The organism is Enterococcus sp. B2E4, assembly GCF_030499455.1.
Lineage (GTDB): Bacteria > Bacillota > Bacilli > Lactobacillales > Enterococcaceae > Enterococcus_D > Enterococcus_D casseliflavus.
The window spans coordinates 1-57,532 of record NZ_JAUKPK010000018.1 but is presented as its reverse complement, the minus strand read 5'-3'; the positions used below and the strand labels follow the sequence as shown (position 1 = coordinate 57,532).

54 protein-coding genes and 1 other RNA gene (1 of these 55 cut by a window edge) are annotated in these 57,532 nt (G+C 43.3%); 35 read left to right on the top strand and 20 right to left on the bottom strand.

What is annotated here, in order from left to right; genetic code table 11:
- The 3 genes from Q1X33_RS13190 to Q1X33_RS13180 all read left to right on the top strand — a co-directional run.
- A protein-coding gene (locus Q1X33_RS13190) for a ClbS/DfsB family four-helix bundle protein (protein ID WP_005227560.1) crosses the window boundary here: on the top strand, window positions 1-381 show its 3' portion. The gene continues 132 nt to the left of window position 1, outside the view; only the last 381 of its 513 coding nucleotides appear in the window; its start codon lies beyond the left edge, outside the window; its stop codon occupies window positions 379-381.
- 422 nt (window positions 382-803) lie between these two features.
- Window positions 804-3,167 (top strand): HAD-IC family P-type ATPase, encoded by a 2,364-nt coding sequence (locus Q1X33_RS13185; RefSeq protein ID WP_005231437.1) that lies wholly within the window; start codon window positions 804-806, stop codon window positions 3,165-3,167.
- A gap of 230 nt (window positions 3,168-3,397) precedes the next feature.
- Window positions 3,398-4,324, top strand: a complete 927-nt coding sequence (locus tag Q1X33_RS13180; RefSeq protein ID WP_034868775.1) for a LacI family DNA-binding transcriptional regulator — start codon at window positions 3,398-3,400, stop codon at window positions 4,322-4,324.
- Between the two features lie 415 nt (window positions 4,325-4,739).
- Here Q1X33_RS13180 and Q1X33_RS13175 read toward each other — a convergent pair whose 3' ends face one another.
- Window positions 4,740-4,928, bottom strand: coding sequence for a hypothetical protein (locus Q1X33_RS13175; protein ID WP_005227564.1), 189 nt, complete (start codon window positions 4,926-4,928; stop codon window positions 4,740-4,742).
- A gap of 958 nt (window positions 4,929-5,886) precedes the next feature.
- On the opposite strand from Q1X33_RS13175, the gene Q1X33_RS13170 reads away from it, so the two are divergent.
- From Q1X33_RS13170 to Q1X33_RS13155, 4 genes are all read left to right on the top strand, one after another.
- A complete protein-coding gene (locus Q1X33_RS13170; protein ID WP_034868773.1) occupies window positions 5,887-6,345 on the top strand; it encodes a hypothetical protein in 459 nt (152 codons plus the stop codon).
- A gap of 322 nt (window positions 6,346-6,667) precedes the next feature.
- Window positions 6,668-7,975, top strand: a complete 1,308-nt coding sequence (locus Q1X33_RS13165; protein ID WP_005227568.1) for a DUF3440 domain-containing protein — start codon at window positions 6,668-6,670, stop codon at window positions 7,973-7,975.
- 36 nt (window positions 7,976-8,011) lie between these two features.
- A complete protein-coding gene (locus Q1X33_RS13160) occupies window positions 8,012-8,503 on the top strand; it encodes a hypothetical protein (protein WP_005227570.1) in 492 nt (163 codons plus the stop codon).
- On the top strand, window positions 8,430-8,963 hold the full coding sequence (locus Q1X33_RS13155) for a ParB/RepB/Spo0J family partition protein (protein WP_005227576.1): 534 nt from the start codon (window positions 8,430-8,432) through the stop codon (window positions 8,961-8,963). The genes Q1X33_RS13160 and Q1X33_RS13155 overlap by 74 nt, the downstream gene beginning before the upstream one ends.
- Before the next feature lie 63 nt (window positions 8,964-9,026).
- Here the strand turns inward: Q1X33_RS13155 and Q1X33_RS13150 are convergent, their stop codons facing one another.
- The 3 genes from Q1X33_RS13150 to Q1X33_RS13140 form a co-directional block, all read right to left on the bottom strand.
- Window positions 9,027-9,179 carry a hypothetical protein gene (locus Q1X33_RS13150; RefSeq protein WP_010748814.1) on the bottom strand — a complete coding sequence of 51 codons (153 nt, stop codon included), beginning with the start codon at window positions 9,177-9,179 and terminating at the stop codon, window positions 9,027-9,029.
- A 490-nt stretch (window positions 9,180-9,669) separates the two neighbouring features.
- On the bottom strand, window positions 9,670-10,545 hold the full coding sequence (locus Q1X33_RS13145) for a LysR family transcriptional regulator (protein ID WP_087626907.1): 876 nt from the start codon (window positions 10,543-10,545) through the stop codon (window positions 9,670-9,672).
- A gap of 458 nt (window positions 10,546-11,003) precedes the next feature.
- Window positions 11,004-12,509, bottom strand: coding sequence for a helix-turn-helix domain-containing protein (locus Q1X33_RS13140; protein ID WP_034868771.1), 1,506 nt, complete (start codon window positions 12,507-12,509; stop codon window positions 11,004-11,006).
- Window positions 12,510-12,776: 267 nt separating this feature from the next.
- Between Q1X33_RS13140 and Q1X33_RS13135 the strand changes: the two genes are divergently transcribed.
- A complete protein-coding gene (locus Q1X33_RS13135) occupies window positions 12,777-13,043 on the top strand; it encodes an LPXTG cell wall anchor domain-containing protein (RefSeq protein ID WP_223597606.1) in 267 nt (88 codons plus the stop codon).
- Window positions 13,044-13,225: 182 nt separating this feature from the next.
- Here the strand turns inward: Q1X33_RS13135 and Q1X33_RS13130 are convergent, their stop codons facing one another.
- Window positions 13,226-13,801, bottom strand: coding sequence for a recombinase family protein (locus Q1X33_RS13130; protein WP_005227582.1), 576 nt, complete (start codon window positions 13,799-13,801; stop codon window positions 13,226-13,228).
- Between the two features lie 177 nt (window positions 13,802-13,978).
- Between Q1X33_RS13130 and Q1X33_RS13125 the strand changes: the two genes are divergently transcribed.
- Entirely contained in the window at window positions 13,979-15,469 is a 1,491-nt protein-coding gene (locus Q1X33_RS13125) for a helix-turn-helix domain-containing protein (protein ID WP_034868770.1), read from the top strand.
- A gap of 196 nt (window positions 15,470-15,665) precedes the next feature.
- Here the strand turns inward: Q1X33_RS13125 and Q1X33_RS13120 are convergent, their stop codons facing one another.
- Window positions 15,666-15,869 carry a hypothetical protein gene (locus tag Q1X33_RS13120; RefSeq protein ID WP_005227584.1) on the bottom strand — a complete coding sequence of 68 codons (204 nt, stop codon included), beginning with the start codon at window positions 15,867-15,869 and terminating at the stop codon, window positions 15,666-15,668.
- 422 nt (window positions 15,870-16,291) lie between these two features.
- Window positions 16,292-17,779, bottom strand: coding sequence for a helix-turn-helix domain-containing protein (locus Q1X33_RS13115; protein WP_005227596.1), 1,488 nt, complete (start codon window positions 17,777-17,779; stop codon window positions 16,292-16,294).
- 478 nt (window positions 17,780-18,257) lie between these two features.
- Here Q1X33_RS13115 and Q1X33_RS13110 point away from each other — a divergent pair, with 478 nt between their 5' ends.
- A complete protein-coding gene (locus Q1X33_RS13110; protein WP_005227597.1) occupies window positions 18,258-18,653 on the top strand; it encodes a hypothetical protein in 396 nt (131 codons plus the stop codon).
- Window positions 18,654-19,639: 986 nt separating this feature from the next.
- Here Q1X33_RS13110 and Q1X33_RS13105 read toward each other — a convergent pair.
- The gene (locus Q1X33_RS13105) at window positions 19,640-19,957 is read right to left on the bottom strand and encodes a hypothetical protein (RefSeq protein WP_159098053.1); all 318 of its coding nucleotides are present in this window, start codon (window positions 19,955-19,957) and stop codon (window positions 19,640-19,642) included.
- Window positions 19,958-20,464: 507 nt separating this feature from the next.
- Here Q1X33_RS13105 and Q1X33_RS13100 point away from each other — a divergent pair.
- From Q1X33_RS13100 to Q1X33_RS13065, 8 genes are all read left to right on the top strand, one after another.
- The gene (locus Q1X33_RS13100; RefSeq protein ID WP_005227599.1) at window positions 20,465-20,833 is read left to right on the top strand and encodes an LPXTG cell wall anchor domain-containing protein; all 369 of its coding nucleotides are present in this window, start codon (window positions 20,465-20,467) and stop codon (window positions 20,831-20,833) included.
- Between the two features lie 12 nt (window positions 20,834-20,845).
- On the top strand, window positions 20,846-21,670 hold the full coding sequence (locus Q1X33_RS13095) for a WxL domain-containing protein (RefSeq protein WP_301969714.1): 825 nt from the start codon (window positions 20,846-20,848) through the stop codon (window positions 21,668-21,670).
- A 23-nt stretch (window positions 21,671-21,693) separates the two neighbouring features.
- A complete protein-coding gene (locus Q1X33_RS13090) occupies window positions 21,694-22,611 on the top strand; it encodes a WxL domain-containing protein (RefSeq protein ID WP_271814137.1) in 918 nt (305 codons plus the stop codon).
- Window positions 22,612-22,695: 84 nt separating this feature from the next.
- Entirely contained in the window at window positions 22,696-23,760 is a 1,065-nt protein-coding gene (locus Q1X33_RS13085) for a DUF916 and DUF3324 domain-containing protein (protein WP_005227604.1), read from the top strand.
- A 380-nt stretch (window positions 23,761-24,140) separates the two neighbouring features.
- Complete coding sequence (locus Q1X33_RS13080; protein ID WP_034868766.1) at window positions 24,141-25,559, top strand: HTH domain-containing protein; 1,419 nt, start codon at window positions 24,141-24,143, stop codon at window positions 25,557-25,559.
- 76 nt (window positions 25,560-25,635) lie between these two features.
- The gene (gene lepB / locus Q1X33_RS13075) at window positions 25,636-26,115 is read left to right on the top strand and encodes a signal peptidase I (protein ID WP_005227608.1); all 480 of its coding nucleotides are present in this window, start codon (window positions 25,636-25,638) and stop codon (window positions 26,113-26,115) included.
- A 74-nt stretch (window positions 26,116-26,189) separates the two neighbouring features.
- Window positions 26,190-26,954, top strand: a complete 765-nt coding sequence (locus tag Q1X33_RS13070) for a hypothetical protein (protein WP_005227609.1) — start codon at window positions 26,190-26,192, stop codon at window positions 26,952-26,954.
- A 47-nt stretch (window positions 26,955-27,001) separates the two neighbouring features.
- The gene (locus Q1X33_RS13065; RefSeq protein WP_005227610.1) at window positions 27,002-28,165 is read left to right on the top strand and encodes a hypothetical protein; all 1,164 of its coding nucleotides are present in this window, start codon (window positions 27,002-27,004) and stop codon (window positions 28,163-28,165) included.
- A gap of 54 nt (window positions 28,166-28,219) precedes the next feature.
- Here the strand turns inward: Q1X33_RS13065 and Q1X33_RS13060 are convergent, their stop codons facing one another.
- Window positions 28,220-28,669, bottom strand: a complete 450-nt coding sequence (locus Q1X33_RS13060) for a MerR family transcriptional regulator (protein ID WP_005227611.1) — start codon at window positions 28,667-28,669, stop codon at window positions 28,220-28,222.
- Between the two features lie 89 nt (window positions 28,670-28,758).
- Between Q1X33_RS13060 and Q1X33_RS13055 the strand changes: the two genes are divergently transcribed.
- The gene (locus Q1X33_RS13055) at window positions 28,759-29,808 is read left to right on the top strand and encodes a zinc-binding dehydrogenase (RefSeq protein ID WP_241761012.1); all 1,050 of its coding nucleotides are present in this window, start codon (window positions 28,759-28,761) and stop codon (window positions 29,806-29,808) included.
- A 130-nt stretch (window positions 29,809-29,938) separates the two neighbouring features.
- Here Q1X33_RS13055 and Q1X33_RS13050 read toward each other — a convergent pair whose 3' ends face one another.
- Both Q1X33_RS13050 and Q1X33_RS13045 read right to left on the bottom strand, forming a co-directional pair.
- A complete protein-coding gene (locus Q1X33_RS13050) occupies window positions 29,939-31,102 on the bottom strand; it encodes an NADP-dependent malic enzyme (protein WP_005227614.1) in 1,164 nt (387 codons plus the stop codon).
- Window positions 31,103-31,132: 30 nt separating this feature from the next.
- Entirely contained in the window at window positions 31,133-32,461 is a 1,329-nt protein-coding gene (locus Q1X33_RS13045) for a 2-hydroxycarboxylate transporter family protein (protein ID WP_301969713.1), read from the bottom strand.
- A 167-nt stretch (window positions 32,462-32,628) separates the two neighbouring features.
- On the opposite strand from Q1X33_RS13045, the gene Q1X33_RS13040 reads away from it, so the two are divergent.
- Window positions 32,629-34,158 (top strand): sensor histidine kinase, encoded by a 1,530-nt coding sequence (locus tag Q1X33_RS13040; RefSeq protein ID WP_005227617.1) that lies wholly within the window; start codon window positions 32,629-32,631, stop codon window positions 34,156-34,158.
- Window positions 34,155-34,838, top strand: coding sequence for a response regulator (locus tag Q1X33_RS13035; RefSeq protein ID WP_005227619.1), 684 nt, complete (start codon window positions 34,155-34,157; stop codon window positions 34,836-34,838). Before Q1X33_RS13040 ends, Q1X33_RS13035 begins: the two co-directional genes overlap by 4 nt.
- Window positions 34,839-35,093: 255 nt before the next feature.
- Here the strand turns inward: Q1X33_RS13035 and Q1X33_RS13030 are convergent, their stop codons facing one another.
- Window positions 35,094-36,587: a helix-turn-helix domain-containing protein gene (locus Q1X33_RS13030; RefSeq protein WP_005227621.1), complete on the bottom strand. Its 1,494-nt coding sequence runs from the start codon at window positions 36,585-36,587 to the stop codon at window positions 35,094-35,096.
- A gap of 209 nt (window positions 36,588-36,796) precedes the next feature.
- On the opposite strand from Q1X33_RS13030, the gene Q1X33_RS13025 reads away from it, so the two are divergent.
- A complete protein-coding gene (locus tag Q1X33_RS13025; RefSeq protein ID WP_005227622.1) occupies window positions 36,797-39,136 on the top strand; it encodes a VWA domain-containing protein in 2,340 nt (779 codons plus the stop codon).
- Between the two features lie 146 nt (window positions 39,137-39,282).
- Here Q1X33_RS13025 and Q1X33_RS13020 read toward each other — a convergent pair whose 3' ends face one another.
- Window positions 39,283-41,067, bottom strand: coding sequence for an ABC transporter ATP-binding protein (locus Q1X33_RS13020; protein WP_005227624.1), 1,785 nt, complete (start codon window positions 41,065-41,067; stop codon window positions 39,283-39,285).
- Window positions 41,060-42,793, bottom strand: coding sequence for an ABC transporter ATP-binding protein (locus Q1X33_RS13015; protein ID WP_005227627.1), 1,734 nt, complete (start codon window positions 42,791-42,793; stop codon window positions 41,060-41,062). Before Q1X33_RS13015 ends, Q1X33_RS13020 begins: the two co-directional genes overlap by 8 nt.
- 106 nt (window positions 42,794-42,899) lie before the next feature.
- On the opposite strand from Q1X33_RS13015, the gene Q1X33_RS13010 reads away from it, so the two are divergent.
- The 6 genes from Q1X33_RS13010 (at window position 42,900) to ffs (ending at window position 47,216) form a co-directional block, all read left to right on the top strand.
- Window positions 42,900-43,703, top strand: coding sequence for a MerR family transcriptional regulator (locus Q1X33_RS13010; protein WP_005227629.1), 804 nt, complete (start codon window positions 42,900-42,902; stop codon window positions 43,701-43,703).
- 99 nt (window positions 43,704-43,802) lie between these two features.
- Window positions 43,803-44,552, top strand: a complete 750-nt coding sequence (locus Q1X33_RS13005) for a YitT family protein (RefSeq protein ID WP_005227631.1) — start codon at window positions 43,803-43,805, stop codon at window positions 44,550-44,552.
- Between the two features lie 139 nt (window positions 44,553-44,691).
- Window positions 44,692-46,059 carry an RsmB/NOP family class I SAM-dependent RNA methyltransferase gene (locus tag Q1X33_RS13000; RefSeq protein ID WP_005227634.1) on the top strand — a complete coding sequence of 456 codons (1,368 nt, stop codon included), beginning with the start codon at window positions 44,692-44,694 and terminating at the stop codon, window positions 46,057-46,059.
- A gap of 68 nt (window positions 46,060-46,127) precedes the next feature.
- Entirely contained in the window at window positions 46,128-46,463 is a 336-nt protein-coding gene (locus tag Q1X33_RS12995) for a hypothetical protein (RefSeq protein WP_005227636.1), read from the top strand.
- Between the two features lie 131 nt (window positions 46,464-46,594).
- Window positions 46,595-47,101 (top strand): tRNA adenosine(34) deaminase TadA, encoded by a 507-nt coding sequence (tadA, locus tag Q1X33_RS12990; protein WP_005227638.1) that lies wholly within the window; start codon window positions 46,595-46,597, stop codon window positions 47,099-47,101.
- Between the two features lie 30 nt (window positions 47,102-47,131).
- Window positions 47,132-47,216, top strand: an RNA gene (gene ffs, locus Q1X33_RS12985) — signal recognition particle sRNA small type.
- Window positions 47,217-47,430: 214 nt separating this feature from the next.
- Here ffs and Q1X33_RS12980 read toward each other — a convergent pair.
- Both Q1X33_RS12980 and Q1X33_RS12975 read right to left on the bottom strand, forming a co-directional pair.
- Window positions 47,431-47,838 (bottom strand): type II toxin-antitoxin system death-on-curing family toxin, encoded by a 408-nt coding sequence (locus tag Q1X33_RS12980; protein ID WP_005227640.1) that lies wholly within the window; start codon window positions 47,836-47,838, stop codon window positions 47,431-47,433.
- Window positions 47,835-48,077: an addiction module antitoxin gene (locus Q1X33_RS12975; RefSeq protein ID WP_005227642.1), complete on the bottom strand. Its 243-nt coding sequence runs from the start codon at window positions 48,075-48,077 to the stop codon at window positions 47,835-47,837. The genes Q1X33_RS12980 and Q1X33_RS12975 overlap by 4 nt, the downstream gene beginning before the upstream one ends.
- A gap of 326 nt (window positions 48,078-48,403) precedes the next feature.
- On the opposite strand from Q1X33_RS12975, the gene Q1X33_RS12970 reads away from it, so the two are divergent.
- From Q1X33_RS12970 to Q1X33_RS12955, 4 genes are all read left to right on the top strand, one after another.
- Window positions 48,404-49,786, top strand: coding sequence for a bifunctional UDP-sugar hydrolase/5'-nucleotidase (locus Q1X33_RS12970; protein WP_301969712.1), 1,383 nt, complete (start codon window positions 48,404-48,406; stop codon window positions 49,784-49,786).
- Window positions 49,787-49,876: 90 nt separating this feature from the next.
- Complete coding sequence (locus Q1X33_RS12965; protein ID WP_005227649.1) at window positions 49,877-50,497, top strand: YutD family protein; 621 nt, start codon at window positions 49,877-49,879, stop codon at window positions 50,495-50,497.
- Between the two features lies 1 nt (window position 50,498).
- The gene (locus Q1X33_RS12960; protein ID WP_005227650.1) at window positions 50,499-51,269 is read left to right on the top strand and encodes a TIGR01457 family HAD-type hydrolase; all 771 of its coding nucleotides are present in this window, start codon (window positions 50,499-50,501) and stop codon (window positions 51,267-51,269) included.
- Window positions 51,266-51,904 (top strand): TIGR01906 family membrane protein, encoded by a 639-nt coding sequence (locus Q1X33_RS12955; protein ID WP_005227652.1) that lies wholly within the window; start codon window positions 51,266-51,268, stop codon window positions 51,902-51,904. Before Q1X33_RS12960 ends, Q1X33_RS12955 begins: the two co-directional genes overlap by 4 nt.
- Window positions 51,905-51,959: 55 nt before the next feature.
- On the opposite strand, the gene Q1X33_RS12950 is transcribed toward Q1X33_RS12955, so the two are convergent.
- The 3 genes from Q1X33_RS12950 to Q1X33_RS12940 form a co-directional block, all read right to left on the bottom strand.
- Window positions 51,960-52,469: a phosphatidylglycerophosphatase A gene (locus Q1X33_RS12950; RefSeq protein WP_005227653.1), complete on the bottom strand. Its 510-nt coding sequence runs from the start codon at window positions 52,467-52,469 to the stop codon at window positions 51,960-51,962.
- A 108-nt stretch (window positions 52,470-52,577) separates the two neighbouring features.
- Entirely contained in the window at window positions 52,578-53,219 is a 642-nt protein-coding gene (yqeK, locus tag Q1X33_RS12945; RefSeq protein ID WP_005227655.1) for a bis(5'-nucleosyl)-tetraphosphatase (symmetrical) YqeK, read from the bottom strand.
- 5 nt (window positions 53,220-53,224) lie between these two features.
- Window positions 53,225-54,202 carry an NAD(P)/FAD-dependent oxidoreductase gene (locus Q1X33_RS12940; RefSeq protein WP_005227657.1) on the bottom strand — a complete coding sequence of 326 codons (978 nt, stop codon included), beginning with the start codon at window positions 54,200-54,202 and terminating at the stop codon, window positions 53,225-53,227.
- A gap of 140 nt (window positions 54,203-54,342) precedes the next feature.
- Between Q1X33_RS12940 and Q1X33_RS12935 the strand changes: the two genes are divergently transcribed.
- Window positions 54,343-54,930 (top strand): peptidylprolyl isomerase, encoded by a 588-nt coding sequence (locus Q1X33_RS12935; protein WP_005227659.1) that lies wholly within the window; start codon window positions 54,343-54,345, stop codon window positions 54,928-54,930.
- A 90-nt stretch (window positions 54,931-55,020) separates the two neighbouring features.
- Here Q1X33_RS12935 and Q1X33_RS12930 read toward each other — a convergent pair whose 3' ends face one another.
- The gene (locus Q1X33_RS12930; RefSeq protein ID WP_005227660.1) at window positions 55,021-56,202 is read right to left on the bottom strand and encodes a MalY/PatB family protein; all 1,182 of its coding nucleotides are present in this window, start codon (window positions 56,200-56,202) and stop codon (window positions 55,021-55,023) included.
- A 93-nt stretch (window positions 56,203-56,295) separates the two neighbouring features.
- Here Q1X33_RS12930 and Q1X33_RS12925 point away from each other — a divergent pair, with 93 nt between their 5' ends.
- Both Q1X33_RS12925 and Q1X33_RS12920 read left to right on the top strand, forming a co-directional pair.
- Window positions 56,296-56,676 carry a CvfD/Ygs/GSP13 family RNA-binding post-transcriptional regulator gene (locus Q1X33_RS12925; RefSeq protein WP_005227662.1) on the top strand — a complete coding sequence of 127 codons (381 nt, stop codon included), beginning with the start codon at window positions 56,296-56,298 and terminating at the stop codon, window positions 56,674-56,676.
- A gap of 67 nt (window positions 56,677-56,743) precedes the next feature.
- Window positions 56,744-57,106, top strand: a complete 363-nt coding sequence (locus Q1X33_RS12920; protein WP_005227664.1) for a hypothetical protein — start codon at window positions 56,744-56,746, stop codon at window positions 57,104-57,106.
- Window positions 57,107-57,532 lie beyond the last annotated feature (426 nt).

The window sequence follows — 57,532 nt, the reverse complement described above, 5'->3', positions numbered from 1 at the left end:
TCAGAAAACTTGTCTTACCAAATCGGCTGGGTCAGTTTGTTATTGTCATGGGAAGCACAGGAACAGCAAGGGATGAGCGTTCACACACCTGCTGAAGGGTACAAATGGAACAACCTTGGCGGATTGTATCAATCTTTTTATCAGACATACGGCAGTTTGACCTTAGCACAGCAGCAGGAGCTCTTAGACCAAAAAGTGACGGCCCTTTGCCAGTGGATCGAAGGCTTATCCGATCAGGAATTGTTTGAAGCAGGGCAGCGGGATTGGGCAACCACCAAAGCACAGTGGCCAGTCTATAAATGGATCCATATCAATACAGTAGCACCCTTTACCAATTTCCGAACGAAAATCCGAAAATGGAAAAAGGAAGCACTGCATTGATCAATAAAAGAAGCAAGCGGGTTGAGCGTTTTTTAGCAACTGAGGAACAGCTAACTTAAAGAATTGTTAAACAGTTGATCTGTGAAGATCAGCTGTTTTTTTTGTTTTGTGTCATCGCAAGAAACCACCTGGAAAGCCTATACTAGCTTATTGTCTAGTCGGTTTAGGTTAAGGAATAAACTGTTATTTTAATTCCTAAAGTGACGCGAAGGTGACAAAAATGAAACGCCAATTCTTAAAAGGGTATGCTATATTTTAAACAGTACTTGTTTTTCTACAGAAAAAAAGCGGGGAGTCGATGGCCTATCTTACGCAATCGACGCCAATTGGTTTTATAGAAAACACACAAAACCATTCCCAAGTCTGATGCAAGTTTGCTGAATATTCAGCAAAATAAAAGTAAATGACTAAGAATAGAAAGGGTGAGGATCATCGAAAACAACCAAACCATTGGCTTGACGTCAGGAGAAGTCAAGGCGCGGGTGCAGCGCGGTCAAGTCAATAAGACAAAAAAGGATACGACGAATACGTACCCGAAAATCCTTTTTACCAATATCTTTACCTTTTTCAATTTGATCAACTGTGTCCTATTCTTTCTCGTCTGTTTGACGGGTTCTTATCAAAACGGTTTGTTCGTCTTTGTTGTCTTCAGCAATGTGATCATCAATCTCTTTCAAGAAGTTCGTTCCAAACGAACGCTGGATAAGCTGGCACTGCTAAAAGTTGCCAAAGCCGATGTTTATCGGGATGGCAAGCTGGAGAACTTGCCGATACACAAACTCGTAATGGATGATGTGTTACGACTGAAAAGCGGGGATCAAGTGCCGACGGATGCCAAAGTCATTCAAGGATCTTTAGAAGTCAATGAATCCTTGCTGACTGGTGAAATGGATACGATCTACAAGCAGCCAGCAGACGAGTTGTTTTCTGGCAGTTTTATCACTGCTGGCGAAGCGTTATGCCAAGTGATCCACGTAGGCGCTGACAACTATATCGCAAAAATCAACAAAGAAGCCAAAACCATCAAACGACAAAAATACTTGATCCAAGGCAGTTTAAACAAAATCATTCGTTGGATCAGCCTGATTTTGGTCCCATTATGTACCCTCTTATTCGTTAAACAGTTCTATTTCTCTCATGCAACTTTCAACACCGCCATCTTACGGACGGTGGCGGCAGCTGTGGGAATGTTCCCCGAAGGTTTGTTTTTATTGACCAGTGTCACATTGACCATCAGTGCCGTCTATCTGGTGCGCAAAAAAGTGATGGTGCAGGAATTGAACTGCATTGATGCCTTGGCACGGGTCGATGTTCTTTGCTTAGATAAAACGGGCACGATCACCGAAGGCAAGATGACGGTGGAAAAGACGATTTCCTTTCAATCGGAAACACCGCTGGCAGAAATCACTGGTAACTTAATGGCGCAGCTGCCCGATCAGAACCCAACAGCAATGGCGCTACGGACCTTTTTCCCAGAAAAAACGACGTACCAGATGCAGCAAGTCGTCCCCTTTTCATCTGATCGTAAATTCAGTTGCGTCACGTTTGAAGGACAAGGCACTTATTTCATCGGAGCTGCGTCGATTTTACTGGGAACCAACCATGAAGCTGTCTTAAAACAGGAAAGGCAGCTGGCAGAAGAAGGCTACCGGGTGATCGTTTTGGCGCACAGTACGCAAGGCTATGAGGAGGCAGGACTGCCGACGGATATTGAACCGCTGGGCTTTTATTTACTGTCAGACACGATTCGTGAAGATGCCAAAGAAACCTTGGAGTATTTTCGTTCACAGGCAATCCAATGCAAGATCATCTCTGGCGATGATCCAGTGACAGTCAGTCAAATCGCGAAAAAAGTCAATCTACCAGGGGCAGCTGATTTTATCGATGTGTCAAAATTAACAGCGACCGAATTAAAAGAAGCTGTCAGCAACTATCAGATTTTTGGTCGAGTGACGCCGCAACAAAAGAAAGAAATGGTGCTCTACTTGAAAGAACAAGGGCATACCGTCGCAATGACTGGCGATGGCGTCAACGATGTTTTGGCGCTGAAAGAAGCCGACTGCTCGATCGCAATGGCTTCTGGTGTTGATGCTGCGCGTCAAGTGTCAAATCTGGTTCTTTTGGAAAATCAATTTGATGCTTTGCCATCGGTCATGGATGAAGGCCGCCGAGTGATCAATAACATTACCCGCTCAGGTTCATTGGTGCTAGTGCAAGTCTTATTCTCCATCATGATCACCATGGGGACGTTGTTATCAGGAACGACCTATCCTTTTGAGCCGATCCAATTAACGATCATCAATGCCTGCTTTGTTGGCATTCCGACCTTCTTTTTAAACTTTGAACCAGACTTCAATCGGATCAAAGGGGACTTTATGACGACGATTTTCAAAAATGCTTTTCCAACAGCCTTGACGATTACGGTAGGAACTTTGCTGATCATCAACTTTGGTTATTGGTTCAACAGCAGCAGTAAAGCTCTATCGATCATGAGCATTATTTTTACTGCTTGGAACTATCGCTTGATCCAGAAAAAAGTCTATCCAGCGATCAACAGCTATCGAACGATGATTTTTTTCAGCACTCAGATCTTGTACTTTGCTGCTTTGATCGTCGGTCGCGACCTCTTTAACCTAGGCAATACCAGCTATCTCAACCTCATTCTCTTGATTGCCTTGTTGAATTTTTCCGCCTACATGCAACGCTTTGCGGATAAGGGCATCGAGCTGCTGATGCGAAGATATACGAAGAAACGTAAAAGTTTATCAAAAGAAATGATTCAGTAAATAATAGAAAAACTGATTGCTTAAGCAGCGTTTGCAGCGTGCTAGGCAGTCAGTTTTTGATTTTAAATAAATTTCTTTTCTTTTCAAGGAGTCTAAGTCTTGCTATGAAACTCGTTTCGTACCGTACAATCAATCAAGAGACCTTTTCAGAAAATTGTCGAAAGTGGAACAACTAATTTTCTATGGTAGACTTAGGTCATTAGCAAAACAATCAGATAGGAATGAAAGAAATGGCAACGATTCGCGATATAGCAAAAATTACTGGTTTTTCGATCACGACGGTCTCTCGTGTGATCAATGGCCATCCTTATGTTGATGAGCAAAAGCGAGCAGCGATTTTGGCGGTGATGGAAGAACTGGATTACAAACCGAATAAAATCGCCCAAAAACTTAGCTCGGGGAAAACCTATAATATTGGAGTCATCGTACCGTTTGTCAATCACGCCTTCTTTGATGGAATTTTAAATGGCATCATGGAAGAAGCCTTTGCCCAAAAATACAAGGTGACGTTGCTTCCGACCAATTTTGATCGGAAGCTGGAGCTAGAATATCTGGAAGAATTCGCTGCAAAGGGATTTGACGGCTTGATCGTCATCACCCGCGCAAATCATATCGAGACATTTTATCCCTACATGGAAAAAGGACCGATTGTTTTTTGTGAAAATTCGACCGGTACTGCCGTTCCTTTCGTTGCGATCGACTTGGTCGGCTCTGTGACAGCCAGTATCAATTATTTGAAAGAACAAGGTGTAAAACGCTTGGGACTGACGCTCGGGCGCAGCAAACGCCTCAGCTGCAATTCAGTCAACACGATCGCAAAAGCCAAGGAGCTGTTTCCTAATTTTTCTGAAGCAGATATTTATTGGGATTGTATCAAAGCACAAGATGGGATTCCCGCAGCTGCATTTTTTAAGGAACGAGGAATCGATGGGGTGATCACAAATGGGGACGAGATCGCAGCGATGATCTTAAATCAATACCCTCACGGAACAGCACCCGTCGTGATTGGGCAAGAAAACCTGCTCATCAGTCAAATGCTGCACTTTTCTTCCGTTGAGTTTCATCTGGATCAGTGCGGCAAAGAAGCCTTTCGCTTGTTTCAAGAAAGAAAACAAGAGCAGATCATTCTGCCTTACGAACTTATTATCCGTGAATAATCATTGTTATAAAAAGAACACACCTTTTTGTCGAGAGGTGTGTTTTTGCCTGCTTATTAAAGGGGAATTGTAGAGATAAAATAAAAAAATAAAGAAAAAATTTATTTTGAAAGCTTGCTTTTCACAGAGTAAAGGGCTACCATTGGTCTGTGGCTTTTTCGCCACAAAAATAGGAAACGTATCAGACAAGAGTACTTGGGGAAGATTCTCTTGGGGGAAGCCTGATACGTTTCCTTTTGTTCATTCTAACACTATTTATATATAAAGTAGAGAGATATTGAGTAGATAAATAAAAATACTACTGTAATTGATGAATAGGAAAAAGGCAATCTCACAGACGAGTTTCTCTGGAGCGATTTCCTACAACATGTTGAATGGCAAATTGCTCCATCATGTTTTGATTAATTACAAAGCATCAACTAACTAATTGTGTTGCACCCACTAGAAAATTACATAATTTCGCAACACCTGTTTCAGCTGTTTCTTTGATTAGAACAGTCGCAGTATTTTCGTAAACATGAATCACACTAACTTCTTGTAAACCGGTAAAGCCAATAACATTTGCCTGATAGTTTTGACCAGGGAACACTTGGTATTTTTCCATGTTTTTATCTCCTTCATTAATCTTATTTCAAAAGAATAATAATTAAAATTTAAGAAAAAGTAAAGTGAAACGATTTTTCATTCAAAAACTCGTCCTTTCGGCTGTTTATTCGAGTGGAAATCAAATTTTTCTGTAATTTTTCATTTCGATTTTCAATAAATATACGATGGCTAGTTGAATATTATTCAATGGATCGTACCAATTTAGCGAGTGAGCGACTACAAAGTTGAGTGAAAGAAAGCTAGAAATTCCCAGCTATATTGTTTGTTTTGTCCCGTCTTCACGCTTATAATAAAGGTAGGAAGAACGATCGGCGTCACCACTTCCTAATTCAATTGAAAAGGGCGTGCAAGTTATGGAAAACGTATACCGAAATAACTTTGTCAAAAGGACTGTTCAACTGATGTTTGCACCAAAAAAAATCAGAAAACGTCCACCCGAACAATGGATCAAAATGCCTACCGACCGAGGTATTCGGAGAAAGGACGCGTGATCCAGCATCTCGCAGCTATGCGTGAAATAGTGTTTGAAGAAACGAAACTCAGGAAGTCCCGTCAGGGGACTTCCTTTTTTATGTCATTTTTATCACATTCTTCATTGAGAAAATTATTAGTACAGGCGCTCTTTTGTAGACGCAAGGTCAAGCATACGATGGAATAAGAAATCACAAACTACAAAGAAACGAATGTCAGAACTCAATGGATCATTGGGTGAAAGACTACAATCCTTCTTTTCATTGAGGGATTTCCCTGTTTTTTTGTTCGATTTTAAATTGGATATTGCCAGGAAAAATGCGTGCCAACGAATTATCATTCTCTAATGGTACAGGAGACCAACGTTTAAGGAGCGTAAAAGCAATCAAAAAAGCGCTTTTTTCGTACGAAGATTCTGTTAAAATGAAGATATGGATAAAAAAATAGTAATTGCTGCAAATCAATCATTTAAAGAAGGTGAAAGCATGGACTACCAAGAAATCGCGCGTCATTTTCAGACAACATCGTTTGATCCCCAACCGTTTGTGCAAACGGCGAGCGATGATCGAAAGGTAAGGGAGAAGCTAGTGGAGAATGTCGTTGATGGTCAAAATCATATCAATGAGTATTTTAATAGTTATTTGATCATTAAAGAAGTAGCCACTAAAAACCCTGAGCTGATTTATGATGAGTGGGAACGGATCTGGGCATTGCATACCCACAAAAATTCCTATCATCGGTGGATCGCCCACGATTTGATCACGCAACTTCTGGTGATCGATCATGAAGACAAGTTTGAAGCAATCAAGCGAGAATATGTACTGCTGCCAAAAGAAGAAAAAATCAGTAATTACAAGAAGATGTCTGAAAATATCCAAAAGGCTATGAAGCTCAAAGACCTCAGCAAAGAAATTTCACTGTTATGGAAAATTAAGTACATGTGATGAATGAACGGATAATCAGGTTGATGGTATTGCTTTCTATTAGCTAAATCATAGAAAAAACAGGCTATCTTTTTGTGATTTAAAAAAGAGCAGATGTATCAGTAGCAAGCATCGATTATAACGTTGAAAAAATTGATATCTCTGCTTTTTTAGCCTGTAGTTGACTCATTATCCGATACTGAGCGTGCCTATTTCAATATGTCGCTGTATGAAATAACAGGGAAATCTCCCTTAAGTCCTTGTAAGAAGCCAAGTGAAACTTTATACTAGAATGTAATACTTATTCAAAAAAAGGACAAATAAAATGAGGACATGAGCTTTTATGAAGAAATATTGTAAGGAAAATGTGCTAGAAGCGGCGATGACGCGTTTGGAATATATTTTTGATACCTTTCCCCATGTGTATTTCTCTTTCAGTGGTGGAAAAGATAGCGGGGCCATGATCCAGTTGGCTGACCAAGTCGCACAGAAAAAAAAGAAAACCTTTGATCTGCTGATTTTAGATATCGAGGCAAATTATGATGCTACGAGAACGTTCATGGAAAAAATCAAAGCGTTACCAAGTATCAATCAAACCTTCCACTTCTGTTTGCCCTTTTACGAGGACAACAATACCAGCGTCTTTCAGCCACAATGGCTGATGTGGGATGAACAAGAACGTGAGAAGTGGGTACAAACGATGCCCAAAGATGCGATTTCACTTGCTGATTTGGATGAATCATTGATGGAAATCTATCAGAGTGCAAATATGAACCCTGATAAGTTTTTACGAAACTTTGCTCATTGGTACGCAAGCTATCATCAGTTTGAGCCGGTTGCTTGTGGCGTGGGGATACGAACTCAGGAAAGTCTGTATCGGTATCGATCGATCACATCGCCAAAGTATAACTTTCGGAAGCAATGCTGGATCAAACGGCAAGTAGCAGATTCAATGGTCGTCAATTTTTACCCCATCTATGATTGGAAGACCGAAGATGTGTGGGGAGCCTATGCCCATTTTGACTGGCCGATCAATGGCTTTTATGAAAAGTTGTATGATCATGGCGTTCCGATCCATCAAATGCGGATCTGTCAGCCTTACGGTATGCAGCAACGAAAAGGCTTGTACCAATATGCTTTGGTGGAACCGGAAACGTGGGAACGCGTCGTAAATCGTGTGTCAGGAGCCAATTTTGGTCGCTTGTATGCCCAGACAGGATTGCTGGCGCATTACAATACGAGAAAGCCCAGTCATATGACTTGGCAAGAGTATGCGGTCTTTTTACTGGAATCAATTGGACTTTATTCAAAGAAATTACAGGATCATTATTACCGCAAAATCACGATTTTGATTGATCATTATCGAGAAAAGCACGGGATCGAAGTGGAAGATATACCCGATGTGACCAAACGTAAGGACTGGCTGAAAAACGAAGTACTCTGGCATGACTGGAAAGGGATCGCTCGTGCGTTAGAAAAAAATGATTTTTCTTTGAGTACGCGACAATATAGTTTGACGAAAAAAGATGAGTCTGAATTGTATGAGTTGGCGGTCGATTTTGGCGCGGCTTTGGGGATTGAGCATTTACCCAAGTATCAGTTAAAAAAATTGAATGCCAAATACGAGTATTTAACGAAAAAAATCACCTAACGATGGACGAGTGCGTCCTTAGAGAGGAAGGGTTTTGTGAACGAACGATTGGTTTTATTTTTTCCACCGTATAAGAAAAGCCAATTCTATCAATTGATGGGGGCTTTTTTTGCGGAACGGGTGTATCAGCAGCAATTTCCGTACTTAGTCAATGATGAGAACTGCTACTGGTACGTGATTCTTGATGACGAAAAACGGGTGACTGCTTTTTCTTATTATGAAAAAGGCGCCAACAAAGTGGAGCTAGGGGAATTTTATGAAAAAGATCCAGCCGCTCAATTTAAAAAGTTTCTTTTACGGAAAATGTTGGTGGATATCAGCCGCAACTACCCAGAAGCAGAGATTCTCGCTTCTAGTAACCAGCCTAGTGAAATTGCCCTTTTGGAATCAAAAGGGTTTGCGGTCTATCGCCAAACAAAAAATTATTCATTTCTAAAAAGGAGTGTAGTCCCTCATGAGCGATATCGATTTTCCAGTGTTAGCGGCGAAGCTGATCCCAGTCAGCAAGATTCACGCGAATACGTATAATCCCAACACCGTGGCTGCTCCAGAAATGGATTTACTGGAACTGTCGATTCGAGAAGATGGCTTTACGCAGCCATTGGTTTGTTACCACGATAAGGAGCAAGACAAGTATATTTTGATCGATGGGTTTCATCGGTACATCGTAGCAAAAGACCGCTTGGAATTGCCAAGTGTTCCGGTCACGGTGATCGATAAGCCTTTTGAGAATCGCATCGCTTCAACGATTCGCCACAATCGAGCACGTGGTACCCATGGCATCGAGAAGATGGGAAATATCGTGCAGCAGTTGGTGGCTAACGAGTGGTCGGATGAACGAATTGCCAAGGAATTGGGGATGGACCGCGAAGAGGTCTTTCGCTTTAAGCAGCGTTCAGGTTTAAAAAGTGCCTTTTCTAACCATGAATTCAGCAAATCTTGGATTGAGTTTGAAAAAAGATACTACAAAGGCAAAAAAGAGACCTGAGAGGTTGAAAAAACCATTGAAAAAACTATCTAAAAAAGCTATCTATTAGAAGATAGCGATTCGTTAATAATTCTTTTTAAATTTTGAATAGGTGTTTTTTACAACGATAACGATCAAATTGACCACCATCGACAAGCAAAGCGTCCCTAAGAGAATAGCTAGGATCACACCTAATGCGTCTCTTAAAAAGCTGAAGATCGCTTCAATGATAAACATGGTTTTTCCTCCTTTTCTCATCGTCTATTTTTTCTGACAATTGCAAAAACAGCTTCCTTGAGCAATAACTACCCAAAGACTTTGCCCTGCGGGGTACAAGCCTCAGTTTCTTGAGAACTCGTCGCTTCAAAATTGAGTATACTTTGTAAATGATGAAAAAACGTTTCTATTTTTTACAATCGGAGAAAAAATCGGAAATGTTAAGAATAACGACATCTTTTCTGATTTTTCTTCGGTTTACATGAATAATCGTATCAGGTTGCATAAAAAAAGTAAAATGATAACAAAAAATCGAATCGAGAGAAAAGATACCATCTCATAACTTTATAACCGTAAGCGAATTCAAAAACCCTGCTGCACCAAGTCTTTAATACGTAAAGACTTGGTGCAGCTCTTTTGTTTCCCGCTGTGACGAAGTTTACAAAATGACTGACATTATTTTTCTGGAAAAAGCATCATTGCATAAAAATCAATGCGGATTAAAACCGTTTTATAACAAAGATAGTAAGCGCATTTTTAGCTCGACGACAAAATTTTTTGTGATGCTGGGAGAAAGCATCAGTGGATGTTTTGACAATAAGCCGATCGACATGTGGGGATCAGGCAAAGGAAGCGAGATGATTTTTACTCGAGCATGAGTTTGCTCAATGATGGAACGAGGGATCAGACTGCAGTATCCAGTTCGTTCGATCAAGTAAGGAATCGTACTGATATTGCTGACAGACTCCCAATGGATCGAAGGAACCTGATTGTCAAGATAGCTTTCAATTTTTGTGCGAGCTGGACAGTCAGACTTGGAACGATAGAGATGGCTCCCTTCAAGGTCGGCTAGCTCATTGATGATTAATGGGTTTGAGAGTGAGGTAATGCAGCAAAGCTCTTCTTGAAACAATTCCTCGTAAGCAAAATGTTTCTCGTGAGGAAGTGAGCATAAGGCGAAATCAATTCGGTTTTCATTTAGTGCATTGGCTAATTCCAGTGTTGATCCCACGACGATCTCGAAGTTTATTTTTGGATAGTGCTGCGAAAAATCGTGAAGCAGTGCAGGCAAAACCAAAATGTCATAGGGTTGAAGGATGCCCATCCGCAACGAATACTCGACCGTATGGGAAGCATTGATCAACTGTTCTTTGACCCGCTCCCAGTGGGCAATCAGTTCGGGTACTTCCTGTTTCAACAATTCGCCTTCCAAGGTCAATACATTGCTTTTTCCTTCCAAAAATAACGCTACTTCTAATTCGTCTTCTAACTTTTTGATATGGTTCGTAACGGTCGACTGGGCATAGTTTAGTTTGGCGGCAGCTCTAGTAAACGTACCTTCCTCGACGATTGTTTTGAAGGATTGCAGCTCCTTGATAAAATCCACGTTTGTTCCCCTCTCTTTTTACCTATTATACAAAAAAGGAGCGGGGAGAAAATTTCTTTTTTTTCTAGTAAATAAAAAAAATAGATACAAATGTTATTTAAAGTATGCAGTCTGTTTTGACCGTATGTTTCTTTGTTTTTAAAATAACGCTTCTCACAGTTGGGGCTAAGAGTAGCTGCTAAAATTTCATTCATTAAAAAATCCACGAAGCAGGCCAACTTTTCAGGGATTACGAACAGCACACGAAAACAAGACAGTGGCTTTCTCCGCTGCGCTTGAATGGAAAAGCGTTTATTAGGAGAAGAATCTTGCGAAAAAGATCTGATTTTTTTCTGATGTGAAAAAAATAGACACGCTAAGAGAAATGAAAAATGGATACTTAGGAAAGGGCAAAATAGCGAATCATGCAATGAAAAACTGACGGCGCTTCCTTCAAGAAGGCCGCCAGTTTCCTTAGCTCAACGAATCGGTGTGATTCTTGGCTGAATCAGCTCTTCAATCGTTTTGTGGATGATCGTCCAATCCGAAAGGGTGGGGACATTGGAAATGCGCAGTTGCTGAAATTTGGTGTTGCTTTTCAGATGTAAGTCAAAATTGCTGACGATCAAATCTATTTCCCGATGGATCAATTCTTGTTCATCAGGAGCCACTTCAAAAAAGTAACTGATTTCTGTATGGTCGTTTTTAAATAATTCCGTTGATGCGGCTAAGAAAGCATCTAATCCAGCACCGCCTTGAAAAGCAAAGGCTACTTTGAGGTGTTTTTTCAGCTGGGGATTAGGCGCTAACTCGCTTAACAAAGTCAATGTGACTGCGATATGTTCCAAGTGTGTAAAGGAAAAGAAGCGGCTTTGATCGTTGAAAGGTTTCAACCACTCATTCCAAGAAAGGTAATCCGTCTTGAATGTCGTTTCAACAAAGGCTTTGATCTGCGGATCAGCAAACTCATAATTGGCAGAAATCATCGTCAGCAGGCGAAGATTTACGAGATAAGCGATGATCTTGTGGGCAGCTGCAGGTGGAATAGCGACGCCAGATTTCTCTAAAAAGGCAGCCGCTTCTGCAATAATTTCTGGTCTTTCTGTATGGTGAAAAATGTAATCCGCATCGCTTTCGCCGTTGATGTCCATCGTACTATAGGAAAGACAGTGGAGCGCATTGACAAAGATCCAAAGCAGCTCTTGTTGCGGCAAGTGGATGATTCGGTATTTTTTCAAGTAATATTCGTTTAATATTTCTGAGAAAATAGCGAAGCGTTCTTTCTCCAATAGATTGCGTTCTAAAGACGGCGGCAAGGTCAAAAAGTAAGAATAGCGCCACCTACGCTTGGCGATACTTAGCCACAGAGCAAGTCGGTAATGGCTGTAATGCAAATCTTTCGTGTTGGCTTCCTTGGCTTTTTGGACCAGCAGGCGGGCATCCGCTGGACTATCCTTATCTAAAATCGTGCTATCGCCATAAGCAGAAAAAAAGACGAACAGACAAAATCGGATGTCCGCTTCGGTACCAATAAAGTCAAGATGATTCGTGGCAATAGTTACAGAATAGGTTTGCAACGACTTGTTCATGTAGCTGATCGTCCGTAAAAGATGACTGCGAGAATAACCGAATTCAATCGTTGCTCGGTGAATAGAGTATTTTTTATTATCAATAATACTCGTCATGATTTTAAACTCCAGCGTTTCCATCCCCAGGTATTGGATGGCAGAATTGATGGAAGCGTTCGGCGCATAAGCGATCGAGACGATGTTCGTTTCTGAGAGTGTGATCTTGACCAGTTCTTTTGGCAAACTGTCACTTAAAATACTCAGCTCTTTGGTAACTGTAGGCAAAGATAGCCCTAGTAAGGTCGCTAATTCTTGTGGATGATACCCTGTCGGTGCAGCATTTAGCACTTGCAAGATTTTTACTTGTCGAGAAAATGCTTTGTCCCGATGCAAGTTGATAGATAAATTTTCTAACATTGAAGTCACCACCTATCCATTGAAATTACGCTCGTTTTAAGTAAATTATATAATACTCTGCGCCAATCAAGAAGTCTTATCCCTTGAAAATTGGCGGATTTCATGTTAATAGTGCGCCGCATGTTTCATCGAGTGTGAAGCAGTCATTGAAAACAGCTTTTTTAGAAAAAACAACCTTGCCAGTTGCAGACCTAAAACGCTTGGATAGATTGGTCCAAAGATAAGTGTGAATAACGTTGGGGAAAAGAAAAAGGAGAAAAAATGATAATGAAGAAACGCGTAGTTATAAGTAAGAGCGCTTTAGTAGGGATGCTGATTTTAGGGACAACCTTTCCAAGCACATGGCCGATCGCTCAGGCAACAGATACACAGCAAACAAAGCAGCAAACACCATCCATAGACTCATCGGTTCCCTTGCTGGCAGATTCAACAGGAAACATGAACACAGGAGAAACAAGCAGTGTCTTGCTAAGTGTGACAGGTATCTTATTCTTAATCGGCGGACTGGTGTTCTTGTACCGTAAGAAATCATAGAGAAAACAACAATAGGATCAACAGAAGAGCCAGAAGAATAAAACATACAGGACGAACAAGCTGGATGAATTGCTTTAAGAGAACAAATATCGATCTTTAAGCAATCACAAACATCAGCAATGTTCGTCCTGTTTTTTATATAGTGAGCAGCCGAAAGTACTAAGTTCAGCCAGCACGTGTATTTATGAAATGACCTCATCCTTCTCCAGACTAAGATAGCGATAAAAAGTCGAGCGCTTTAAGCCTGTTTGGGCACAGATATCCACAACGGCTTTTCCTTCCTTTTGATAAAGGTGCAATGCGTGTTGGATCAGTGCGGGATCGATTCGTGGACGACCGCCAATATTTCCTCTAGCACGTGCGGATTCTAAGCCTTCTTTGGTCCGTTCAACGATGATGTCTCGTTCGAATTGGCTGAAGGCTTGGAAAACAGTCATCATTAATTTTCCTTGAGGGGTTTGTGTATCAAAATTTTCTTTGATACTGATGACTTTTACGCCTTTCTTTTCAAAAAAGTAGACGAGATCAATCAGGTCTTTGGTACTTCTTCCTAGCCGCGAGAAACTTTCAATAATGATTTTATCGTTTTCTTTCACTCGTTTTTTTAGTTTATTTAATTCAGGACGATTTGCGCGTACACCACTGATCTTTTCAGTATAAATTTTGTTGCATTCATACCGGTCAAGTAAATCCAATTGACGAGAGAGATCCTGTTGTCTTGTGGATACACGGGCGTATCCATAAACCATATTTGTCATACAAATTCCTCCAGTTGCACAAAAGAGTCTACATAGAGAATACCTTGTTTGTTCACTTAAGTACATATTCTAACACCAACTTAAGTAAATTTGGGAAATAGGAAGGTTTTTTTATAGACGCAAATATTGTACTATAGAAAAGAAACCAGTCGGTGAAGGAGAAACACGGAGGGCAAAATGAGAGAATTGCAGTTAAATTTTATGCTAAACAAAACGACCGTTCGATGGCTTCAAATGTTAAATACCTTTGAGCGAGAACGGACTTGTTCCATCGCAAGTTTAGCCAACAAGCTTGATGTGACCCAAAGGACGATCAGCTCTGACATCAAGGAATTGAAAACCTATCTGCAGGAGGCAGCGGAATTTACTCTTGAAGCCAATGGCTATCATTTTAGGGAAACTGATCCGAAAAGATACTTGTCTCAAAAAAAGGAGCTTGTTGCAGAAGAAGGCATGTATCAAATCGTGGAAGCCATTTTCCACGGGGAATTCTGTTCGGTTGAAGAGTGGGCGCAGCGCTTGTATGTATCAGAAAGTACGATGCGTCGCTATTTGAATACCGCTTCTGCGACGTTACGAAAGTATCATTTGGAGTGGATCTTGCAACCGGTCAATTTGAGTGGATCAGAAGCCAATATTCGCAAGTTTTTTAAAGATTTTTATTACGAATCAGATGTCACGCCGCATACGCTCTTGCCCCCCAAAGAACTGATTGCGTTAGTCAGTGATGCCTTCTCAAAAATTCCCACAGCGCTGGTGAATACAGGCGTTTCTCCGAGTGATTTTTATTATAGTTTGTATATTGCGATCAAGCGCTATCAACTGGGAAAGACCGTTCAGATTCCTCGATCGTTGGCAGCAATCGTCGAAACGCATGAGGCATTTGCGATAATGAAGAACTTAGCGCCTAAAATCGAAGCGTTATACCGAGTAAGACTACCGCAACAAGAAATGATGTGGCTTTATTTAGTGACCGTGATGAAACGGACTTTGACCGAGCCTGAAAAAGAGCAGCAATTCGTTGCAGCGTTTGGGCTGTATCCTGAACTCGAAGAACTGAGTCAGCGCTTCGTGCAAGAATGGGGCATTTCCTTTCAAGAGCCTCAACAGGTTCAGACGATGATCCACGCCTTTTTCCTGTCAAAGAAAATCAATGAGCAGCTGGCGCCCGTTTTAAATCACTTGCTAACAGAAGTAAAAAATGAAGCGCAAAAGCATGGTTCTGCTGCTTATCAAAAAAATCTGGCATTTATGAAGCAGCACCAAGCGATTCTAGGAATCAAACAGGAGTATCTGTCAGATATTTGTGCCGCACTGACCCTTTATAGTGAAGCAATTAGGGAGCTTTATGCACAAAAAGTCAAACGGATTGCGTTGATAATAGAAGGTGATCTCTATGCCTGTCACACGATCCGTGCGCGCTTTTTGCGTTATGTCGGCAATGATCATCGGGTATTCTTTCCAAAAATCAATGAATTGACGAGCGATTATTTGAAGGAAAACGCCATTGATCTTGTGGTCACGAATTATAGTGAATATTTATCAGAGTTCATCTTATCGACTGATTCTCTTTTACTCAAAGCAATCCCCGATCATCAAGATTGGCTAAGAGTGATTGAAAAAATCGATCCTCAGTTAGGGCAAGCGTTAAGCGTTCCCACAACCTGATACACGTGTTGCAAAACAGCATGACGAGGACATAGGTGGATAGATCAAAGAGAAAAGCCGCAACCGTTACGATCGACGGGTGCGGCTTATATTCGTTTGTCTAATAAAAAAAGGAGTTATCTGAAAATATGCCCACTATTCCTGAATACCAAAAGATTGGGTTGTTTTGGTGAAAGAACAGTCTACGCGAAAATAATTAGTTGGCATTTACTAGTTTATCAAAAATCGCTTCAAAGGTTTCGAACGTATCACTATCTAACTGACAAAGCCATAAAAGGTAGCTTTTTTCTTTGAATGTCCATTCGATTGAAGGGTAAGAGGCAATCAAGGCATGGTATTTCTCTCGTTGTTCACTGGTAGCTAATAACCACCGCTTCTCAAAAATCTTTTTCTCTTCCATTTTTTATCTATCCCCCATAAAGAAACGTTGCCTGAAACTTCACTAACGGGCAACGTAAATCTAATGATACGCAGATCTATATTCAGTATACCAAAGAAAAATGAATTTTTTTAGAAGGTGTGTAAAATTACAACGAATTTCTTTTATTTTGCTTTTTTTCGGACATTTTTATAGAAATCGAATTGGCAGAAGAAGAGATCGTCAAGATGATCAAAAAGGACAAAAATGTCTATTACCGACAAATGGCAGGGATCGGCACGAACCAGAAAGCCCCCCATGGGTTGATCTACCTCAGCGAGAAATGAACACTCTGATCGGCTTGATCGATCAGAGTTTCAACCACTCGTTATGTAGGAGTTGTTCTTATAAAATAACGAGTTGCAGCTGCAACGATCCTACAAGATAGTGCCTGAGAAAATGTCCTATGCGTTGTTCAAAACCACCAGACGCAAGATTCGTGGATTGATTTGGTTAAGTAATCGATTCCAATCCGTGGCATCTGGAAAAGATTTTAGCAGGATACACTCGACTTCAAGCAAATATTCCATCGTATATTCCGAATAATTGGTTACTAGCAGATCAATTTGCTTTTCCTTTAAATAGGCTGGGGAGAGTTCGCTGGCATCAGGATAATACAACGTGTGGAAGCGTCCTAGATATTTCCGTACGATACTTTCGGCATATTCGCAGACATATTCATTTCCTTCAAAAATCACAGCGATCGTCCGTTGTGTCCCCCAATTTTCTTCTTTGATCGCTTCCATGTGAATCGTTAGACTGGCACAAAAGTCTTCGAGATAAGAAGGCGAATAGAGCTTTTTGACTAGCTTATGCTTTGCCAAAAATGCATAGTTTCTCTTATATTCGTGGGAAAACTTGTCTTTGACGAATTGGGTAAGATCGTCAATATTGACATTCATGATGGGAGAGAGCATGTCGCGTATTTTCACGATCGTAAAAAACGACTCTAACCAGTGTAAGTCTTTTTGTTCATCGTAGGAATTGCCGCGATTAATGGCATAGAAATCTTTTGCCACTTGTTTGATCTCAGGCCAGCGATTGTAGGATTGGCAAAATTCTTCGATCGAAGGATGATTGATTTTTCGGCGACAGATGAGGCAAAGAAGCAAATAAATGATTTCATCTTCAGGTAGGCGATAATGAAAATAAGAATAAAGGATCTCCGTCAACGTCTCTGGAGAAATCAATGAATCGTAAGCATAAAAAATCTCCTTCAGCTCAGGAGAAAGTTCGACCTGCAACCCTTTCTTGCTGCGTTCCAGCGTGATGTAGAGAATATAGGAAAAGTAAGAAAAGGTAGAAGCCGGTTGTTTTTTTGAATGCAAAAGATTCGTGATCTCAATCACGGCATCTTGGACATCCAATGACGGGAAGATCGTATTGACATTGATATCGGACTCATAATAAAACAGACAAAAAAAGCGGCGAATATCGATCTCGGAACCCACCAGTGTGACAGGATTCGTTGATAGGCGAAGGTTGAAGGGCTTTAATAAGCCATTCATTTTTTTTAAGTAGCCAAGCAATGCTTGTTCAGAAAGATTAAGGGTCAGGCTCCAATCCAGCACCGATTGTAATTCATCGAAAAAAATACTTTCGAGAATCATAAAAAAAGGTTCATCTTTGACTAAGTTTTGTTTTTGTTTGATATATGCCTCGGGATCCAGTTCTTCAAATAAATAACCAAACTTCGAGGAGTAGATTTCGATTGCATCATTGAAATGTTCACGAATCATAGCAATGTCCGCAATGATCGTGCGAGTACTGCTTTTTGTTACTTCTGATAAATCGCCCAATGTTGAAGACGGATTCTTCTCAAATTCATTTAATAATTGCAATCGTCGAATTAAAGAACGATTTTTGATAAATTTTAACTGAAAATTTTTCATAGATGCCCCCGTTGAATTTAAAAAAGAATTAATCACATTATAAATAATTGCTTAAAATACTTCAATTTTTATGTTTGTTTTTAATTTATTTGACTAAATACAAAGTTTTTATTATTCTAATGAATGTAAACGTTTGAAACTATTTGGAACAATGTAGGTTTTTTCACCGACAGGTGAAAATTGCTATTTTTTTTTAAAGAGATTTGACGCTATAGTGAGACCATAGTCCGATGCTTAGGAGTATTTGTTTTTTCTCAAGAGGAAACCTGTGAATTGTTGGTTGGATCAAAAGAGAGAAGATGGAAAATAAATGGAACTAGCAAGTGCGTGAATGTGCCATCAATACCTAGAAATGCAGTGTCGTTGAAGGCTGTCCACGAATGAGATAGAAGGAAAAGAGATTGGTTGAAGAAAATCTACGGTTACTAGAAGAGGGAAACTGGGAACGATCGTACAGATAGATTACGAGGAGGCTAATATGCTGGCAGAAAAGATAGCGGGAGCAGAAGAATATTTGGCGCATTTTCAAACAGAGCTAGAAAAACAAGGGGTGTTACGCTTTTTTCCAAAACTAAATGCCTTTTATCATCGGTTAGCAAAAGAGTTTTTAACGATTTTTCATAGCAAGGAAGAAAACCTGTTTGTTCAATGGGGCAACTTATTGGCGATTGATGCACAATTGCAAATATTGATGGAAATCAGCAACAATCGCAAAGAAGGATTGCTAGATGACCTTGGGATGAGTGAGGAAGAAGTCATTGAAATGATTGAAAATGACCATAAGTATTTTTATCGTGAGATCACGGGGGCAAAGCTAACGCAAAAACCTAAAATGGGCTTGATTTATTTGAGCGAGCATTTAGCAGAGTCCTGAACATTCATTCTTGGTGCGCCGAGTTGTGTCTGAGAATTGGGAGAAAAGCTTGCGATAAATGGAAAACGATGACGAGCAATAGACTATTGGGGAAGTTTTATAGATAGAGCGTTTTTGGGATAGAAATGAAGAGTAGTAGTGGGGCGAAACGGACAATTTTCAGGTGGTAAGGACCCTTGAGAATAACCAAGAGCAAAAGGGCTACTCAAACAACGCAGTGGGGAAGGCAATTGGTTGGTCTTCCTTGCTTGAGTAAGAGCTTTTTTAGAAACGTTAGACTGACTGGTCAGGATCGTGGCAATGACGAACGCTGGTTGACCTTTTCGGCGAAACGAGTTACCTTGTAAGACAAGTCACAAAGAATACAAAAAGCGTATGAAGGTAGGACATCAATGGAATGAAACTTTTTATCATTTTTGCCTGTTTATCGGTAGGCATATCGGTGGCACAATATGGCGTATATTATTTCTTTCCCAGCATATCTGTGATCCTTCGCAGCTGGTTTCAATTGGGACAAGTCATTCTTTTGCTAGGCTATTTCTTTCTGCTGGTTATGTATTTTTGGGTGCAGCGCGACAGAACAAGGAAAGAGAAGCAATCTTTAGGAGAATGATCAATAGGTAAAGCACAAGGATCTGCAAAGAAGCGTTTCTTTTAAGTAGGAAGAAATAGCTTATTTGTAAAAAAAAGTATACATAAATGAAACGACCCAGACGATCCTTTTCGTAGGGGCTTACTTAACATAAGAGAATTGGCAGCAGATGTTTGCTCCTTTTGGTGAAAACCTAGGAGTGATCGTCTGCTGCTTTTTTGGTGCAATTGAACAGCCAATAATATATGTTTTCGGACGTGTGGAAGGGAACTGTAGAACAAGAAATTGAGAAATTCTTAAGGGGAAGGTTAGAAGAATCGATTCGTTCTGTAAATAATAACCAAAAATGGATGACTGAAGAATTATTTGTAAGAGAGTCAACAAAATGATTCATTTAGGAATTGTTTATTTGGCAAAGCGGCATTTCTAAGGAGTAATGAGGGATGTTAGATAGAGAGGATAAAGCAATGGACAGGTAACGCCAAATTTTTAGAGCCCCAATAGCCATCGGAGTACTCTTTGTTTTGACAGCATCACCTGTATTGAGAACAACGGATTGCTCAGTAAAGGGCTGGATAAGTGAAAGTGTACGGTAAAAGTGGCGATCTGAAAGAAGAACCATAGCTGCTGCTCCGTTAATCGTCGAGGAACCACCCAACCATTTTCCGCAGAAAAATACCCAACCGAGCGGAAGGCTACCACTGATAGACATGCTCCTTGTTCTTATCAGTTTAGTGATTCTAAGAAAAACGACATAAAAGAAAGAATACCCGACAAATGTAGCTTGGGGAATCAAATGAAAAGAGAGGAACGTTCTTAATAAGGATGACACTCCTTTTTTGACGTTATTTTATTGTACTTTTATACAAGGAAGAACTGCGGGTGCTTTGGAGAGTGATAAATGTTTTTTCTATGATAACAAGCGTTTTGACATATATTAAGGATTGCTCACTTTAGTCAGATTCTCTGGTGAACAATTTATTTAAAACGGGGGTTTGTTTTTTTTATCTAGGCATCGATTTCATCAGCCAGTGAATTTATTGATTTTTCCCGCATCACAAAGATAGCTATAATGAAGTATATCGAGGGTAAAAACCAGCGTTTTTGAAAGCCAACTGAAACAAAGACCGATCGACTTTGTTCAAGGTTACCGTTTAAGTGAGGGTGTCTAAAAAATGGTGGTTTTTAGGCTTGATGATGTCAAAAAGGGGGAGGGAGAATGAAAAGAGCGAGGGGGAATGTTTGGGTCCACCTGATGATCTTCGCTGCTTTTTTTCAAGTGATCAATGCTTCGACGATTTTGGTTTCGGCACAAGAGCAGCGTTCCGTCGATACAGAAGGCTCAGTGCAGTTCACGGGTGTCTATGAGACAGACAAACCAGAACCTTCACCACCGAGCGGACCGTCACAGCCTGGCGGCGATGGGGGACGTTTGCCCCAGACGAATACCCGAAAAAGTTCCAGTGCCACGGCACTCGGATCCTTGCTGCTATTGATCGCTGGCTATGCAACAGTGAAGAAGACACGCAGGTACCAAAAAGAACGAGCAACCTCACGAACACCAGAAAAATTGAGCAAGAGAGAATAAGGGAATGATCTTATGAGATTTTTGCGATTTGCAACGAGTACCGTACTTGCCGCAACCCTTTTGATTGGCGGGTTCCAAGGGACCGCCGCTGAAGTAAGAGTCGCTGAAACCGATGGTCAAGTCAGCTTTGTGCCCAATGACCGAGACCCGACGGAAGTCATCCCACCTGATCCAGGACCAGACGGACCAGATGTGGTGATCCCGCCGATCGGACCAGACGGACAAACAGGGCCATTGACGATCGCTTATGCGCCGACTTTGGATTTTGGTACCCAAGAAATCTCCAACCGCGATGCCCTCTATTCGATGGTGGCAGAGGAACAACAACTAGCGGATACTCAAGGGGAAGAAAACAAAGTGCCCTATGTTTCTTTCGCCCAAGTACAAGATACCCGCGGGTCAAATGCTGGCTGGCGTTTGACGGTAGCATTGAGTGCGTTTGAATCTGGGACGCAGCACAATGAACTGCGAGGGGCGCAAATCATCTTTGCCTCACGCGAAGTCGAGTACATTAGCTTTAATCAAGAGAATGCACCGTGTGCCCATGAAGCGGGCTTACGTTTGGATGCCAATGGGGCGGCACAAGCTGTTCTGACCGCCGATGCGGGCAAAGGGGCAGGCACCTCATCCGTTGTTTGGGGCGATCAAGATGAGCTGAATGCACAGTTCCATGACCAAGCGCCGGTGGTTCGCAATGAGGCGATCCAGTTGTTCGTCCCGGGAGCCACCGCCAAAGATGAAGCCCTCTATGTGGCGACATTGACATGGCAATTGAGCACCACCACCCCCCAATCAGGAGAAACAGTTCCAACGGCGCAAGCCGATGAAACAAACTAATTTAAAAGAAAGAAGGAATAAAAATGAAATGGATTCGCTTAACAACAGTCGCTGTACTGACCTCTACGATCTTCGCAGGCGGCGTACAAGTAGTAGCAGATGAGGAAGAAAATAATCAACCAAGAACACCACTTTTTGAAGTAGAGACACCAAATGAGGTTAACTTTGTCGAAGGGGAAGATGACGTTGATGACGTTGAAAATCCAATTCCTTACCCACCAGTTATCATTGATCCGCTTCCAGTAAAAGGTCCATTAACGATCGTTTACGTGCCAGAAATGTTCGATTTTGGTGAACAAGCCATTACTTCATCTTCAGCTGAATATTCTGTGATTGCTGAAATGCAAAAAGTAGATGAAGAACATCCACTTGCAATTGATGATGAGCTTACAGGCGAAGTTCCTTACGTTTCCTTCGCACAAGTCAGTGATACACGAGGAAACAGTGCGGCAGATTGGACGTTAAGTCTTTCTTTAACAGATTTTGTCGGTAAAGATACAAAAGATATCCTCTATGGCGCCCAGCTTCACTTCATTGATCCGCAGATCAAACACAATGATGGTACCGGGCCTGCTAACGAAGCGCCTGTAGCACCAGTAACTGAAACTGATGGCGATCGTGTGATTTTAAATGCTAATACAGATTTAGCATCGAGCATTCCAGTCATGACCGCAGGAGCCAACCAAGGACAAGGACGCTCCTCTGTCTTCTGGGGAGACCAAGACAAAATGATGGAGCAGTTTAATGATGATGATTTTAACGACACGATTCTGAATGATCGTATTCAGCTGTATCTTCCATCAGCTGCAACTCCACAACAAGACACCTATACAGCAACCTTGACCTGGACATTATCTACCACAGTAGGTGAAGATGGTGAAAATGGTGGCGATGAAAATGGCGGCGGTGAAGAGGACAACGATTCAAATCAAGAAGACTAATTTTCAAAGCAACGCAACAATAATGTGAAACAACTGGCAGGAGTAGACCGTTATTCCTGCCTTTTTTTGGAAGGAGAACCAACAGTGATCGAACAACCAACAAACCAACGCTGGCTGCGGCTTTTGACTGCAATGATCATGCTTTGCTCATTGATTACTTTGCCGACACCAGTACGAGCAAATGATGACATAGAATCAGAGTTGAATTTTTTTGTCACCCCGATTTTCCCTGATAGCCAGATAGAAGGCGGTGCCAGCGGCTATTTTGATCTGAATTTAGGCGCAGGGGAACAAGAGGAATTGCAGTTACGCATCCAAAATACATCGGAAGAAACCATCGACGTCGAAGTATCGGCTCATACTGCCTTCACCAACGTCAACGGAGTAGTAGAATACGGTCGTGATGCCGAATATCCTGACCCGACATTGCCTGCCTCGATTGCCGAATTGATTGAAACACCTGGGGTCATCACCTTAGAAGCCCAAGAAGAACAGATCCTTACCCTTCCTCTGACGATGCCTGAGGAAGAATTTGAAGGGGTACTGGCAGGATCGATCCGAGTAGAAGAGGTCCGCGATGCAGCGGCAGCGGAGGCGGAAACAGAAGGAATCGGGATTCGTAATGAGTTTGCCTTTATTTTAGGAGTCGTCGTAAGCAATAACCGCTCGTCAACGGATCCGGGACTTGAATTGCTGGAAGTTTTTGCTAGTCAAGTCAATTATCGGAACGTGATCAGTGCCAAGATTCAAAATTACACACCGACTTTCGTCAACCACATAGAAATTGATGCCGAGGTTCGTGCCAGCGGCAGCGACACCGTCTTGTATGAAACGCAGCGCACAAGCATGCAGATGGCACCAAATTCGCATATGGATTTTCCGATCCCTCTAAACGGCGAGCGTTTCCGTCCAGGAGACTATGTCCTGACTATGACGGCCCGTTCACAAGGGGAGGAATGGCATTGGGAAGAACCCTTCACGATTGCGGCTGCTGATGCCCGTCGTTTGAATGAGGAAGACGTGACATTGGAACCAGAAACAAATTGGTGGCTGATAGGCGGAATCGCCGCACTTGTTTTGTTGCTGATCATCGTTGTTGTTTTAATCATTAACAAGAAAAAAAAGGCTAAGGAAAACAGTGAGCAATAGAAGAAAAGACACAGAAAAACGAGCGATCACATAAGATAGAAAGGTTTTGTATTTCCTTGTCTTGCTTAGCTGGAGATGTTTCCTTCATGGAGAAAAGGCAAGCGGCAGCTGCAGTTCCGTTACGCTTTTTTCCTGGCTCTCGAGAGTCGTTCCTAAAAAATCAGACAAGCAGACAGCAATACCCGAGCTTTGCTGCTAGCGATCATCGATCTACTGGTGAGAGGAGCAGTAAGAGCCAAAGGGAGGCAGCGTTGTTCCGATGGAAACCGTTGATACCATTATGTGGGCGCAGAAAAACGAGGTTTTAATAAGAATCAAGCAGAAGCTGCTGGAAATTGCCTGCAGCTTCTCTTCTTTCGGATGTGTGGGGAGGTGAAACGATGAGAAACAAGCCGTCTTTATTGATGAACAGTTTATTTTCAATGACGCGCAAACGGCAACTGACGATTTTACGGCAGTTGGAATGTTACGGTCATTTAAGTGGGCAACAGCTGGCACAAGCGTGCGGCGCTTCACGGCGGACGATTATTTCAGACATTGAGGAACTACGTCAACTATTTGGGGCTTCGACGATTCTCGCATCTGCCAGCAATGGCTATGAATTGGTGATCCAAGAATTGGCGGAGTATCAGGAAAAAAAGCGAGCATTGCTGGCGGATGATCCAAATCTGTTGTTTCTGCATTTCTTGTGTCAGCAAGAAACGGCGATACCTGAAAAACTGGCTGCCATCACTGGATTAGGCAATCAAACCTTTTTGAAACAATGCCGCCAGCTTCAGACCTTGTTCGCTGCTTATGAGCTGACTTTGAATAAAAAGCAGTGGTGCCTAGAAGGGGCAGAAGGAAATATACGGTATTTCTATAAAGCCTTTTATTTTGAGGAAGAGGAACAGCCTCACCAACTCTTTGAGCAGCTGGCTGAGACGTTGACACTGCGGTATCGTCCCTCCTTGCCGATCGATCCAGTGGTTTCGCTGCAGTGGACGAAGGTCTTTCTTTTGCGGGCGCAACAAGGTGGGCGCTTGGAGGAAAATTGGGAAATGGCTGACTTTTGTCGGTTGTTTCTTGAAAAAACGGGCTTTGTCATCGAAGGCTTGGAGGTCTGCAGGTCCTTGTCGCAGCAAGAACGGTGTGTCTTGCTATTCCTGATGATGGCAGATGAAGGGGTACTTTCGTTTTTATTGAAACATCCGTGGGTCGAAGAAACGGTGCCCTTTGATCCAATCGATAGTTTGCGAGAGACGTTTCCTAAGCAAGCAGAGACATTGAGAGAAGATCGCGTATTCGTGCAAGTGACGTTAGCAGTCATGTTATTGGATCGACTCTTCCATGTGCCACCTTCTTTTCTGCGAGATCGTCAAAAGCCAGCAGTGTCTGGTATTGGAAAGTCTACGGCACTTTCTAGCGCTGCTTCTCACTATTTGGTGACATTGGGGGAGACGTATTTAAACAAGCAGCAGTTAAAAAACAAACAGCTGATGATCACCTATCATTTGAGTGGAAATGAGAAAATCAAAGGCTGGATCAAGCAACGTCTGAGGGATTGGCTGGTTGCACAAGGAGTGGATGTCGTCGTCGAGGCTACGAGTGAGCTGTCGATTTTCACCGCCCGCCAGGTGTTGGTCACCGATCAACCGCTCTTTTTGCTGGAATTGGAACAGCCCATCTATCGGTTGGAACGACCGATTGAGCCAAATTCCATCGAACGCCTCGGCAAGGCAATTTTAGCTGATTTTCTTGGTTCATGTGAAGGCTCGATTCCTAGTGAAGAGCTTCCAGCAGCATCTGCCGTTCGCTAAAAGCGGTAGAGTCAACGGTAGAATCAGTCAAAGGCTACGTACGACGTAAAATTATGGTAGAGGAGCAACAGGTATCATGGGTCGATTCCAAAAGCAATGGGCACTTCGTGTGTTGGGAATAAGTTGTCTGCTACTGCTGCTGTTCTTTTTCTTTTCAAACTACAAAATTGCTCGGGTCAGCGGTGAGTCGATGGTCCCCATCTTTCAAAACAACGAGTTAGTCCTTATTCAAAAGAATCAGCTGCCCCATCGCTATGATCTCGTAGCTTTTGAGCATGAAGGGCGGCTGATCGTAAAACGAGTGATCGGGGTTCCTGGCGATTCTTATGCTCGCAGTGGCAATCGCTTGCTATTGGGTGCGTCAGGTTCTTATTATGATTTTTCCTATACCTTTACGCTGACGCAAGAAACGGCGAGGGAACTGCCAATCGGGGGCATCTTGCAACCAGGTGAGTATTTCGTCGTCGGGGATGCGATCATGCACTCGATCGATAGTCGTGAATTTGGGATGGTGACGAGCGAGGCGCTTCGTGGGGTCGTCTTGAATTTATTTTAAGGGTTCAACGAGGTCAGTCAGCGTGTCGGATTGAAAATCGAGGCTTATTTAGAGACCGAAAGCTGGAAAGGGGGATGTCCGTGAAGATGGTTTATGGAAGTATACTGCTGCTTTGTTTTGTGGCGATCGGGGTACTTGCTCAACGGGGATACCTCGAAATCTTTGTTCGAAGGCTTGAGCGGCAAACAAACATGACGGAGTTGGAAAAAAGAAAACTGGCTTTTTTTAAGCATAAGATTCGTAATGAACATCCGTTAGCGTTACTGATGGTCAGTGGTCTGTTTCTTTTAAGTCTGCTACTTTTTACCTTTCCCCATTTTTCCTTACAGACGCAAGTTCGTAGGATTGAAAAGGAAAGCCAGCAGCTGAAACAGGAAATCTTACATTTACAAAAAGAACAGATGGAAGGGATGCAACGACCGTTATCGGTGTACCCGTCTGCGGGGATCCCTTTTGAAAGCCTTGCTTGGCAGACGCTGCTGATGGCGGATGATCGAGAAGCGCGATTTCAGCTAGAAGAAGAATTTGGGACACAAGTGACGCCCTTTTTAGGACCGACAGTCGTATTGATCCATATTGACCAACCGCTGCAAGAAATCACCTTAACGAGTGTCAGTCATTTGCACTCAGTTGCCGATTTTTCCACTTGGGAAGCCAACTTGGAACGAATCGTTGATGATCTAGCGCAGGCACAAGGCGTGCAACGGTGCCATTTCGTTTTACAAGTAGCAGATACGCCCGATACGTCATTTGAACAAGCGATCGTCCGTGATGCCCAGGGACAGTGGCAAGTACTCAACCGAAAAGAGCTTGCTCAAGCTTCAGACACGGGCGCTTAGAAAGAAACAATCAAAAGAGTTATTGATGAAAAGGAGGGATTCATGGGATGAGTAAGAAGAAGGGGCGTGGGTGGTTTTCTGCTCAGACGCTATTCGATGAAATGAACCAAGTATCATTGAAAGAATTAAAAGGATTTGAAGAAACGTATGAGAAAGAAAACGGATCTGCTGAGGCAGCTGTTGTCAGTGGACCAGCGAAAGAAACGATCGACGATACCTCAAAAAAGAAGGCTACGAGTAACGATCAAGGGATAACGGATACCAGTAGTAAACCCCAAAAAGGCAAAAAGCAGGGGCAACGAAGCGGGCAGACGCTGGCACCGTCTCCCTCAGCACAAGCAGGGTTAGAGGAACGATCGGCGCCAGAAGGATCGCCTAAGCACTCTGCGCAATCCTGGTCGTCAGAAACGGGCATGCCACATCCGACAAGCAGTAAAGGGAAGAAAAAGCGCAAAAGCACCAAAAAGCGCAATGACACCGTCAATGCGCCCTTACATGGCTATCAAGAAAAACGCTCCTTTGAAGAGTTTAGCGCAGAAGCCAACAAGGAGCAGTTGGAGCTGGCGCCTGACCTACCAGCAGATATGAGCTTTGAACAAACCCATCAAGAGTTAGCATTGGCACGTACGAGAATCACCGAACTTGAAAAAAGGCTCCATGCAGAAGCCTTGCATCGCTCACAATCGGATATCCAGCAAGTGAAAGAAAAAGCGATTTTTGAACGCTTGGATTGGGCGAGAGAAAAACAATGGTATGAAAGCAAAGCCCAAGAACAAAAACAGCTGCTGCTCCAAAAAGAAGAGGTCATCACTAATTTGGCGAACCAACTCGCTGAAAAAGAAGCACAGCTGGAGGAGCAGGCTCGAGGTGTTCAGGAAGAAGAAGCCGCTGCGCTTCGCAAGACAGTCAATGAGCTGCAAAAAGAAAACCAAGAGTTACAAAAAGAAAATCAGCAGTTTCAAGCGGAAATGCGGGATATTTTGCTATTTGCTAGAAAGAAAGCAGATCGAACGCTTGAAGAAGCGCAGGTTGAAGCAGAACGGATGATCTACAACGCTGAAATGCGCTTGAATATCGCTCATCGTACGGCAAAAGAGATCCTTGATGAAGTGAGCGATACGAAAGAAAACATGAATACCCTCTTTGATTATTTGTATGAACAAGTCTATTCACTAGCAGACAAGCAAGTATTTGAAAAGTACCAAGAGTAGGTTTGCTTCGGGTCACTAGAAGCAGACAGATAGTCCTGTGAACGATACATAACGTTAGCGATCTTCGCTTTGGGCGGTGAGCGCTTGAAACTTCTCTTTGTTTCTCAACGACATTTTGATTGGGAAATGGATTTGTTCTGTACCGGCTGCGATCGCTGATTCATAATACCAGCACTTATGGTCGATCAACGCCATCGATTGCTGCAAAGCGTCTATCTGCGCTTGCAGCGCTTTTTTTTGTTCAAGAAACATTTTATGGCGTTCTTGCAGCGAGTCATCACCAAGGCGTGTCAATTGTGCATAATCTTTGATCTCTTTAATGGTCATGCCTGTTTCCTTCAGACATTCGATCAAATCCAGCATCTCAATTTCGGTATCTGAAAACAAACGGTAGCCAGATTCTTTGCGCGCCAACGTCGGCAAAAGGCCTTCTTTGTCATAATAGCGGATGGTTGACGTAGGGATATTTAAGGCTTTCGCAACTTGGGATATTGTATAGGTCATTTTTTTCACTCCTTAACATTGACTTTGAAGTTAACTTTAATGTTAGTATGACAGTAAGCAAAGGAAAAAGCAATGAGGAGGAAACAGAAATGACAGAAAAAACCATGAAAGCTGCTGTATTAAAAGGACCAGAAACGATCGAGGTCAAAGAAGTCCCTGTGCCGAAAGTGGAAGAAGGACTGATCGAGATCCAAGTTTCAGCGTGCGGCGTCTGCGGCAGTGACGTGCATATGTGGCAAGCAGGGAAAGGTTGGGGTAAAACAGGGGAGTCCGATTTTATCATGGGTCACGAGTTTTGCGGTGTCGTGACGGATGCAGGCGATAGTTCCTTTAAAATCGGCGATCGTGTTGCTTTTTGGGCCAATCTTTATTGTGGGAAATGTGATATGTGCCAAAAAGGGCAAGAGCATTTGTGTCGGGAAGTAAATGGCACCAATTATATCGGCTTTGTCTGCAATGGCGCCTATGCCGAACGGTTTGTCGGAAAAGCATCCAATGCTTATAAATTGCCAGACACAGTTTCAGATACAGCGGCTAGCTTGATTGATCCCTTGATGGTTGCCTATCATGCCGTCCGCAAATCCAACATCAAGTTAAATGACAAAGTCTTGGTTTCTGGAAGTGGGATCATCGGGCAATTGATTGGCGAATTGGCAAAAAAAGCTGGGGCATCATATGTGGCGATGTCCAAAATCAACGATACAAAAATAGAGAAAGCCAAGGAATTGGGAATCTTTGACGATTACTTTGACACCAAGGATCCAAACCGTGGGGAAGTATTGAAAGACGCGTCTGCTGGTGGGTTCGATTTGATTTTTGAAGCAGTCGGTTCCAGCAGTTCCTTAGCGACGTGCATTGAGGCTGCTCGTCCTGGTGCAACGATCGTGGCGATCGGAAATTCCGTTGCTCCCGAAATTCCTTTTTCATTAAATCGGTTGGTCTTGCAAGAAATCAAGCTCATCGGCAGCGTTTCATGCACCCGCCAAGAATTTGAACAAACGATCGACTTGATTGCTAGTGGCATGATCGATCCCACAAAATATATCACGGATGAATACCCATTGGAAAAACTGCAAGAGGCGTTAGAACGCCAAACGTTAGAAGATGATCCAATGGTCAAAGCGGTTGTGACGTTTTAACGCTACCTGCGGCACAGAAGTGAAGAACTTCTGTGCTTTTCGTTTGTAAAAAAGCATCTGGAATAAAAACACAAGCCCCCTCTCAATGTTGATGTGTAGAGAGGGGGCCAATGTTCATTTTATAGCGTAACTATTTTTTCCCAGCATTCTTCACACTTTCTGCCACGACTTTAGCAACATCAGGCTGAAACGCATCTGGAATGATAGTGGTCGGAGTCAATGCTGATTCGGGGATCAAACTAGCGATTCCTTGTGCTGCTGCGATCTGCATCTCGATCGTGATGTCTCTTGCTCGAGCGTCTAATGCGCCTCGGAAGATTCCTGGAAAGGCCAAGACATTATTGATCTGATTAGGGAAATCACTGCGACCAGTGCCGACGATAAAGGCACCAGCTGCCAGTGCTTCATCAGGGAAAATCTCTGGCGTTGGATTCGCCATCGCAAAAATCACTGGTTTTTCTGCCATCGTTTTGATCCATTCAGGGTGCAGCACACCAGGAGCGGAAACGCCTACGAAGACATCTGCTCCTTTGAGGGCATCTTCTAGTGTTCCTGTTAGCTGTTGACGATTTGTGACTTTGGCGATTTCTGCGTGATGGGGCGCAAGTTCATGGTTCGTTTCTGAAAGGATCCCTGCTTTGTCGACGACCGTGATGTGTTTGATGCCAGCAGCCAGAAATTTCCGGGTAATGGCAAGGCCAGCAGAACCACCGCCGTTGATCACGATTTTGACCTCTTCAAAGGATTTGTCGATCAGCTTCAGGCTATTGATCAAAGCGGCTAAAACGACGATGGCAGTCCCGTGTTGGTCATCGTGGAACACGGGGATCGATAATTCCTCAATCAAGCGTCGTTCGATCTCAAAGCAGCGAGGGGCGCTGATATCTTCTAGGTTGATCCCACCAAAGGTTGGTGCGATCGCTTTGATCGTTTGAATGATTTCTTCGGTGTCTTGCGTGTCTAGGACGATCGGGATAGAGTCGATCCCAGCAAAGCGTTGGAACAAGGCCGCTTTGCCTTCCATGACCGGCATAGCAGCTTTGGCACCAATGTTGCCCAAACCTAAAACCGCCGAGCCATCGCTGATCACGGCGACGGTATTTTTCTTCGTGGTCAAGGTGTAGGCGAGTTCTTCGTTTTCCGCAATCGCCGATGAAACAGCTGCGACCCCTGGAGTGTAAGCGATACTTAAATCTTCTTTTGAGTCAATAGTGACTTTAGAAACAACAGCTAATTTTCCTCCATTTTCCTCGGCTTGTTTCATAGCTGCTTCTTTGACATTGATCGTTGACATTCTTCATTTCTCCCTTCCGATTTCAAACAATTAAAATAATAGTCGTAACAGTGCTGTCATTGAGATAACGGTGATCGCGCCACCCAAACGTGTAGCTACTTGGGCAAATGGCATCAAATTCATGCGGTCGGCGGTACTTAAAATCGCGACATCGCCGGTTCCACCCATTCCGCTTTGGCAAGCAGAAACGATGGCCGCTTCGATGGGGTACATATTCATAAAGCGAGAAACGACAAAGCCCGTGGCGATCACGGTGAAAACAACGCTGATAACGACTAAAAAGTACTGCCAGGTCAGCATGCCGACGACATCCTTCAAAGGAATATAAAGCAGTCCTAATCCTGCCATGAGTGGAAATGTAAAGTTACCCGAGATGAATTTGTAAAGCTGTTTCGATCCTTTTTGGGTTTCTTTTGGTACGACATTCAAGTATTTCAAGAAAGCGGCTGCCACGATCATGAGAACAGGTCCAGGAAACCCAGTGACGTGTTCCAGCAAACCGCCGAGAATAAAGAGCGTACAAGCGGTCAGCACACCGGCACCCATCAATTTGACGTCGATCGGTGATTGATCTTCAACCAACGCATCTTTCAAATCATCCCCATCACTCATTTTGACGAGTTGGCCTTTTCCTGAAAGCCGCGGTTTTTGTTCCCCTAAGCGAGTCAACAAGCCAGTACAAACGATCGCGAAAAAGTTGCCGATGATGGTGGCTGGAATCAACTGCCCGACTAATTGCTCGCTACCTAAACCAGTGATGGCACTATAGCCTAAGGAAAGCGGCAAGATTCCTTCCCCAATACCGCCAGCTAAAACAGGAGTCACAATAAAGAACAAAGTGTGCTTCCAATCTAGCCCTAACAGGACGCCGACAAGAGTACCTACGCCCATCGCTAAGACCATGCCTAACATCATAGGAATGATCATTCGCATCAACCCTTGGACTAAGGTTTTGCGATTCATCCCTAAAATACTGCCGCAAACCAAACAGGCGATATAGAAATAAAGAAAGTTCGCTTGCTTCATTAAGATATTGGTTGATTCCAATACGTTTTGATTGATGAGATTAAAAAAGACCAAGATTGACGGAATCAACAAAGAAAAAATAGCGGGACCACCGAAATTCTTAATGATAGGGATGTTGGCACCAATCGTTCCTAATAACCAGCCTAAACTTAGGATAACGGCGAACCCACCCAGCATATTGACAGGCAGTTGTTGCAGAAAAGCAGTGATCAAGATAATGGCAGACATTACCAGATAGACGGGCAAAGGAACGGAACCAACATAGAAAGACCACCACTTTGCTTTGGTTTGCGTTTTTTCAACAACGGGTTGTTTTGCGACGACTTGTTTCATTCAAATACCTCCTTTGGATGTCTCCAGTATAAGGAAGCGCTCACAAACAAAGAAGATTATTTAACTAATTTAATTAAATGCAACTTAAAAAAAGACCTTCGGAAAAAGATTCCTATGTTAAAATGAGCGTGTAATGAACGCTTATTAGCAATTGGGGAGGAACGACTATGCGGGAGCGGCCAGTCCGGCTGTGGGTGCTGTTAGTAGGGATTTTTACCAGTACCTTATGTATCGTTCTAACATTATTTTATGTACTGATGATGATGGAACAAAAAGAGCAAATGCACCGAGATGAAGAAACGCTGCTGCTATCGATCGGTCGTCAGTTAGCGTCAGAAGCGGAGGTCAAGCAAGCACTGCGGGATGAGAAAGCCAGTCCCCAGTTGCAATCATATACCAATGAATTAGCAAAAAATTATGGGTTGGACTTTATTGTTTTGATGAACCAAGACGCTATTCGGATCACGCACCCAGATCCTGAAAAAATTGGTCAACCTTTTACTGGTGGCGATGAAACACCTGCCATTGAAGGCAAGGAGTCTCTCTCCATTGGCAACGGCACCTTAGGACAATCCTTACGGGGGTTCGTTCCAGTGAAAGAAGATGGAGAACAACTTGGCGTCGTGGCATTAGGGATTAAAATGACTTCACTGCAATCGTTGATCTTACTATCACAAAAAGGCTATCGGAAAGCATTGTTCATCAGTTTGCTATTAGGCGGGGGGATTGCATTATTCGTGGCATTTTATTTGAAACGCCAACTGCATAATTTGGAACCACAAGAAATCTCACGTTTGTTAGAAGAGCGCAATAGTATGCTGGAAGAAACCAAGGATGTTGTTTTTGTCTTAGACTTAGCCAAGAACATCTTGCTGGCAAATCGAGCCGCCACGGCATTGCCGCTTGCTACTGCATCAGAAGATGGCTTGGTTGGCCAATCCCTGCTAACGATCCTGCCTGCTTTGCAGCATGTTGATTTTGACAAGAAGCAAGAGCGGTTAGTACAGCAAGAAGGGCAGGACTATGTCTTTTCATCGGCGCCGATCATCGTGAGAAATCAGCAGATAGGGTATATTATTTTTCTAAGAAATGCGACAGAGTCCTTATTCATTGCGGATCAGTTGGCAAATACGACAGCCTATGCGACGGCACTGCAAAGTCAAGCCCACGAATTTATGAACAAGCTGCATGTCATCTATGGTTTGGTGGACTTAGAAGCCTATGAAGAGTTGACGATCTATTTAGATGATATTTTGAAACCAGAGAAAGAATTTGCTCATCGGCTAGCGATTCTCATTAAAAATCCCTTGCTGGCAGGTTTTTTGATTGGCGAGCGGCAAAAATTTTTAGAAAAGAAATGCCAGCTGTTGGTAGAAATTTTTCCAGAGATTCCCCAAGGAGCCGTTGCACATGAAACCAAAGTCTTATTAAACCTTTATCAATATATACATCATCTTTTGCTGCAAAAGCATTTGACCCAAGAGGTATTTATGAAAATCGAGTACCAAGAAAATCAACTGCAAACGAGTTGGCAGCTAGCGGAAGAAATGCTGACACCCACAGAACAAGTGACTTTACAGCGAGTTGGCTATTTTCAGCAATTGTTGCATGAAGTCAACGGGAAAATCATTTTTCAACAAGCCCAAGGTGTTTTGGAAGTGACGATCACGAATGATTATCGGAAGGAGCAGCTATGAAAGCCAATATTTTGATTGTTGAAGACGACCCGATGGTTCAATTTATTCATCGCAGCTATTTAGAACGTTTGGCGGTTTTTGAGCGAATTTTTTCGGTGGAAACAGTGGAAGAAGCGCAAGAAATGCTGCAAAAAGAAACCATTGAGCTGCTCTTGCTGGATATCCATTTGAAAGATGGTAATGGTTTGGAGCTGTTGCAAACATTACGGGAACAACAACAGGCTGTGGATGTCATCATGATCACGGCTGCCGATGAAACACGATTGATCAGTCAAAGCCTGCATTTGGGGATGCTGGATTATTTGATCAAGCCGTTTTCCTTCGAACGATTTGCCCAAAGTATCCAAGTATTTCAGCAACGACGGGAAAGCCTCAAACATCCACGGATCGCTCAGCAGCAAATCGATCTGCTGCTGCAGGGAAACCAAAAAAGTCCGTGGATCGAACTGGAAAAAGGGTTGACAGAAGACACGCTTCAGCTGATCCAAGAAACGATTCGTACCATCAAACAGCCATTTACAGTCCAAGAATTGGCGCAAGCTTGCGCATTGTCCCATGTATCGGTACGAAAGTATGTCGCCCACTTAGAAAAGACCAAAGCCATTCGCAGCGAAAATGTGTATACAAAAATTGGGCGTCCATATAAACAGTATTTTTTGATCACTGACAAAGAAGAGTGAGCGTTGTTATCTTTATCCTTATCAGTGTTTTTGAAGCTAGCCAGTTCTCATGGTACTCGCCAAAAACAACGGTTCAAGTGATCTACCACTTGAAGGGGACGGTCGGTGAGAGTGGCTAAGACAAAAGAAACAAGCAGACCCAATGCAAGTAGGAAGGGCAAGCTTCTGAGTGTCATCATGTTTTTTCACTCTGAGAACGCCTTTCTACAAAAAAAACCGCTCTTGTCGTTCAGCCAAGTGCGGTTTTTTTATCCTTTATTTATCTAACGTTTCAATCGCCTGATGAATCGCTAGCAAATCAGGGACGGTGATTTGCGCATTGATCAACAGGACGGGTCCTTTTTCAAAGGTTTCAGACAATGGAGTGGTGCTTAGACAGAGATCGTAGTCGTCGTCGACAAACTGATCACGAATATCAAGATTGTAGAACCCTTGAAATGGCGCTTTGATCAGTTCTCTGATGGTCAGTGAAATCGCCAGCGGCAAGTCTGTTTCCAGTTTGATCTTGATTTTTTGCTGAAAATCAGCTGGCGGCAAAATCAACGTCCACGCCGTAGCGACATAAAGAGAAAAGCCACTGCGTTTCAGCGGATCTGCTTGGTAGAACGAAGTTTTCGTCACTAGCTTTTCGGCTTGCTTTTGTAAATCAGGAAAATGTTCGGTTAAAAACTGTGCAGTATTATAGCCAGCTAATGTATGGTCGACTGGCCCAAACAATTCGATCGTTAAAAGCCCATTCAAGAGGGTATTCACGATCCTACTTTTGCAAGGACGGGTCAACTTGGATTTTGGTGCGAAAGCGGTCATCGACCAGAGCAGTTTTTGGATGCTGGTCGTTGGTTTTTTGGGGGAAAACGCAGCGTCCAGTTGCGCATCGGCAAACGTTCGATCGAGATTGGATGCCAGCCATAGAAAACAAAAGCGGCATTCATTTGCATCAAGAAAGAAGTGTTCCGCTAGTTCTGACGATAAATGGCTGTAAATAGCGGTCTCTTCATCAATCAGAGGGTGAAAAAGGGAAAGATCTGACCCAATCAAGGGCGGTTTGATCGCCACTGCTTCTGGCGAAATCCGTTGTCCTTTGCGAAACCGCAAAATAGTGACGGCCAAAATGTACGTGGTCATTTTCAATTCGATCGGGTTAAAGGGAATCTGGTTGTTTTGGTAAAAGTCTTGAGCGATGGTTTCGCATTTTTTCTGGGAAAGACCAGTAAAGGGCCAATGCAGACCAGCAAATGTTCGCCAAAAGAAGACCATCATAAAGTAGCGGATACGGGCTTCACTGCCTACGAGTCGAACCGTCCCTTTTTGCTTTTGCAGCTGAAATCCCAATGGAGCAAGCAGTTTTTGCAACGCATAGATTCGTTTGCGAACGGTTGATTCGGAGAAGTAATGATCAGCGGCGAATTGGATCAAATTGATCTCATTTTGCAGCAAAAGAGTTTCCAGCAAATAAAAAAAGGGATTCGCTTCCAGCAACTGCCGACTCAATCGCTTGTAGTCTCGCTTCGTCCCAATAAAGGATAACCCCAAGCCGTGTTTGGCAATCAAAAGCGGTGAGGGATCGTCTTGCAAGGAAAGCGAGCGTTTGCTTAAAGTGTCGAAGCTTTTTTGGATGGAGCGGCGATCCAAAGCCAACGCTTGACTGATCTCTTCAATGGGAACAAAGCGTTTTTGAAGATACAAAAACCGCAGCAAGTCGATATCTCTCTTGAGGGTGTGTCCAAAAAATGGATAAAAGCGTTCCATAATCCAAGCTCCGTTCTAAAGGTTTCTCTATGTACTCGACTCTCTTATGATAGCACAAAAAACGTGATTTTTTTGCAAATGAAATCGGCATTTTTTTGTCTCCTTTTCCCAGCAAAACCTTCTATACTGTTTTCTGATAAAGACTCGCTTTCCTCATTACTCAAGGATTTTTGTGAGGAAAGCAGTGCAGAAATAAAGGAGCGAAAGCGATGAAACACAAAAGAGGTTGGCAAAAGCATGCAGGGATTTTTTTCCTGTTGTTGATGGGGTTTCTTATAGGCAGTCTGACTGTAAACAGCGAAACCACCACGTATGATTTTGACTATCAAACCGATGCGACCGGGCAGTATTTGACAAATGGAACGGCGCAAGGAGATACGTACAATTACAAGTATGGACAGGCGCCGGGGGTTGCTTTTGATGAAGAGAACTATGTCAATTATGCAGATGAAGCATATCTGAAAAAGAGTGTCAAAGAAGCAGCGGGTCAAGTACTATTTGATGTAACGTTAGCTGTCAAAGGCAACCAGACCAGTACCCCTGTTGATCTGGTCATGGTGATCGATTATTCTTCCTCTATGACGGGAGAAAAATTGACCAACGCCTTGTTGGGGTTGCAGCAGTTTGGAAATGAATTGGCTGATTCGCTGGCGAATGGTTCCATTCGGATCGGGATCGTTGCCTACAATCGGGAAATCTACACCACCAATGGTTTTTCTACCGATATCGCCTACTTAGAACAATTTCTGCGGGAGACGGCCGAAACCCATTCTGGAACCTTCATGCAAAAGGGCTTGCTGGCAGGGCAACAGCTATTACTGGAAGAAAGTCGACCAGAAGCGGAAAAGCTGTTTATCCATATTGGTGATGACAGTGCCAATCGTAGTTATTTGCCAGCAGATGATGCAACAGTTTATCAAAATACTGGCGCAATCCGCGATTACAATGGCTATCACACGGAAAGCTATGTCGAGTCATTTCAAACATCGGCTACTGCTTACCATACGACAAGTAAAAATCCGTCAGATTCGCAAGCTATTCCTGTTAGCAGTACGGTGGTGACAGACGAAACCCTTGGCACGATCGTCGCGCTTAAAAAATCTGGGTTTACCTATTATTCGGTAGCAACGGCGCCTTCCGCACGAGGGGAATACATTGGGCGTAATCTGGCGTCTGCACCAAGCAATTACTTAACGACGGATGAAAACCTGAGTGGATTGGGTTCAGCATTGACGGAAATCGCCAATCATATCGATAAAACGATCCCTGATGGGACGATTACAGATCCGATGGGCGAGGGCATTCTTTTGCAAGGATCTGGCAAGTTTGATGCCGATCAGTATCAGTTAGTCGGGTGGCGCAAAAATGCGCAAGGAGAGTGGGTCGAGGCGCAGGAAGTTGCAACTGGAGTAACCGTTTCTGAAAAGAATCAGACCATTACGGTCAGTGGGGTAGCTTTAGGTGAAAATGAAAAACTGACGTTGACCTACCAAGTTCGTCTGAATACGGAAGCCCCAGATTTTAAAGGAGAGACGTGGGTGTTGTGCAATGGCCGTACGACCTTAACCCCAGCAAGCGGTGATGAAGCATTAGATTTCCCGATTCCTTCCATCAAAGCACCCAGTGTTTCCCTTGCGGTTCTTAAAAAGTGGGTCAATGTTTCAGCAGCTGAGATTCCCGATCAAATCGATTATCAAGTCAAAAGAACCACTACTACGGCAGCAGACAGTTGGCAGCAGTCAGACCGTTTGACCCTTGAAAAAGCCAATGATTTTCAAGCATCATTCACAAAACTACCCGTTGCTGGTCAAATGGCAGACATACCAAAATACAACAATCAAGGGGAAGACTTCGTGTATTGGGTTGAGGAAGTCAATGTCCCCGACGGCTTCGAAAGCAGTGTGACGACTGAGGGAGATACCCTTGTAATCACCAATACAAAAAAAGAAACCGAACCAAGTACAACAGAATCAAGCACGACGGAACCAAGCACGACGGAACCAAGTACAACAGAATCAAGCACGACGGAGCCAAGTACCACGGAACCAAGCACAATCGAACCAAGCACAACCGAACCAAGTACAACGGAGCCAAGTATCACGGAACCAAGTACAACGGAGCCAAGTACAACGGAGCCAAGCACGACGGAACCAAGTACGTCGGAATCAAGTATCACGGAACCAAGTACAACGGAGCCAAGTACAACGGAGCCAAGCACGACGGAACCAAGTACGTCGGAATCAAGTACAACGGAGCCAAGTACCACGGAGCCAAGCACGACGGAGTCAAGTACGTCGGAATCAAGTACAACCGTACCAAGTACGACAGAATCAAGCACGACGGAATCAAGCATGATAGAGTCAAACACAAAAGAATCAAGTACAATGACGCAAAATAATACTAAACCAAATTCTACCGAGAACAGTACGTTACCGTCGAAAGAAAAACAACTACCCAAAACGAATGAACAAACCGCCGACTGGTTAGTCGGTTTGGGTTTGATGATTGTTGTAACAACGATTGGCGTATTCGTTAGAAAGAGAAAGTAACAGAGTTTTATCATTACTAGTTCTTTATCAGCAACCAGATGACTACTTATTTGATGATTAGAAAATAAAACTCTTCCTACAAAATTTATCCAAGTTTAGAAAAAAGACAACGATAATTCTTTTAAAGAATCACGTTGTCTTTTTTATCAAGCTGTTGCAAACTGGCTGTTATATAGTTGGGCGTAAAGTGAATCTCGTGCCAGTAATTCTGTGTGGGAGCCTTTTTCGACGACGGAGCCGTCTTTCATCACTAAGATCAAGTCAGCGTTTTTGATGGTAGAAAGACGATGGGCGATGATAAAGCTGGTTCGTCCTTGGGTCAAACGATCCATCGCCGTTTGGATCATTTGTTCCGTCCGCGTGTCGACACTGGAGGTGGCTTCATCAAGGATCAGGATCGTTGGGTCTGCTAAAATCGCCCGAGCGATCGTCAATAATTGTTGTTGTCCTTGTGACAGTTCGCTTTCGGAACCAATGACGGTATCGTAACCGTTGGGCAGGGTCCGCACGAAGTGGTCGCATTGGGCGGCTTTGGCGGCAGCCAAGATGTCTTCTCGAGTGGCATCGGGATTGCCATAAGCGATATTTTCAGCGATGGTTCCTTGGAATAGCCACGTATCTTGCAGCACCATACCGAATTTTTTCCGTACTGCCGGTGCCGAAAAGGACATCATGTCTTGATCGTCCAGCAAGATCTTCCCACCATTCAATGGATAAAAGCGCATCAAAAGATTGATCATGGTGGTTTTTCCAGCACCTGTTGGTCCAACGATCGCGACCGTTTGTTTTGGTTTGACGGAAAATTCGACGTTTTCCATCAAGAGTTTTTCCTTGCTGTAGCCAAAGGAGACGTGTTGAAAATCGATTTTTCCTTTGATGGTTTGTGGAACTGGCAGTTGTTGGGTCGCAGTTTCTTCTTCAGGATAATCAAGGATCTCAAAAATTCGTTCGAGAGATGCTAAGGCACTTTGCAAGGTGTTCATAATATAAGAGGCTTGCGTGATCGGTTCAGACACTTGGTTGATGTATTGCAGATAGGCTTGTACGAGACCAATGGATAATTGCCCTTGCAACACCATTAGACCACCAACGACGGCGCTTAAGATAAAGCCGATTTGATTGATAAAGCGCACGAATGGATTGATAGCTGCACTGACGAACTGTGCTTTTCGAAAGGCTTTAAATTGGGCTTCACTCAATTCCGCCATTTCCGCTTCAACGGCAACTTGTTGGTTGTAGGATTTGATCAGCGGATTTGCGGTATAAAACTCTTCCGCACGACTGCTGATAGCACCTAATGTTTCTTGGTTTTTGGTAAAGTAGCTCAAGTTTTTTCGTGCGAGAACGGTGGTCACAAAAGCACTCAAAAGCAAAATCAGAACCACGCCGATCGTCAGTAATGGGCTGAGATAAAGCATGGCGATCAAGCCGAAGGTAATGCTGATGGTTGCGGTGATCAGCTGCATCAAACCGACTTGCAAGACCTCGGATACTTTATCTAAATCGAGAATCACTCGGCTTAAAATATCGCCAGTATGATGTTTGTCGTAAAAACTGATAGGCAGGCGATTGAATTTGTCACTGATTTGTTTGCGTAAAGTCAAGGTCAGGGTTTCACTGACACTGGCCATCGTATACTCTTGCAGCAAGGAAAAGAGACTGATCAAAAGCCACGTTCCCGCTAAAAGGACGACTGGACCTAAAATACTTTGCCAAAAATCATTGATCTGCCAGCCTTTTTGTTGAAACAAGGCAATCAGATTATCCAGTCCACGCCCCAAGATCAAAGGGGCGATGGACATTAGTAAGGAAAAGAACAAGGCGGAAGCGATAATCAGTAGAAAGCGGGCTTTTTGTTCCATCAGCAAACGCAGCAAGCGTCGGCTTGTATGTTTCATGTTTTTTGGGGCATCCATTGTTTGTTTACTCATCCTTCATTCCTCCCATTCCTTGAGATGAGGCAAACTCTTGATAAGTTTGGCAATTGCGTAATAATTCTTCGTGGGTTCCTTTACCGACCATTTTGCCGTTATCCAAGACAATGATTTGATCGGCATTTTTGACGGTCGATACCCGTTGAGCCACGATAATGACGGCGGCATCTTTCGTGTATTCTTTCAATGCACGCCGCAAATTGGCGTCTGTTTGATAATCCAAAGCAGAAAAACTGTCGTCAAAGAAGTAGATTTCTGCTGGCTTTGTCAGCGCTCGGGCAATACTCAATCGTTGCTTTTGACCGCCAGAGAAATTGCTGCCTTTTTGAGCAACTGGACTTTCATAACCTTCAGTCAAGCCTTCAATAAATAACTTGGCTTGAGCAACTTCAGCGGCTTTTGCCATCGCCTCATGGGTTGCTGGACGATTGCCGAAACGCAAGGTTTCTTGAATCGTGCCGCTAAGCAAGAGCGCTTTTTGCGGGACATAACTAATTTGGTCCCGTAATTCGGCTTGTGAGATCTCTTTGATGTTGCGGCCAAAAAGCGTGATCGAACCAGCAGTCACATCTTTGAAACGCAACAGCGCTTTGGCGATGGTGCTTTTGCCAGAGCCAGTTCCACCAACGATCGCTGTCGTTTTGCCTCGATGGATCTCGAAGCTGATATCTTCTAAGACAGGTTCTTCGGCACCTTCATACGTAAACTGCACGTGATTGAAAGCTGCGATCGTTTCTGACACGGCGGTCTTGTTTAAGGTTTGGTCACCGTCGATCAAATCAATTGGTTCTTCCAAAACTTCTGTGATCCGTTGCAAGGAAGTCAAGCCTTTAGGCACCATCACGATCACCATCGCTGCCATAGTCAAAAACCAAAGACTCAGGATCGTGTATTCGATGATGGCAGTAATACTACCAATAGCAAGATGGCCCTGCAGACTTTGATAGCCGCCGTAGACAAGGATAGTCGAAATCGAGAGTCCCATTACTAAATTGACGGTCGGATTCAAGACAGCAAAGAGGCGATTGACTTGGATCATGGTTTTCGCATATTCCGTCAAGGTTTGATCTGTCCGTTCTTTTTCGTAAGCAGCTTTGTCGAATGCTCGAATCACCCGAGCGCCAGTAAAGGTTTCTCGTAAGATCCGCATCATTTTATCGACTAGTTTTTGCGTGATTTGTGATAATGGGATCGCTTTGCGAATCACTCCATAAGCGATCATTGAAAAACATAGGATCGCTACGATTGGGACCCAAATCATCCGTAAAGAGACGGTGCCGGTTAGAAAAATTGAAGCAGCGACGATCATTGGGGCTGGCAAAATCATTTGCAGCGCCATCATCAAAATTTGTTGGATGTTGTTGATGTCGCTGGTGGTACGTGCCAGCAAAGTGGGCGTACCATAGCCATCAACAGCGGATACAGAGAGTTCTTGTGTTTTTTTGAAAAGGCGCATCCGCAAAAAATGCCCGAATTTTCCTGAAAGATGGGCAGATAAATAACTACCGCCTACAGAGACGATCACGGTGCCGATGGCAATGGCAAACATCCACCAGCCATTGTGCCAAATGGCTGTCGTGTCGACTTTCAAGATCCCTTCATCAATGATTTTTGCCAAAAAATACGGCAACAGGAGTGTGCCGAAGGATTGGACCAGCATCAAAAGAAATAAACTGAAAAAGAAGCGTCGTTCTTCTTTATAAAATAACTGTAATTGTTTCATGATTTCCCTCCAAAAATGTCGTTCTATGGTAGAATAAACTGTAACGTTACGTTACAGTCAAGCAAGGAGTGAAATTTTTTTGAAAAAACAATTGACCATCAGTGAGATGTCCGCTTATGCTGGCGTGAGTCGGCGCACATTGATTTATTACGATCAGATCGATTTATTCAAACCGCATTCGATTGGTGAAAACGGCTATCGCTACTACGGCTTTGAACAATGCCTTGAGTTAGACGTGATTTTGCTCTTGCGTTCTTTAGACATGCCCTTGCAAGACATTCGACAATTTTTGAAAAACCGCAACCCTGAATACACGCAAAAGGAACTTGTGGAACGGCGAGGAGAAGTCCGAGCCAAAATCGCTGCGCTACAAGAATTGGAACGAACCTTCGATCGCTACATCCAGCGCTATGAAAAAGTACAGAAAGCCGATTTTGAGACCTTTACGATAGCGCACCACAAAGCAGAGGCGTTTATCGTTTCTGAAGAGATTGCTGGCGATGATCCAGAATCTGCTTATCAAGTGTACGCTCGTTTTTATCCGCTAGTGGATTATAAAGATGCCTTCAGTGGCTACCCCATCGGCTTTTTAAGTGCTGGAACGACATTAGAGGATCAGACCTTTCACGCATCGCCTTATCGGGCACTGATCTTGATTCCACAAGATCGGCTGCATCTCTATCCTGAAAAGCTGATCATCACGCGTCCTACTGGCACGTATGTGTCTGGGTTTGTCAGTGAGGGAGAGGAGCAAATTGCTGCTTTTACCCATCGCATCCAAGCCTTTCTAAAAGAGAAGCAGTTGAAGATCGATGGCGATGTTTGGGAATTGTTATGGCAAGATGAAGTCTTTACCGCCCAAAAAGAATTGCAGATATTTGAAGTGATGGTCCCAGTGAAGCCCGAGTAATGGACGAGGCACGCGTATCTGTAGGAACCGAAAATCAAGATACGCAATCGCAATGGTTGTTGCGGGCTTTTCAATGGAAGCAAAATAGAAGCAAAAGAGATGGACGAAGCAAGATCCCTCCCCTACAAAGAGCCCAGAGAAGCGTTGAAATTCCCATTTTCCTTTTTTCTCGTTATACTTGAAAGAACAGATGAGAAAAAAGGGGAAATTTTAATGAAAAAAGAAACAGGATTACGCTCGCTTTATGCGTTGATTGGTGTCGCCATTTTAGGATTCGGGGCGGCATTGTTGCGGGTCGGCGGAGTAGGGCTAGACCCATACACAGCAGCCAATATTGGTGTCGGCGAGCTGCTAGGGTTATCTCTTGGGGTCTATCAATTGATGATCAATATCGCTGTCCTAGTATTGATTTTTATCTTTGGCCGTCGCCATATCGGTATCGGGACGGTCATCAATATGGTGCTGACAGGATTCTTCATCGACTTTTATACCAATGTTTTTGATTGGTTATCCGTCGGTCCGAATAATTGGTGGCAGCAAGGTTTGTTCTTGTTGATCGGGATCATCTTCTTTACCTTCGGAGCTTCATTTTATATGTCAGCGAATTTGGGCAGCGCCCCCTATGACGCGATCGCCCCAACCATCGTCGATCAGACGAAAGCCAACTATCGAGTGGTGCGGGTGATTCAAGACGTTGCCTTTGCCTTGATTGGGCTCTTCACAGGCGGGCCTATTGGGATCGGAACCTTCATCAGTGCCTTTTTAGTGGGCCCACTGATCAAATTCTGGGACAACCGTGTCTCTCAGCCATTCATCGAAAGCAGTGTCAAAAAAGCGATTTTTAAATAAAAAAGGTCTGCAGCAAAGAGAAGTCGAAGCGATTTAGTCGCCCACTTCACTTTGCTGCAGTTTTTTTGCCATTTGATCAAGGAATTCTTGCATAATTGCTTCTCAGTCGCTAGAATAAAAAAGCCGAGGAGGGGTAAGTATGCAATTACCAACACCGTTTATTGAAAAATACCAACAGTTGCTAGGAGAAGAAGCATCAGTTTTTTTTACCGCTTTAACCGATAATCAGCCAATCAAAGGCTTTCGCTTGAATATTGCTAAGCCGCACGCACAAGCGATGCTGGCAAAATATGGACCAGCTGCTGTACCCGCCCCCTATGCAGAAGCGGCTTATATTGGCGAAGTCAAAGGCCGTTCGCTGCTCCATCAAGCTGGCTATGTCTACAGTCAAGAACCTAGTGCGATGATCGTAGCAACGATCGCAGCCGCTCAACCAGGGGAGCGGGTCTTAGATTTATGTGCGGCACCAGGGGGCAAAACAACGCAGCTGGCAAGCCAATTACAAGGAAAAGGGCTGCTTGTAGCAAATGAGATTTTCCCCAAGCGTGCCAAAATCCTATCAGAAAATGTGGAGCGTTGGGGTTTTCCGAATGTAGTCGTTACCAATCAGGCACCGCAAGAATTGAGCCGCCATTTTCCTCAGTTTTTTGACAAGATCGTGGTGGACGCCCCATGTTCTGGTGAAGGAATGTTTCGTAAAGATCCCGTCGCATTAGAAGAATGGCAAGCAGATACACCTGATCAGTGTGCGATCAGGCAAAAAGACATTTTGGCACAAGCCGTTGCGATGCTAAAACCGGGGGGCCAGCTGATCTATTCCACCTGTACCTTTGCCCCAGAAGAAAACGAAGCGATGATGGCTTGGTTAATGGAGGAGTATCCCTTCACGATCGAAGCGATCGACTTGGACAATGTATCTCATGGGCGCAGCGAGTGGGGAGCTGCACCTGGGATTGAGAAAACCATCCGCTTATGGCCGCATTTAAACCAAGGAGAAGGTCATTTCGCTGCGAAATTGACCTCGCTAGCAGAAGCAGCGCCAGTGAAAAAGAAGAAAAAAGGCAAAGGAGCGACAGCCAAGAGTCCATTGGATGCAGCGACTCAAAAGTTGTGGCAAGCCTTTCGCAAGGAGTTTCCGTTTTTACAGGCACTGAATGCGACGCCACAGCTGCTAGGAGAAAACCTCTGGCTCGTTCCTGAAGAAATGCCTTCTTTAAAAGGGATCAAGTTTATGCGCCCAGGTTTGCACGTCGGCGTCGTTAAGAAGAATCGGATCGAGCCAAGTTATGCGTTGGCATTGGCGATCCATGCAGAAGAAGGGGCACCGACAGTGCCGATCACTTTGCCGCAATGGCAGCAGTATGTGGCAGGTGAAACCTTGAGCGTGCCAGGAAATGCTGGATGGGTGATTTTGACAGTCGATGAGATCCCAGTCGGTTTTGGAAAACAAGTCCAAGGAACCGTAAAAAACTTCTTTCCTAAAGGATTAAGATTCAAAGCGATTTAAACGAAATAGTGTTTTTATTTCAGTCCTCGTGCTATGATGGAAGTAGCAAAATAAGGGAGCTGATCGATATGAAAACATCATCAAAAGTAACGATTGGATTAAGCATTGCAGCGATCGCTGGGATCACTACTGCCGTCGTTGTATCAGACAAAGTATTCAATAAAGTACGCTTCGCTTGCAACCGACACAAAGTAAAGAAATTTGTCGATGACAAATTCAACGGCAATGAAAAATTGCTGGATGTCGTAGACGGCTTATCTGACAATGAATTGGATTCGTTGTTAGGTGTGATGAAAAAAGTCAATGAGGGCCGCAACAAAATCTCTGTTTACGGAGACAATATCAAAGATTCGACAGAACATGTCAAAGACAAGTTGACGAGCTTTGTTGATTCCGTCTTTTAAGCCAATCATTCCATTTGAAACTCGCAGGGACATCGGTCTTTGCGAGTTTTTCTCGTCTTTCTAAGCGTTTTTCGTTATACTAACAAGGAAATGCACGAAATGGTGCGAGGTAGAGGAGTGAAAGTGAAGTCGTGGAAAAAACAAGTACCTTGACTGCCGAGGAAAAAGCCTTCTTTATGGAAGAAGCAATCAAAGAAGCCCGAAAAGCAGAAGGGTTGGCAGAAGTACCGATCGGTGCTGTCGTCGTCTTGGATGGTAAAATCATTGGTCGTGGGCACAATCTACGAGAAACGCAGCAGCAAGCCGCAGCGCATGCGGAGATGTTTGCGATCGAAGAAGCCTGTCGCACTGTCGGAAGTTGGCGCTTAGAACAAGCGCAGCTGTTTGTGACCTTGGAACCATGCCCAATGTGCAGTGGGGCGATGTTATTGGCACGGGTGGAAGAAGTGTATTTTGGTGCCTACGATCCCAAAGGCGGCACTGCTGGTACATTGATGAATTTATTGGAAGATGAGCGCTTCAACCATTGGTCCTATGTGGAAGGCGGCATTTTAGAAGAAGCATGCGGCCAGCTGCTAACAGATTTTTTCCGAGTATTACGAGAAAAGAAAAAACAAAAAAAGGCTGGCAATCTCTAACGAAATACGTTATACTAAGTTTTGCCGAAAGGCTAGGACAATGGAGGTCTTGTGAAGCGTGTCAGATCCGGAAGGAAGCAGCACTAAGCAGGATTCTCCATGTGTCTGATTGAAAAACTGCCTGCTTTTGAAGAAAGCAGTAGTACTAATTGAATCGATGATCATTCAACCCTGAGACAGACTGTCTTAGGTTTTTTTATTGTCTGAAAGTCTTTAGTTGAGTCTTCTCTTTGATAAATTTTCATGATCAATTTTTAGCCAATCTAGTAAAAAGTGAATCACGATTGTTTGATTGTAGGTGAAGAATTGCTGATTAGCTAGTTACTTTTTTACGACTTTCTTGTGTATTTTCGAAGGTAGTCAGAGGTTGATCGTTTTAAAGTATCAAATTTATTTTCGTCATATTTCGCAATGTGCACCAGAAATGCAATCGTTTGATTTTGTTCGAAAAAAGTTTCATAGTGGTTAAGCTTGAAAAAAACATCCGTTGCCATGAAAGCCGTTCGTTTATTGGCATTATGAAAGGGATGTTTTTTGATTAAGTTGATTAGAAGGATTGCAGCTTTTTCCTCCATTGAGGGATATAATTCTTTTGAAAAAACGATTTGTTGCGGTTGTTTTACAGCCATGGCTAATCCAGATGGATCACGCAAGCCGATCTCTTCATTTGGTGTTTGACTTTTGATAAGCACGACATTCATTTTTATGATTTGTTTTTCTGATAAGTAGATTGTCAATGATTTGCGAGCTCCTTATACATCTCTTCATATTGAGAAAAAGATTGATCGATTAAACGATTGATTTCGAGTTCCTGCTCAGAAGGTAATGACTTTTTCGTGATTGCAGCAGCTAATTTGTCTTCATCAACAAATACGTAATCATTTTCTTGAATTCCTATTTTTTCTAATAATTCTTTCGATAATGTTAAAACAACTGAATTTCCGCTCTTTCTAATTTTTCGTTCTTGAATACTCACTTTACATCTCCTCCTTATATCGTATATACAGTATATACGATAAACGAGAATTACTCAATAATTGTATGATCGTATGTTAGTGCTATATATTTTGGATCGTATTTGCTTGGAAAAAAATCATTCCAACAATTGAGCAAAACATGGCGGTACTTTTTGACAAATGACTGCCTATTTATTCCATTCTTTTCCAAGCATTCCAATGGTTTCCCAGAGATTTTATGCTATGCTTATTTTGTAGAGAATTCCGTCGTCTTTCTACTGGCAACCCTTGATGCCAAAAGAAATGGATAGTGATTTCAGGCGACGTATTTGAAAAGAGGCGCACAATGGAAAAAATTACGATTATCCATACCAACGATCTGCATTCCCACCTAGAACATTGGCCGAAGATGCGGCGTTATTTGGATCAAAGAAAACGAGAAGCGGATACGACCGAAGAGACAGTGATCGCAGTCGACTTAGGCGACTTTGTCGATCGCTGGCATCCTTTGACAGAAGCAACTGACGGCAAGGCAAATGTCGATTTGATGAATCAAGGACATTACGATGCGGTGACGATTGGGAACAATGAAGGGGTCGGTAATCCTAAAGAGGTCTTGCAGCATCTATATGACCAAGCAGAATTTCCTGTCATTTTAGGCAATTTATTTGATAAACAGGATTTGCGTCCACCCAAATGGGCACAAGAATACAAAATCATGGAAAGCAATCAAGGAGCCAAAATCGGTTTGATCGCTTTTACGGCACCATTTCCGCTAACATATGCCCCCAACGGTTGGGATATTCGCGAACCCTTGGAGATTTTGCCCTCATTGGTGCAGCATTTGCGCTCCGAGGTCGATCTGCTGATCTTGATGAGCCATCTAGGCATCAATGCTGACCGTCAGATTGCGAGGGACTTTCCAGAACTAGATGTTATATTAGGTTCCCACACGCACCATTTGTTTGAAAAGGGCGAAGTCATCAATGGCGTTCAAATTGGGGCAGCTGGCAAGTTTGGTTTTAACATTGGCGAAGTCGAAGTGGTCTTAGATGATCACCACCGCCCGATCAAGCATCGCGCCCGTGTGATTCCGACGGATTCGTTGGTGGCTTTTCCGCAAGATGAGGAAGAGATCGCCGAATATCTATCGATCGGCCATCGCTTGCTGCGGGCAAATCAGGTGGCAGAAATTCCAGCAGCGTTTACGAGGGATTGGCAAAGTGAACATTCCTTGGTTCGGGAGGCGCTTTTGGCATTATGTGCCAAAGGACAGACAGATGCCGCCATCTTAAATACGGGGCTATTCTTAGATGATTTGCCACAAGGACGGGTTGATCAAGATCAATTGCACACGATTTTGCCCCATCCGATGCATTTGATTCGGGTGACGTTGCAAGGCGCGGATGTCATTCGATTGGTCTTAGAGATGGAAAAAAATCGCAACTTTTTGCGCAATTTCCCAATTATGGGAATGGGTTTTCGAGGGAAGATTTTTGGCGAACTGGTTTATGAAGGCATCCGCTTTGATGAAAAAAACCACCAAGTATTGTGGAAACAAGAGCCCGTCGATCCTGCTCAAAGCTACACGTTGACCCTTGTGGATCACTACTTGTTTATTCCGTTTTTCCCGACGATCGAGATTGCTGGAACCGTTGAGTTTCTTTTTCCAGACTTTATTCGCACAGTGGTCGGTGATTACCTGAGTCAGAAATACCCCATCCAGTAGTTCGTCACTCCTCCAGCTGGATTTTGCGAGAAAACCGCGACTATCATTGGGGAATAAAACAAGGTATAATAAACAACAGGTGGTGAAAAAATGACCGAAAAACAAACGATCACAGATGAAATGACATCTGTACTAGAAGAAATTATTGAAGAACCAGCGAAACAACCGCAAAAAGGCGAGTTGGTGACTTTGTTAAATGATGAAGAATTAATGATTGGCAATCGACAATACAAATTGGTCATGGATTATCGTGAAGGCTTCAATCCAGAAAAACTTGGCGAGCGTTACAGTGAAGTGTTGGCACGTTATGATTATATCGTAGGCGATTGGGGTTATGAACAGCTGCGTTTGAAAGGCTTTTTTGAAAAAGATAACCGCAAAGCATTACCCGATCAGCGTATCGACATGCTGGAAGACTATTTGTATGAGTATTGCAACTTCGGTTGTGCCTATTTCGTGATCCAACGAGTTGGCGGCAAGAAAGAAAAAAGTACCTCCCGCCGACGCAAGAAAAAGCCAACCCAAAACAATCAAAATCAAAACGCACAACAAAACGCCCATATAGAAGAAAAGCGTGACACCGTACCGCAGAAAAAAAGCAAACCAACGATCAAAAATCGTAAACCAAAAGAAAAGAACGTCAAAAAAACCGAAACAACCACGGTGAAAAAAGGCAAAAAAGAGTTTACGATTCGACAAAGGGAAGAATAAGATGAAATATAAAGGCTATTTGATTGATTTAGACGGCACGATTTATTTAGGAAAAGCGCCGATCCCTGCTGGGAAACGCTTCGTAGAATCCTTACAAGAAAAAGGACTGCCCTATTTATTTGTGACCAATAATACGACCCGCAGTCCTGAAGTCGTGGCGCAGCGATTAGCGGATGAATTTTCGATCCATGTGGCACCAGAAACGATCTATACCGCAAGCTTGGCGACAATCGATTTTATGAAAGGCCATGGCAAAGGCCGCAAAGTATTTGTGATCGGCGAAGCGGGGTTGATCGATTTGATCTTAGCTGCTGGGTTTGAGTGGGAGGAAACCAACCCAGATTATGTCGTGGTTGGCTTAGACAACCACGTGACGTATGAAAAATTTGTTTTAGCAACGTTAGCGATCCAAAAAGGAGCAACCTTTATCGGGACCAATCCAGACAAAAATATCCCGACGGAAAGAGGTTTATTACCTGGTGCAGGTTCACTGATCGCAATGGTGGAGACTGCCACCCAAACGCAACCGATTTTTATTGGCAAACCAGAAGCCATCATTATGGAAAAAGCGGTGGCACACATCGGCTTATCAAAAGAAGAGGTCTTGATGGTGGGAGACAATTACGAAACGGATATTCGCTCGGGGATCCAAAACGGGATCGATTCTTTGCTCGTATTATCTGGCTTTACCCCGAAAGCGGCAGTTCCGACATTACCAGTAGCACCAACCTATGTGGTGGATTCTTTAGATGAGTGGGATTTTGAACAATGAAAAAACAAGTGTGGCTTGAACGCTTAGGATTTGTCTGCTTGTTTTTGTTTTTGGTCAGTCTAGCGATCACCGTAACGATCAATTTTCGACCGTTATATTGGTTTGATGTCGATCACTTGAATCTGCTGGATTATACCTCGCTAACAAGAGAAGAGTTGTTGAAGAACTATGGCTTATTGTTAGATTTTCTAAACAATCCCTTTGCAAGTACGCTCGCCTTGCCAGATTTTCCAATGTCTGAAGCTGGCGCTGGGCATTTTTACGATGTGAAACAGTTGTTTCTATTAAATTATGCCGTGATGATCGTCACTTTGCTGCCCAGTATCTGGTTCGTCAATCGGTTACGGCGAAAACAACAGCAATGGCGCTTGATTCGTCCCTTTCAATGGGGAATGATTTTGCCGCTGATTTTCGGGTTTTTGATGGCTGTCGGCTTTGACCGCTTTTTCGTTACGTTCCATGAGATTTTCTTCAGTAACGACGATTGGCTCTTTAATCCAGCCACCGATCCGATCATCAACGTGCTGCCAGAAACGTTTTTCATGCATTGCTTTATTCTCTTTTTCGTCTTGATTGAAGTCTTCTTTTTTGCCTTCTATTGGTGGGGCAAACGAGGCTTGAAAAAAACAGCGTAATGAAAAAAGATCAACGATCCACTTCCTTTGAGAGAGGCGAATCGTCGGTCTTTTTTTATTGCGTAATGTAATGAGATTTACTTGGGTGTTGATGGGCTAAGCGACTTGCGGCAGAAGCTGCGATGGCACCTACGATATCATCTAAAAAGGTGTGAACGCGGGGACCGTCGTGCTTGTTCAGTTCTTTCAAAATACCCGGTTTGACTTTATCAATGTATCCGTAGTTAGTAAAGCCGATCGAGCCGTACACGTTGACGATGGATAGAGCGAGGATCTCATCGATCCCATAAAGCCCTTCGTCTTCTTTAACGATTTCTTGCAGTGGATGCAGCAGTTGATTTTCTTCTGCCAAAATATCCAATTGGACCCCCGTTAAAATCGTGTTGTGGACTTCCCGCTTGCTTAAGACAGCGTTGACGCTTTCGATACACATCTCCAAGGTGATGCCTTCAATGTAGTCTTTTTGCAAGAACATCACCAGTTCACCGATGTCTTGCAGCGAGACACCGCGGTCGGCCAACAATTCTCTTGCTTTGTCTTCAAGTGTTTTGCTTTCTAATACCATATAGTTCCCCTCCATGTAAAAATAGTTTATTCAAAAGTCAACATGTGACTGATGGATTGCGATCATAAGTAGTGCCCTATTCCAGTTGCAGCCCATGCCATTTGGGTTTTAGTCCCTTCTGACATCCATTGAAGCACAAGTGTTTGCTAGTTCTGCTTTGGCTGCCACTGCCCAAGGATGGGGGACCACCAAGTCACCAGCAAAAAGCCAGTCCATATAATACCCAGCGGCGGCTTCCAAGGAATCATCGAGGCGGTCTAATAAGCCGATTAAGAAAGGCGCTTGATCTTTACGATCCCATTTGATTTTGTCGGCTAAAAAAACGAGTAGATCGAGACGACGATAATGGGCCTTTAAGGTGGTATGACAGCTGATGGCGGACAAAATGTCTGGATCAGACACCTGAAAAACCGTTTTTGCCAACAAAGCGGATTGCTGCTGATGCAGCAAAAAAGGTGCTTGCCGCTCCGCATCTAAGATCGGTTCGCCTACCGCTATCTGCAAGGCGATTCGCTGGTCATGAGGGATGACGACGCTGGCATCGTGCAGCAGTGCTGCCAAGTAAGCTTTCTCCGCATTGACTTGAAACCGTTCTGCCAATCGTTTGGCTTCTTGGGCAACGGCTAGATTGTGGACCGCCGTTTCGGCATGATCGAAGGCTTCCAGATACTGAACCATTTGCTCAGTGAGAGTCTCTCCCTGTAAAGGGAGAGTATAGGCGGCAAGTTGACGTTGACCAGCTTGTTTCATCTCAGCTACTCCTTAAAAAGACTTGTACTATGGGCAGGTTGTGTCCGCGTTTTGGGATCAATGTAGTGGAGCGCATTGTTCACCGCAGTTGGGGCTTCCCCGAAACCAGTAGCGATCAGGTCGACTTTTCCATCGTATAAAACGACATCCCCACAGCCATAGATCCCAGGAACAGACGTGCTCATATCTGAAGAGACGAAGACTCCTTGGCGGCTGCTTTTCATGCCCCAATCCTTGATGTTCAATGTGGAAGAAAAACCGTAATTGACGATCAAAGCATCCAATGAAAGGCTGACTGTTTCATCACCTTTGACTTGTTGCAACGAGACACCAGTCAAACGTTGCTCTCCTTGGATTTCTTGGATCACATAAGGAGTCAAAATGTTGACGGCAGAAGCCTGTAATTTGCTGACGCTATGTTCATGGGCACGAAATTCAGGACGGCGATGGATCAAGTAGACTTCACTAGCGATCGGCTCTAGCATCAATGCCCAATCGATGGCAGAATCGCCGCCACCGGCAATCGCTACTTTGCGTCCAGCATACTTCATCAAATCGGTGACGAAATAGTCTAAGCCGTATCCTTCAAACCGCTCGCTTTCTGACAAAGTCAGTTTGCGCGGCTGGAAGGAGCCGTTTCCTAAAGCCAAAATCACGGCTTTCGAGTAATGGATTCCTTTGTCGGTGGTGACTTCGATATAGTCTTCTTGTTTTTCGACCGACAAGACGGTTTCTTCTAAACAATATTGGTGATTGAAGGTCGTCAACTGTTTTTCCAGGTTTTGGACAAGATCGCCCGCTTTGATTTTCGGATAACCTGGGATATCGTAGATGTATTTTTCTGGGTATAAAGTAGCAAGCTGACCGCCTAATTGCGGCAAGCTGTCGATGATCTTGGTTTTGGCGTTACGCATACCGGCATAGAAAGCAGAAAACATCCCGCTAGGTCCCGCGCCGATAATCGTTATATCAAAAATATCCATGTTATTCCTCTTTTCTAACCACGTTGGGGTGAAGCGTGTTCGTAGTGTACGAATAGCTTCATTATAGCAAAAATTATCCAAACTAGCATTTTTTCAATTTTCTGCTATCATGGATTTATGAGAGAGAAGGAGGAGTTAATGTGTCTGAATTTCCACAGTTAGCATTAGAAAAACAAACTGGCCATAAAGCAGTCATCAAAACCAATCGTGGGGATGTAGTTGTACAATTGTTCCCAGAATTGGCACCAAAAACAGTGAAAAACTTCGTTGAATTAGCGAAAAAAGGGTATTACGATGGGATCATCTTCCACCGTGTCATTCCTGATTTTATGATTCAAGGCGGCGATCCAACTGGTACAGGGATGGGCGGCGAAAGCATCTATGGTGGCAGCTTTGAAGATGAATTTTCAAAAGAATTGTTCAATCTTCGTGGCGCTTTATCCATGGCAAACGCTGGTCCGAATACTAACGGCAGCCAGTTTTTCATCGTAAACAATCAAAATGTTCCTAGCAACATGTTAGGTCAATTAGAAGGTGCTGGTTATCCAGCTGAAATCATCGAAGCGTATCAAGCAGGTGGTACTCCTTGGTTAGATTTCCGTCACACAGTCTTCGGTCATGTGATCGAAGGAATGTCAGTCGTTGATGAAATCGCTGGCGTGCAACGAGGACCACAAGATCGTCCAGTGCATGATGTAGTGATCGAAACGATCGAAATCAGCGAATAAAACAAAAGAACCCAAAAGCAGTTTCAACGGTCATCCTCAAGGAGATCGTTGAAATGGCAGCTTTAGGGTTCTTTTTTTCATAAGAAAGAGTTAACCGATCGGTTGGTCTTTAAACGCGGCGGCGATTTGATTGAGTGCTTTTTCTAATAGCTCTTTAGGACAGGCAAAGTTTAGCCGCATATGGTGACTGCCGCGAGGACCAAAGATACTTCCTTGATTCAATACGACATTGGCTTCTTTGATCAGTTTGCGCTGCAGCTGATTGTCCGTTAGACCATAGGCAGAAAAATCCAGCCAGATCAAGTAAGTACCTTCGGGTTTTTGAAAGGTCACTGCTGGGAGTTGTTCAGTCAAAAAGTCGCAGACAAAGGTGCGATTTGCTTCTAAATAGGACAAAAGTTCTTCTAACCATGCTTCAGATTCACGATACGCTGCTTCAGTAGCGACCAACCCAAACGTATTGATTTCCCCTTGAACGTTGCGTTCTTGTGTTTTTGCAAATTGGCTGCGCAAGGTTTTGTCTTTGATGAATACCATCGAATTTTTGATCCCAGCTAAATTAAAGGTCTTGGTTGCTGAGGTCAAGATGATCGAAAAATCGGCAAAGCTTGGCTCGACTGTTTGGAAAGAGACAAATTGATTTGGTGCAAAAACGATGTCTTGATGGATCTCATCACTGACAACGATCACCTGGTGCTTTTGACAAATACGGCCGATCGTCAGCAGTTCTTCTTTTGACCACACGCGACCGCCAGGATTATGAGGATTACATAGAAGAAACAATTTTACCTTCTTTTCGATGATGGTTTGTTCCATCGCCTCAAAATCGATGACGAAGTGGCCATCTTTTTCCAATAATGGTTCTTGAATTAAGGTCCGCTGATTGTTTTTGACAACATGGGCAAAGGGATGGTAGACCGGATCGTGGATCAATACGGCATCTCCTTTTTGCGTATAACTTTGGATCGCCAGTGCAATACTAGGGACGACACCGCTATTAAAAAGGATCGCTTCTTTATTGATGGTATAACCATGACGTCTTTGCTGCCAATCGATGATGGATTCAAGCAGCGAATCAGGGATGGTGGAATACCCATAGATCCCTTGGGCAACTGCTTTTTCTAAAGCTTTTTTCACAGGTTCTGGTGCCAGAAAATCCATGTCGGCTACCCAAAGCGGCAACAAGTTTTCTTCCTTATAGGTTTTTGCAATGGTATCCCATTTGACGCTATTGGTATTTAAGCGCGGATGAACTTTGTCAAAATTGATCATGCGTTTCCCTCCTATATTGTGCAACGTTGTTTCTGATGCTTCAAATCTACCACTAGTTCAAGTATAATGAAAGTGGAAAAGAGAGGAAAGACTATGAATTATCAAATCGGGAACATTATAGAAGGAACAGTCACTGGGATTCAACCCTATGGTGCATTTGTTTCGTTAGATAAGGAAACACAGGGATTGATCCATGTTTCAGAGATCCAATCTGGGTTTACCAAAAATATCCATGAAGTCTTACAGATCGGGCAAAAGATCCGTGTACAAATCATTGATATTGACGAATACAGCCAAAAGATCAGTTTGTCCCGCCGTACATTGGAAACGAGTTTTGTTCAGCCACCCTTTAAGCGTAAACGCTACTTTACAAATAAGAATAAGCGGATCGGTTTTCGTACGATTGGAGAAGCTTTACCAGTGTGGGTGAAAGAGGCCAAAGAAATGTTAGAAAAAGAAAACAGCAGCAGATAATCGTGCATATTTTCTGAAAATGTGCTAAAATTAGTTTACAAACAGATGAATAACTGAGGTGGGTATTTTGGGATCCAAAAAAGTAGCGGGTACAGTTATGATGCACTTAGCAAATGGTTCGAAACGATTTTTGATGCAAATACACGAAGGCACTGCGGAATTAGCGTCAACGGATTTTTCTGAAGATAAAACCGGCTTGGCTACGATCTTACAATTGTTTAAAGACCGTATCCACCTTGATGTGACAGCGATCGAACTCGTTGAACTCACAAATGGCAATATTGATACGCAAAACATTCCTTTATTTGTTTTTGAAACACAAGAAGCAGGACAAACGCAACAGCTGCCAGAAGGGTATGCGTGGGAAGAGCCCAATATCTTTCGTAAGATCATTGAAGACTACGAGATTGAAGGCGTTCCGTTCTTTTAGCACCTGAATATTAGCGAAAAAACTGAAGACCGTTACGACGGTCTTTTTTTATTGAAAACTTTTTGTAAATAAAATGAAATATTTCCTTGACCTGAGTCAAGAAGAATGGTAAATTAGTCAACGTTGGCAATTGAGCCAGCGGGTCAAAACAACAGTTGAAAAAACTTCAAAAAAAGACTTGACCAAAAATGAAACAGATGATATTATACCGAAGTCGCAATAATAAAACAGTAAATCAATGTTGATACATCAACAGAATTAATTGAAAAAAGATGTTGACAAATAACAAATCATTTGTTATTCTACTTAAGTCGCTGAGACAGCCGCTACGAAGTTGAAAAACAACGAGCGAAAAAAACTTTTAAAAAAGAGTTGACAATTAAATGTCACTCTGATATGATATAAAAGTTGCTAACACAGCACGGT

What these genes read in the sequence shown, in the direction of transcription:
- Q1X33_RS13105 (WP_159098053.1), bottom strand. Translation starts at nt 19,957, where the DNA reads ATGTCTATCAGTGGTAGCCTTCCGCTCGGTTGGGTATTTTTCTGCGGA.
- Q1X33_RS12965 (WP_005227649.1), top strand. Translation starts at nt 49,877, where the DNA reads ATGACCGAAAAACAAACGATCACAGATGAAATGACATCTGTACTAGAA.
- Q1X33_RS13120 (WP_005227584.1), bottom strand. Translation starts at nt 15,869, where the DNA reads ATGGAAGAGAAAAAGATTTTTGAGAAGCGGTGGTTATTAGCTACCAGT.
- Q1X33_RS13135 (WP_223597606.1), top strand. Translation starts at nt 12,777, where the DNA reads ATGAAGAAACGCGTAGTTATAAGTAAGAGCGCTTTAGTAGGGATGCTG.
- Q1X33_RS13180 (WP_034868775.1), top strand. Translation starts at nt 3,398, where the DNA reads ATGGCAACGATTCGCGATATAGCAAAAATTACTGGTTTTTCGATCACG.
- Q1X33_RS13065 (WP_005227610.1), top strand. Translation starts at nt 27,002, where the DNA reads ATGAGTAAGAAGAAGGGGCGTGGGTGGTTTTCTGCTCAGACGCTATTC.
- Q1X33_RS12930 (WP_005227660.1), bottom strand. Translation starts at nt 56,202, where the DNA reads ATGATCAATTTTGACAAAGTTCATCCGCGCTTAAATACCAATAGCGTC.
- Q1X33_RS13155 (WP_005227576.1), top strand. Translation starts at nt 8,430, where the DNA reads ATGAGCGATATCGATTTTCCAGTGTTAGCGGCGAAGCTGATCCCAGTC.
- Q1X33_RS13170 (WP_034868773.1), top strand. Translation starts at nt 5,887, where the DNA reads ATGGACTACCAAGAAATCGCGCGTCATTTTCAGACAACATCGTTTGAT.
- yqeK (WP_005227655.1), bottom strand. Translation starts at nt 53,219, where the DNA reads ATGAAACAAGCTGGTCAACGTCAACTTGCCGCCTATACTCTCCCTTTA.
- Q1X33_RS12925 (WP_005227662.1), top strand. Translation starts at nt 56,296, where the DNA reads ATGAATTATCAAATCGGGAACATTATAGAAGGAACAGTCACTGGGATT.
- Q1X33_RS13060 (WP_005227611.1), bottom strand. Translation starts at nt 28,669, where the DNA reads ATGACCTATACAATATCCCAAGTTGCGAAAGCCTTAAATATCCCTACG.
- Q1X33_RS13125 (WP_034868770.1), top strand. Translation starts at nt 13,979, where the DNA reads ATGAGAGAATTGCAGTTAAATTTTATGCTAAACAAAACGACCGTTCGA.
- Q1X33_RS12940 (WP_005227657.1), bottom strand. Translation starts at nt 54,202, where the DNA reads ATGGATATTTTTGATATAACGATTATCGGCGCGGGACCTAGCGGGATG.
- Q1X33_RS13115 (WP_005227596.1), bottom strand. Translation starts at nt 17,779, where the DNA reads ATGAAAAATTTTCAGTTAAAATTTATCAAAAATCGTTCTTTAATTCGA.
- Q1X33_RS13045 (WP_301969713.1), bottom strand. Translation starts at nt 32,461, where the DNA reads ATGAAACAAGTCGTCGCAAAACAACCCGTTGTTGAAAAAACGCAAACC.
- Q1X33_RS13130 (WP_005227582.1), bottom strand. Translation starts at nt 13,801, where the DNA reads ATGACAAATATGGTTTATGGATACGCCCGTGTATCCACAAGACAACAG.
- Q1X33_RS12970 (WP_301969712.1), top strand. Translation starts at nt 48,404, where the DNA reads ATGGAAAAAATTACGATTATCCATACCAACGATCTGCATTCCCACCTA.
- Q1X33_RS13055 (WP_241761012.1), top strand. Translation starts at nt 28,759, where the DNA reads ATGACAGAAAAAACCATGAAAGCTGCTGTATTAAAAGGACCAGAAACG.
- Q1X33_RS13140 (WP_034868771.1), bottom strand. Translation starts at nt 12,509, where the DNA reads ATGTTAGAAAATTTATCTATCAACTTGCATCGGGACAAAGCATTTTCT.
- Q1X33_RS13025 (WP_005227622.1), top strand. Translation starts at nt 36,797, where the DNA reads ATGAAACACAAAAGAGGTTGGCAAAAGCATGCAGGGATTTTTTTCCTG.
- Q1X33_RS13030 (WP_005227621.1), bottom strand. Translation starts at nt 36,587, where the DNA reads ATGGAACGCTTTTATCCATTTTTTGGACACACCCTCAAGAGAGATATC.
- Q1X33_RS12955 (WP_005227652.1), top strand. Translation starts at nt 51,266, where the DNA reads ATGAAAAAACAAGTGTGGCTTGAACGCTTAGGATTTGTCTGCTTGTTT.
- Q1X33_RS13040 (WP_005227617.1), top strand. Translation starts at nt 32,629, where the DNA reads ATGCGGGAGCGGCCAGTCCGGCTGTGGGTGCTGTTAGTAGGGATTTTT.
- Q1X33_RS13010 (WP_005227629.1), top strand. Translation starts at nt 42,900, where the DNA reads ATGTCCGCTTATGCTGGCGTGAGTCGGCGCACATTGATTTATTACGAT.
- Q1X33_RS13095 (WP_301969714.1), top strand. Translation starts at nt 20,846, where the DNA reads ATGAGATTTTTGCGATTTGCAACGAGTACCGTACTTGCCGCAACCCTT.
- Q1X33_RS13015 (WP_005227627.1), bottom strand. Translation starts at nt 42,793, where the DNA reads ATGAAACAATTACAGTTATTTTATAAAGAAGAACGACGCTTCTTTTTC.
- Q1X33_RS13020 (WP_005227624.1), bottom strand. Translation starts at nt 41,067, where the DNA reads ATGAGTAAACAAACAATGGATGCCCCAAAAAACATGAAACATACAAGC.
- Q1X33_RS13100 (WP_005227599.1), top strand. Translation starts at nt 20,465, where the DNA reads ATGAAAAGAGCGAGGGGGAATGTTTGGGTCCACCTGATGATCTTCGCT.
- Q1X33_RS13090 (WP_271814137.1), top strand. Translation starts at nt 21,694, where the DNA reads ATGAAATGGATTCGCTTAACAACAGTCGCTGTACTGACCTCTACGATC.
- Q1X33_RS12950 (WP_005227653.1), bottom strand. Translation starts at nt 52,469, where the DNA reads ATGGTATTAGAAAGCAAAACACTTGAAGACAAAGCAAGAGAATTGTTG.
- Q1X33_RS13175 (WP_005227564.1), bottom strand. Translation starts at nt 4,928, where the DNA reads ATGGAAAAATACCAAGTGTTCCCTGGTCAAAACTATCAGGCAAATGTT.
- Q1X33_RS13150 (WP_010748814.1), bottom strand. Translation starts at nt 9,179, where the DNA reads ATGTTTATCATTGAAGCGATCTTCAGCTTTTTAAGAGACGCATTAGGT.
- Q1X33_RS12960 (WP_005227650.1), top strand. Translation starts at nt 50,499, where the DNA reads ATGAAATATAAAGGCTATTTGATTGATTTAGACGGCACGATTTATTTA.
- Q1X33_RS13070 (WP_005227609.1), top strand. Translation starts at nt 26,190, where the DNA reads ATGTCCGTGAAGATGGTTTATGGAAGTATACTGCTGCTTTGTTTTGTG.
- Q1X33_RS12995 (WP_005227636.1), top strand. Translation starts at nt 46,128, where the DNA reads ATGAAAACATCATCAAAAGTAACGATTGGATTAAGCATTGCAGCGATC.
- Q1X33_RS13000 (WP_005227634.1), top strand. Translation starts at nt 44,692, where the DNA reads ATGCAATTACCAACACCGTTTATTGAAAAATACCAACAGTTGCTAGGA.
- Q1X33_RS13050 (WP_005227614.1), bottom strand. Translation starts at nt 31,102, where the DNA reads ATGTCAACGATCAATGTCAAAGAAGCAGCTATGAAACAAGCCGAGGAA.
- Q1X33_RS13080 (WP_034868766.1), top strand. Translation starts at nt 24,141, where the DNA reads ATGAGAAACAAGCCGTCTTTATTGATGAACAGTTTATTTTCAATGACG.
- Q1X33_RS13110 (WP_005227597.1), top strand. Translation starts at nt 18,258, where the DNA reads ATGCTGGCAGAAAAGATAGCGGGAGCAGAAGAATATTTGGCGCATTTT.
- Q1X33_RS13165 (WP_005227568.1), top strand. Translation starts at nt 6,668, where the DNA reads ATGAAGAAATATTGTAAGGAAAATGTGCTAGAAGCGGCGATGACGCGT.
- Q1X33_RS13035 (WP_005227619.1), top strand. Translation starts at nt 34,155, where the DNA reads ATGAAAGCCAATATTTTGATTGTTGAAGACGACCCGATGGTTCAATTT.
- lepB (WP_005227608.1), top strand. Translation starts at nt 25,636, where the DNA reads ATGGGTCGATTCCAAAAGCAATGGGCACTTCGTGTGTTGGGAATAAGT.
- Q1X33_RS13005 (WP_005227631.1), top strand. Translation starts at nt 43,803, where the DNA reads ATGGACGAAGCAAGATCCCTCCCCTACAAAGAGCCCAGAGAAGCGTTG.